Source organism: Neorhizobium sp. LMR1-1-1.1 (assembly GCF_040675795.1).
Classification (GTDB): Bacteria; Pseudomonadota; Alphaproteobacteria; order Rhizobiales; family Rhizobiaceae; genus Neorhizobium; species Neorhizobium cellulosilyticum.
In genome coordinates this window covers 1300848-1354497 of the sequence record NZ_JBEGHE010000001.1, presented here as the reverse complement: position 1 = coordinate 1354497, position 53650 = coordinate 1300848, and the positions used below count along the sequence as shown (strand labels likewise).

Sequence of the window (53650 nt, the reverse complement as noted above, 5' to 3'; positions counted from 1 at the left end):
AAAGCGTAGCGCGTCAATGCGCCGACATCGGCAGCCCCCTTGTCATCGAAGGATTTCACGCTGACCGAATAATAGGTGCCGCCATTGCGGGCGCTAAGGTTCTTCAGCCGGTTGAAATTGCCCCCGAACGAGTAGTCGTTGACGCCTAAACGGCGATCTCCGCCACGCCCATGGATAAAGATCACGGCAAAGCGTTCGCCGGAAGACGGTCCGACCCGCGTCACGTCCACATTGCGGCCGCCAAGTGTCAGCGTCTCGTTTTCCTGTTGGCTGCGAACGGAGAGATCGACATAGGCGCCGCGCACCCGGCGCTCCGGCTCCTGGTCGCGTTCGTTGATGTCGCGAAGCTCGTTATAGTCCATCACCTCGTAAGCGCCGCCATCGTCGCTCTTCAGCACCTTGTGGCTGGAAAACAGGTTATCCTTGAAAGGCGGGATCGGCCCTTCCTGCGCCATAACGACGTCACCGGTCGATGATATCAAGATCGCAAGAAGCGTGGCGAAAATGAAATGAACTGTGGACATGCGGGGTTTCATTGAGGTCCTTCGGTCTTGAAAGCTTGCCATGGCAGGGTCTAGCTAGCATTGCTGGCAGCAAAGGCCGCACGCGCGGCATCGCGAAAAAGCCGGTTTTCTGGCAGAATCGCAAGTGATTCGAAACAATATGAGACGGGTATGGCTTCCTCCTCGGCACCTCGGCAGGCAGCAGTGAAAGACCAGATGGACGACAATAACAACGATCTTTTCGGTGATCCCTCGGCGAATGCCCAGCCGGTGACGACCCAGCCGGCGACCACAAAACCGGTCGCTGCTGCGCCGGCACCCGCCATTGCCGCCGAACCGTCCACGCCCCGCCCAGCCCCACTCAAGAGCGGCGGCGAAGACTACGGCGCCTCGTCGATCCGTGTTCTGGAAGGTCTCGAACCGGTGCGCATGCGTCCCGGCATGTATATCGGCGGCACCGACGAAAAGGCGCTGCACCATCTGTTTGCCGAAGTCATCGACAACTCGATGGACGAAGCGGTCGCCGGTCACGCCAATTTCATCGAAGTCCATCTCGATGCCGAAGGTTTCCTGACCGTTTCCGACAACGGCCGCGGCATTCCGGTAGAGAACCATCCGCAGGTTCCCGGCAAGTCGACGCTCGAAGTCATCATGACCAAGCTGCATGCCGGCGGCAAATTCGACGGCGATGCCTATGAGACCTCCGGCGGCTTGCACGGCGTCGGCGTGTCCGTCGTCAACGCGCTGTCTGATGTGCTCGAAGTAGAGGTCGCCCGCAATCGCAAACTCTATCGCCAGACCTTTTCCCGCGGCGTACCGCAGGGTGGCCTGCAGGAACTCGGCGACGTGCATAACCGCCGCGGCACCCGCGTGCGTTTCCATCCCGACCCACAGATTTTTGGCGAGCGCGCCAAGTTTGAAGCCGGCCGCATTTTCCGTATGGCCCGTTCCAAGGCCTATCTTTTCGGTGGTGTCGAGATCCGCTGGAGCTGCGATCCGGGCGTCGTGCCAGAAGGCGGCGAGATCCCGGACAAGGCCGTCTTCCACTTCCCGGGTGGCCTGAAGGATTATCTGGCCGCAACGCTCGGCAAGGACTTCACCGTTACCCGCGAGATTTTTTCCGGCCGCACGGAAAAGACCGGCGGTCATGGCGCTATGGAATGGGCGATCACCTGGTATGGCGGCGATCCGCAGCTTCATTCCTACTGCAACACCATTCCGACCCAGGAGGGCGGCACGCATGAGGCAGGTCTGCGCATCGCGCTGACCAAGGGCCTGAAGAACTACGCCGAACTGACACAGAACAAGCGCGCCAAGGAAATCACCACCGACGACGTGATGATTTCGGCCGTCGGCATGCTCTCGGTCTTCATCCGCGAGCCTGAATTCGTCGGCCAGACCAAGGACAAGCTCGCCACCGTCGAAGCCCAGCGCCTTGTCGAAAACGTGCTGCGCGACCCGTTCGACCATTATCTCGCCGGCAATCCCAACGAAGCGGCAAAGCTGCTCGACTGGGTGATCGAACGCGCCGAAGAGCGCCTTCGCCGCCGCAAGGAAAAAGAAGTCAACCGCAAGACGGCGGTGCGCAAGTTGCGCCTGCCCGGCAAGCTTGCCGACTGCTCGCAGAATACGGCCGAGGGTGCCGAACTGTTCATTGTCGAGGGCGACTCGGCTGGTGGCTCTGCGAAGCAGGGCCGCAACCGAACCAATCAGGCGATTCTTCCGTTGCGTGGAAAAATCCTCAACGTCGGTTCTGCCAGCCGCGAAAAGCTCTCCGCCAACCAGCAGATTGCCGATCTCATTCAGGCGCTCGGCTGCGGCACGCGGTCGAAATACCGTGAGGAAGATCTTCGCTACGAGCGCGTCATCATCATGACCGATGCCGACGTCGATGGCGCTCACATCGCCTCACTGCTGATCACCTTCTTCTATCAGGAAATGCCCGAGCTGATCCGCGGCAACCATCTCTATCTGGCGGTGCCGCCGCTCTACGTCATCCGCCAGGGCGGCAAGACGGTCTATGCCCGCGACGACGCCCACCGCGCCGAGCTGATGGAGACGGTCTTCAAGGGCAAGAAGGTCGAGATCGGGCGCTTCAAAGGTCTGGGCGAAATGATGGCCGCGCAACTGAAGGAAACCACCATGGATCCGGCCAAGCGCACGCTGCTGCGGGTCGATATCGACGAGGTGGATTTCGAGGGTACCCGCGAGGCGGTCGACAACCTGATGGGCACCAAGGCCGATGCACGCTTCCGCTTCATCCAGGAACGCGCCGCATTTGCCGAAAATCTCGATATCTGACAGCTGGGCAGCAAGATAGGATTGCGTGACGGGGCGCGGCATGCTTCACCGGAAAGATCGTTTTTCGATCACCTGAACAAAGCACCCCGCCATGAAGCAGATCCTCTCCATCCAGTCCCATGTCGCCTATGGTTACGTGGGAAATCGCGCTGCCACGCTTCCCCTGCAGCGCCTCGGCCATGAAGTCACCGTCATCAACACGGTGCAGTTCTCCAACCATACCGGCTACCTGAAATGGACCGGTGAAGTGTTTTCCGCCGACCATATCGAGAGCATTCTCGACGGGCTGGAAAGCCTTGGCGCACTTGAGAAGATGGATGCGCTTCTGACCGGTTATCTCGGTGACCCGGCGATCGGCGAAATCATCCTCTCGGTTCTCGACCGACTGCCTGAAGGAACGCGCTGGCTCTGTGATCCCGTCATGGGCGATGTCGGCCGCGGCTTTTTCGTCCGCCCCGGCATTCCCGACTATTTTCGCCAGAAGGCGCTCGCCCGTGCCTCGATCATCACCCCGAACCAGTTTGAACTGGAATATCTCGCTGGCCGCCAGATCCTGACACTCGAAGATGCGCGCAAGGCCTGCCTGATGATCCACGAGATGGGGCCTGAAACGGTGCTCCTCACCTCGCTCATCCATGACGGCACGCGCGACGACGAAATCCAGATGCTGGCTTCGTCGAAATCGGGCAAACAATTCCTCGTCACCACGCCGCGCCTGCAATTCGACCCGGCACCCAACGGTGCGGGTGACTGCACCTCGGCGCTTTTCCTCGGCCACATCCTGTCCGGCGCACCGCTCGATCAGGCGCTGTCGAAAACAGCCTCCAGCATTTTCGCGCTGTTCGAAAAGACGCTTGCAGCCGGAAGGCGCGAACTCAACATGATTGCCGCACAGGATGATTTCGCCCGTCCTGCGCCTTTGGCGGTGATGACGCTTTAACGCGTCTCGAGCAGCTTGGTGACGGCGGAGATCAAGGCCTCCGCCTCATACGGCTTGCGAACGATCGGCGCGGTCAGGTTGGCCGGAATGATCGAACGATCGCTATATCCGGTGGCGAACACGAAGGGCACCCCTCGCCGCACCAGTTCCTCGGCGATCGGAAGCGATGTGCCCGATCCGAGATTGACGTCGAGGATCGCGACGTCGGGAGTAAAGCCTCTCAACCTGCGCAGCGCTTCCGATACGGACGGCGCCGTCGTCACCTTGTTGATCCCGTGCTCGGCCAGCATGGATTCGACATCAGCCGCAATCAGCATCTGGTCCTCGACCAGCAGGAATTCCTTCTCCGCCAGATGAGGCGTCTCGAGCCTTTCCGTTTCAGCTGCCTCCACATCGCCGATGCGAACGGTCGTTACGTCATCGTCACCATGCAGATGCTTCGACGGCACAACGAAGCGTGCCTCGATGCCGGCCTCGGGATAGTTGACCTCCGCCTCGCCATCGAGTTCGTAAGGGATGCTGCGGCCGATGAGGACGCTGCCGAAGCCGCTTCGGCTTGGTGGCTTTACCGCAGGTCCGCCGCTTTCGATCCAGCTCATCTCACAAGCACCCGTTTCGAGCCTCTTCCACCGAACATCGAGCCTGCCGCCCGGCACCGAAAGCGATCCATATTTGGCGGCATTGGTCGACATTTCATGCAGGACCAGAGCCATGACCGAAAAGGCCCGGCTGTCCAGCCAGACGCGCGGTCCCTCCAGCGCCACGGACCGGGTGCCCTCCATATAGGGGCGCAGTTCCGCCTCCAGGAGATCCAGCAACGAACCGCCGTCGCCGCCGCGCACCACCTGGTCATGCGCGAAAGCCAGCGCCTGGATGCGCCCCTTCAGCGAACCGACATAATCGGTCAAGCTGCGGCCGCTTTCCACCGGATGCCCCACCAGAGCCTTGATGATCGACAGGATGTTCTTGACCCGGTGATTGAGCTCCTCGTTGAGCATCCGCTGGCGCACATCCGCCTTGCCGCGCTCCTCGGCCAGCATTTCGTTGTGATGCAACACGATCTCGACGAGAACCGCGCGAATAGCTTCGCCAATCTCCCGGTCGCTGTCGGTCCAGGGCTGTGCCTGCAGCCTGACGGTTTCCTTCCAGATGGCGAAGCTCTTGCGCGGTGTCAGCCGATCTCCCATCGGGCCGGTCATATAGGACTTGTCAGGATTGCCCGCCCAATCCAGCGTCTGCACCACTTCCTTGCGGAAGAAGAAGAGATAGTCCTTCGGTCGCTGCGAAAGCGGTATGGCGAGCACGCCACAGGCATCGTCCGGTGAAATGCCGGATTGTGGAATGGCTTGCGAAAGCTGAAAGGTCGACCAGACCTTGCCGCCAGTCAGCCCGCCGATCTCGTCCGCCAGTTCTCCGATCATCTCGAGTGGCGGTGTGTTCCCCTGGCTTGACCAGACGCCATCCAGCCACAGGCCGACCCCGTCGCAAGGCAGCATGGTCGAGAAAGCCTCCAGCGACCCTCGCAGCAGCAGGCTGATGTCGCGATGATGCGAAGCTTCCTGCAGGAACCGGTCCAGCGACCGACGTGCAACGCTTGCGGTCTCGTGCAGCTCCTTCTGCTTGAGCGCAGAAAGATGCAGCGAGAAGAACTCGCCGAACGTTTCCGCTGCCACCCGCTGCGGCATCGACAGGATTTTCGGAGAATAGTGATGGCATGCAATCAGCCCCCAGAGTTCGCCATCGACGACGATCGAGATCGACATCGAAGCGCCGACGCCCATGTTGCGCAGATATTCGCAATGAATCGGCGAAACGCTGCGCAAATGCGCGAAGGACAGATCGAGCGGCTGGTTGTCCTCATCCAGCTCAGGCACGATCGGCACACGCTGATAGTTTGCGTCACAGATCACCCTGATCGTGTTCTTGATATAGAGCGCCCGCGCCTGGACCGGGATGTCGCCGGCCGGAAAATACTGGCCGCGAAAACTCTCCAAATCGCGTCTCTTGTATTCGCTGATGACCTTGCCGGAGCCATCCTGCTCGAAACGGTAGACCATGACCCGATCATAACCGAGCATCGCATACATCAGCCTTGTAGCGCTCTGCACCAGCCGGTCGAGGCTGGAGACGTTGCGGATCCGGCTGATCAGCATGCGGGCAACTTCGAGTGGCTGGTCGGTATCGTTGGATGCCGGCTCGAATTCGAGGATCACTTTTTCGCCATTGCGGTGAAGCGCAATATCCATGACAAGACCCGAAGCAAGGCGCAAAGCATGCCGCAGGGCGGGCCGGGCAGGATCGTCGGATGTCGCCAGCGCGTTGCGCAGCGTATGGGCAACATCGCCCCCCAAGACCGTTTCAAGCCTTTCGCCGATCACGGAAGACGTGAGCCCCAACATCTCTGCCAGATTCGCGGAATGCTGCAGGATGACGGAACCAACGCCGTCACAGACCATCAGGCAACCATGCGGCTGAATGGAGCCGGGGATATGAATTGGTTCACGGTCGCAATTGGTGAGGTTGACCGCTTCAGTCTGACGCATCAATTTTCCCTTGAAGCTCCCGTCCTGCCAATGGCACACATGGCTCCTGTTTTCCGGCGCGCCTATCAAAGACCCGCAAGCTGTTTAAAACATACCCGTGTTAAATGGAGCGGTATCGCCAATTGGCAATTTCATATTTCTATCGCATCTAAGCGTTACCGCAAGTAAGGAAGTAGCGTTTTAATGAATCGGTGCGAAGCTTGTTTTCACGACCTTCTCTGGCCATATAGGAGCCAGATTTAGACAGGAATTGATGGTGAACCGCAGCAGCAATCGAAAAGGCAGCGCCGAGCCGCGTTGGCTTGGCCCCGTTAGCCCCAACAGGGTTGCCCTGATCTCACCGATTTCGGCTGCGCGCTGGCTGTTGATCATTGTAGCTGCCGCCGCCATTTATTTCTTTCACGGCTTCATGGTTCCAGTACTTGCTGCCTTGGTGATCGGCTTTGCCAGCTGGCCACTCTACCGGCGCCTGCTGACCCATGTCGGTGGCAACACCACAATCGGCGCAACGCTGGCGATTATCTTCATCGTTCTCTTCATCGTCATCCCGATCAGCATCGGCGCATCCTATGCCGCCGGGGAAATCGCTGATTGGTTCCGCTGGGCCGTCGAGGTCAACCGCAACGGCGCGCCTCCACCAGCCTGGATTATCGGTCTGCCTTTTGCCGGAGAATGGCTCGGCACTCAGTGGACCCGCCATATCGGCGCGCCTGGTGCTGTAGGGGAACTTGCGCAGCTAATCAGCGGCGCCAATATCGGCGCAATCTATCATGGCGTGCTTGTGGCCGGAAACAGTGCCTTCCACATCATGCTGACATTGCTGTTCATGCTGATCGCGCTGTTTTTCGTTTATCGCGACGGCGCTTCGTTCAGTGGCCAGATCGACCTTCTGGGCGAGCGGATTTTTCCGACACGCTGGGAACGGATCTCTCGCGTCGTACCTGCCACGATAAGCTCCACCGTCACCGGCATGACGCTGATCGCCATCGGTGAAGGCATCGTGCTCGGCATCGCCTACTGGATCGCCGGCGTTCCCTCACCCGTCACATTCGGCGTGCTGACCGGCATCATGGCTCTCATTCCGGGTGGCGCGCCGCTCTCCTTCACGCTGGTATCGGCTTATCTCGTCGCCAATGGCTCCTATGTTGCAGGCGCCGGCCTGTTCATATGGGGTAGTGTCGAACTTTTCATCGTCGACAAGACATTGCGCCCCCGCCTTGTCGGAGGCCCGATCAAACTGCCCTTCCTGCCGACATTTTTCGGCCTTGTCGGCGGCGTCAAGACGATGGGTTTTCTCGGCCTGTTCATCGGACCGGTTCTCATGGCCCTCGTCGTATCGATCTGGCGGGAGTGGATTCGCGAGGTCAAGATCGCCGATGTAATAGAGGCGGAACAGCCCTCTGATCCCGAGGTCGTGCTTTCAGAGGAAGACTTGCCGCCGGTACGCAAGGTTTCCGGCCCTTAAGCCAATATCGGACAGCCCAGCCTTCATCGGGCCATGATCTTCATCATAAAGCTCGGTTGAACGTGTTGGAGATATGAATGAACGCTGCCCTTGTTGTCATGACCATTCTCGGCTGTAACGACAGCGGGACAGACTGCAAGTACATAGCGACAGCCCAGGAACGCTGGCCGTCTGTGGCGATGTGCGATTCCGTCTCGGAAGATCACCTTCCGACCTATGCGAACCAGCCCTATCCGGTCCTGATCGCCGTTTGCCAGGACCCGGAAATCGCCGGCATACCAAATGTCGGGCCTATCCCGGTAACGCGCCCTTCTGCCTCACAGGAAACACAACCGGCCGAGACGAACACGTCTGACACGTCGGTGGACACAAATGCGCAGAAGGTCGAAGTCGCCGAAGTAACGCCGGAAGAAGCGGAAACACTGGCCGGACGGGCCATACAGCGTGTGAAGACCGTACTACCGACAACAGAAGGCGTCAAAACGCTGATGACGAAGCCGGTGCGTCTTGTGGAAGGCGGCTATTCCTGGGTCGCACGCAAGTTCGATCACTGACGCCACAATCTGCGACCTTACAGTCGATCACGCGACGAGTGAAACATCTGCAGCGTAAGAGCGTGCGCTGCGACGCAGCTCGCCGCGTTGGAGCAGGTCTACCATATCCAGCAATTGTCCGACCGCACCACCATCTCCACGTAAGCCCTCGAACCGCTCGAGCAGCGCGAGATAACAGGTATCAATACCTCCGCCAGCGGCTGCGCGACGCCACAAGAATACCGCCTCGACAAAGACGGTGACGATATCACGCCCTATCCCAGCCGCTTCGAACAAGGCTCGCACCGCATGAACCCTGCCGGTCGCGAGGATCGCACGGACGCGGCGCTCTTCCAGATGAACGAGCGAGACGATGGCCGATGCAAAGAAATCCACCTTGCCGCTGCAAAGTGCGTGAATGAGAAGTGCCGGGGTGAGCCGCCCGCTCGTCTTCAGATGCTCGACCAGCAACGGGATTTCATCCTGAAAGATCGATCCGGCAATCGCAACGATCGCCTCGTCACCGGCTTCGCGTGTCATGACGTCGATGCGCTTGGCACCGATCGTTCTGGTGACCAGGTCGGAACCTGCAAGCGCGGCCGCCACATGGGCGACCAGCATGTGGCGCACATCGGCAGGAAGGTTGCCGCGCTCGAGCAGCAGATGCCGCACATCGGCCAGATGACCGAAGCGCTGCGCCATGCGGCGCAGGGTAATGCGACTGACAGAGGCGGTATCGTTTTCCAAAAGGAGGACGATCTCGGCGCCGTCACCCACCTCGGCAACCGCGGCAGCAGCACTGCAGCCGAGCCCGGGCCGTGTTGCGACCAGAGACCGCGTGAACGAATCGCCACGTCCGGCCAGTTCGACGAGATCGGCGTCGCTTAGGACGGGAGAGCAGGCAATCACCGTGCAGGCAATCTCCGGCTGGTCTTCGGCAAGCGACATGATGATCGCGCGGGGTGCTGCGTCCGAAGAAGCGAGAGCCTCGGCCAGCGCCAAACGCACTTTCGGCGAAGGATCATCGAGAAGATAGGTCATTGCCATTATCGCGGCGCGATGCTCGTCCGGGCCGAGCGACGACTTGATGAACGCATCGGCAAGCGCGCTTGCAGCCCTTGCCCGATCGCCGGTCCTCGCCGTTTCAGCCCAACGTAGAAATGCCTGTACGATCACAATGCGCCTCGGAAATCTGGCCGCGGCTTCAACGGCCCGACTTGCCGAACGCTAGTTTGAAAAGGTTAATATTGGTTCACCACGTTTATTAACCTCGACATCCAGGCGGGCCTTATCAGGCATTTATCGGGTCGGTCGGGCGATCTGGAACACATCCGTACCGCCATCCGCATAATCCATATATCCCATGCGCGCGATCGGCCGGGCGAGATCCATGGCGATTCGCCCGTCACGAATGATTTCCTCGCTGATATGGATGCCGACGACCTGACCGAAGACCATGAAGGATTGCGAAGTCTCGCCGTTGAGCCCCTTCGGCTGGATGATCTCGGTCAGCCGGCATTCCAGCGCCGTATAGGCCTCGGCTACATAAGGCGCATCGACAACTTGCCCCATCGCCGCAGTAAGCCCCGCCAGCTCGAACTCGTCGACACCGTAATCGACGGGTGCCGAGGATGCGTTGACGTGATCCGCAAGATGCCGGCTCGCCAGGCTCGCGGTAAACACGCCGGTCTCCTCCGCATTCTTGAGGCTGTGCTTGCGCCCCGATGACGAGAACATCACCAGTTTCGGTGTATCGGAGACGATGTTGAAGAAGGAGTAGGGCGAGAGGTTGAACGACCCGTCCCTGCCCTTGGTGCCGATCCAGCCGATCGGTCGCGGCGCCACGATCGCCTTGAAGGGATCGTGCGCCATGCCGTGATCATTCGTGTCCGTACGGTAGAACATGTTGGTCTCGCCTCAGGCGTAGGTGACGACATCTGCAAGCTGCGGCCGCGGACGATCCGGCATCGGGAAATCGCTGGAACCGATATGGATGAAACCGGCAACCTTTTCGTCTTCCTTCACGCCAAGCGCGGTCAGGGCTTTTGCATCATAAGCAACCCATTCGGTGCGCCAGTTGGCGACATAACCGCGTGCCTCGCAGGCCATCAACATGTTGAGGCAGACAGCGCCGGCAGACAGGACCTGCTCCCATTCGGGGATCTTCGCATGCGGCGCCGCCGTGCTGATCACGCCGACGACCAGCGGCGCGCGGGTGAAGCGCACCCGCTCGGCTTCCTTCGCCGCATCGGTCATCTCGCCGTTCTGCGCGCAAGCGATTTCAAGGAAAGTTTCGCCGAGCGAGACGCAGACATCGCCGCGATAGACGACAATCCGCCAAGGGGCGATCTTTCCATGGTCAGGCACGCGCACGGCTGACGTGAGAATCTCATCGAGTTCCGCCGCATCCGGAGCCGGCCCCTTGATCTGCGCAACCGGTGTCGAGTGGCGTTCACGCAGATAGTCGATCAGCTTTACGTCATTGGTCATGTCCGAAACTTCCATTTGGTGGGGTGTGCCAGAGGTGCGGTAGTCCATTTGGTGGGATGTGGTAGAATGAGGCCTTGAATTTGCCTTTCCCATGGTCTTCAAGTGGCCAGTCAGAAAACAAGAGTCAACCGGTCATCGAATGTCAGGCATCTCCATTGTTCGCCATATCTTCCTTGCAGAAGCATTGCTGCTTCTCCTCGTGACAGGCGTTCAAGCGCAGGAAGGTGACGCATTCAAGAGCTTCAAGCAGCTCGACAGCTCAGCCAAGATGCCGAAGCTGAACGCGTTTTCCCCATCATCCATCCTGCCTCAAAGCGCCGTTGCCAAGGATGTGCGCTTCAGCGCCAAACTGACCAGTAACGGCGACGTGATGAAGGATGGTCTCGCCTGGCGGGTGTTCAGCCCGATTGCCGGCGAAGACGGCAAGCTGCCGCTGGTGGCAAGCTCGAATGGCGGCTCCGCCGATTTTCAGCTGGCGCCCGGCGATTATTTCGTCAACTGCGCCTTCGGGCGCGCCGGTATCACCAAAAAGCTGACCGTTCCGGCGGAGGGCAATGTCGCCGAACAAACGCTCGTGCTGGATGCAGGTGGCTTTGTGCTGAATGCCGTTGCAGGAACCGACCAGCGCATCCCCCCAGGCCAGCTCAGCTTTTCCATCTATTCTTCCGAGGTTCGCGAAAACGGTGACCGCGCGCTGGTCATGTCTGATGTCAAACCGAATACCATCGTTCGGTTGAATGCCGGGACCTACCATGTCGTCTCCGAATATGGCGATATCAACGCGGTCGTGCGCGCCGATATCCAGGTCGAGGCAGGCAAGCTCACCCAGGCGGTGCTGCAGCACAAGGCGGCCCAGATAACCCTCAAGCTGGTTTCCCAGCCTGGTGGCGAGGCTATTGCCGATACCGCGTGGTCGGTGCTGACCGCCGCCGGTGACGTCGTCAACGAAAGCGTCAGCGCGTTTTCAACCATGGTCCTGTCGGAAGGCGATTATCTGGCCGTCGCCCGCAACAAGGACAAGACCTACCAGCGTGAGTTCAGCGTCAAGGCCGGCCGCAATACCGATGTCGAGGTCCTGATGCGCAATCCACGCAACAGTGGCGAAACGGCAGCGGTCGAGCCGCAGGACTGATCCATATCCACTGGTCTGGATCACGTGCATTTGCCGCTTTCCCGCGCGCCATTCCTGTGATGAAATTTCCCCGTCGACACAGGGGGAATTCAAGATCGTGATCAGACTGGCAGTCGCAGCAGACGAGAATGATATCAGGACCTGCGCGGAAGGCGCCTATACCCGTTACATCACGGTGATCGGCCGACGACCGGCACCGATGGACGCCGACTTTGCGGCACAGATTGCCGTCGGCCATGTGCATGTCTCGACCGGCCCTGCCGGAGAGCTGCAGGGTTTCATCGTCTTTTTCGTCGAGGCCGAGCACATCATGCTGGAAAATGTCGCCGTCATGCCCGCCGCCGCCGGCAAGGGTATCGGCAAGGCCCTGATCGGCTTTTGCGAAGACGAGGCCCGCCGCCTTGGCTTCTCCGCGGTGCAGCTCTACACCAACGAGAAGATGACCGAGAACCTGTCGATCTATCCGCGCCTCGGTTATGTCGAGATCGACCGCCGTACGGAAAACGGCTTCAACCGGGTCTATTTCGAGAAAAGGCTAAGCCTCGCATAGAGGGCCAAGGGCCAGTTTCATCTCTGGCCGACAGACGGGAGGAGATTGGAATGCGCAGAGACTTCGACCCCGACACCGTTACGCCCGATGGCAGACCACCCGCCAAAGGCATGGTTTTCGATCCGAAGACCGAGGGCGCATGGCGCGGTTCGTTATTTGGCGAGGTGCTCAACGGGCCGGTCACCGTTCTCGCCTATGGCAATGACACGCCCGGACAAGGGCCGAGGCTGCATGTCCATCCCTATGACGAGACTTTCATCATCATCGAGGGACGCGCTCGCTTTTTCGTTGGTGATGCCGTGATCGAGGCCGAAGCCGGAGAAGCCGTGTTGGGACCAGCCGGTGTGCCCCACCGCTTCGAGAATATCGGCACCGGGAGGCTGCAGACGATCGACATCCACCACTCCACCCGTTGGATACAGACGGATCTGGATTAGGGTCAGGCTGCTTCTTTTCGCAACGCCTGCCGCCGCTCCTGAAACTTCGCCAACCGCGAACGCCTGACCGGGCGCATCGAAAATACCGCGTCATGGAGCACCGTCAGCAGGTCCTTGCGTTCCTTGATGTTGGAAAGTTCTTCCCAGGTCATCATCGCCCCGACACGCGCCCGGATCGAGCTGCCGGAAAGCCGCTTGAACTCGCGGATCAGCAATGACAGCCTGAGCGTCAGCGACAGCTTGCTCGCAATGTGGAAGAGCGGGCCGTTCTGGCCTTCGAAATAGATCGGCACGACATTGGCCTTGGCGGTCTGCACCAGCTTTGCCGCAAAAATCTTCCAGGGAAGATCCTGCGCCATGCCGAAACCCTTCTTCGCGGTGGCGACGCCGCCGGCCGGAAAGATGATGATCGTCACGCCTTCTTTCAGAAGCTTCAGCGCTTCGTGGCGCGTCTGCATGTTGATAACCAGCGCTTCCTTCGTTTCCTCGAAGGAGACAGGCAGCGAATAGGGCGCCATTTCCGGCACCTTCAGCAGTTCGTCATTGATCAGGACACGGAACGGTCGGCCAAGCTGTTCGGCCATGGCCAGAACCGCAATTCCGTCGCCGATGCCGAACGGATGGTTGGCGACGATGACGAGCGGACGCCCGTGCTCGACAACAGGCAGCCACTCCCCCTGCACGTCGAGTTCGACATCGATGAGATCGAGCATCTTGCCGAACACGCGATCGGTCTTGCCGACGATGTCCTTGCGCCAGATGTCATAGAGGCGGGCATAACGGTCGCGGCCGGATAGTCCCTCGATGGAGCGGATAAACCAACGCTTGAGGCGCGGATCGCGCTCGTTGGCGTAAGAGAGTTCCTTGAAGCGCATTCTGTCTCCGCGGAAGCTCCGCCCATTCATCACGAGCTTATAATATTTCAGTCCGATGACAATATTCTGACAGCGCCCGTGCATGACGGGCGCTGTCGATGTTTCAAAGATCAGGCAGCCTTGACCTTGGCAGCCTTGCGGCGCTTGACGTCCGGCGGCGTGGCTTCATCGACCAGCGAGGCAAGTGCCTCGTCGAGAGACATGGCCGTCTGCGCCTGCGAGCCGAGGCGACGGATGTTGACCGAACGCTGCTCTGCTTCCTGACGGCCGCAGACGATGATCACCGGAACCTTGGCAACCGAATGCTCGCGGACCTTGTAGTTGATCTTTTCGTTGCGGAAGTCGGTTTCGACCTGCAGGCCTGCCTCGCGCAGCTGCTCGGCAACCTCGCGGCCGTAGTCGTCGGCATCGGACGTGATCGTTGCAACGACGACCTGCGTCGGCGCGAACCACAGCGGCATATGGCCGGCGAAGTTTTCGATCAGGATGCCGAGGAAACGTTCCATCGAGCCGCAGATGGCGCGGTGGATCATCACCGGCTGGGTCTTTTCCGAGTTCTGGTCGATATAGAACGCGCCGAACCGTTCCGGCAGGTTGAAGTCGACCTGCGTCGTGCCGCACTGCCATTCACGGCCGATCGCGTCCTTCAGCGTATATTCGAACTTCGGACCGTAAAACGCGCCCTCGCCCGGCAGGATGCCGGTTTTGATGCGGCCGCCCGACTGTTCCTCGATCGTCTTCAACACATCCGTCATCACGCTTTCGGCGCGATCCCACAGATCGTCGGTGCCGACGCGCTTTTCGGGACGCGTGGACAGTTTTACGACGACTTCCTCGAAGCCGAAATCTTCATAGACCGACAGGATCAGCGCGTTGATTCGCAGGCATTCCGCCGCCAGCTGCTCATCGGTGCAGAAGACGTGCGCATCGTCCTGCGTGAAGCCACGCACGCGCATCAGACCGTGAAGCGCACCGGATGCTTCGTAGCGATGCACGAGACCGAATTCGGCAAGACGGATCGGCAGTTCGCGGTAAGACTTCAGACCATGCTTGAAGATCTGCACATGGCCGGGGCAGTTCATCGGCTTCAGCGCGAAGACGCGGTTATCCGCCTCCTCGTCCTTCGGATGGGTGAAGGCGTAGGCGGATTTAACCGCAAACATGTTTTCCTGGTACCAGCCCCAGTGACCCGACGTTTCCCACAGCGAGGCGTCAAGCACCTGCGGTGCATTGACCTCTTCATAGGTGCCGGCCAGACGGCGGCGCATATAGGCCGTCAGCGTCTGGAACATGCGCCAGCCCTTGCCGTGCCAGAACACCACGCCCGGACCTTCTTCCTGGAAATGGAAGAGATCCATCTCGCGGCCGAGCTTGCGGTGGTCGCGCTTTTCGGCTTCGGCGAGAACGTGGAGATACTGGTCCAGCTCTTCCTGGGTCGCCCAGGCCGTACCGTAGATGCGCGTCAGCATTGGCTTGGTGGAATCGCCGCGCCAGTATGCGCCGGCAACCTTCATCAGCTTGAAGGCAGTGCCGATCTGGCCAGTCGAGGCCATGTGCGGACCACGGCAGAGGTCGAACCAGCCGCCCTGATTGTAGATCTTCAGGTCCTGGCCTTCCGGGATCATGTCGACCAGCTCGACCTTGTAGGCCTCGCCCTTGTCGGCAAACACGTCCTTGGCCTTTTCGCGCGTCCAGATCTCCTTGGTGAAGGCGGCATTCTTCTGAATGATCTCCTTCATCTTCTTTTCGATCTTCGGCAGATCTTCGGGCGTGAAGGGCCAGTCCTCTCTGCTTTCCGGATGGACGCGCTTGAAGTCGTAGTAGAAACCGTTCTCGATAACCGGGCCGATCGTCACCTGGGTGCCAGGCCACAGGTCCTGCACGGCCTCGGCCATGACGTGAGCGGCATCGTGGCGGATGAGTTCCAGCGCGCGCGGATCGGTGCGCGTGACGATCTCGATCTTGCCATCGGTGACGGGATCGGAGAGATCGCGCAACTCGCCATCGAGCGCGATTGCGACGGCCTTCTTGGCCAGCGACTTGGAAATGGATTCGGCAACGGCAAAACCGGTCGTGCCCGCGTCGAACGCGCGAACGGAGCCATCGGGAAATGTAAGGGAAACGGACATCTGAATTCTCCTGTCCAGTCCCGCCAACGAATGCGGGTGGTCAAAAAAGGACCGCGGCGGCTTTGGCCGAAGCGGCATCGAACGCGTGCGTGATAGTCAAAAATCGCGGCGGAGTAAAGATTACGAGGCCTTTCGGCCCCAGCGCCAAAGCCGCCACGGCATCCATTGCCGATAACCGGCTTCAAGCGCTTCCGGCACCGGATCGAGCCCGCTCGTGCCGCCTGGCCAGCAACGCGCGACGCGAAACAGCGTCAACCAGAAACCGGACCAGAAACCATGTCTGGCGAAGGCTTCGTAGCCGTATTCGGAACAGGTCGGGATATGCCGGCAGGAATTGCCGATGAAGCCGGAGAGCGTCAGCTGGTAGAGACGGATGAAACCCATTCCGAACAGCCGCCCGGGCGTCTTGCGGAACGGGCCTTGCCAGTTGCGAGAGAAGCGTGGTGCGGGCTTTTCGTGGTTGCAGTCGGGGGAGTTGCACATCAGGCGTCGTCGCCGGAGGCGTTTGCCTTGCGTCCTTCGTTTGTGCGCGTATGCCCCCCTCTGGCCTGCCGGCCATCTCCCCCACAGGTGGGGAGATCAGCTGGGCGCGTGCGCTCGACCTTCCGCAAACCTTGCTTGACTGCGAGTAGGAGCGCTTTGTTTGGCAAGACGCCTGCAGCGAGTCGATCTCCCCCCTTGTGGGGGAGATGGCCGGCAGGCCAGAGGGGGGCGGCCACGGCAACCAACCTCAAGCCTCCAGCCTGTCCGCCTGCCTCGCCTCGATCTGATCGATTGCATCCACGACAGCATCGAAAGTCAGCATGGTCGAAGCGTGGCGGGCCTTGTAGTCTTTCACCGGCTTCAGATACCGCATATCCTCGAAACGGCCGGAAGGCCCCTCGCCTCCATCCTTCAGCATCGCCAGCATGTCGAGGCGCGCCTGACGCAATTCACCGGCTGTCGCGCCGACAACATGCAGCGCCATGATTGCCGAAGAAGCCTGCCCGAGCGCGCAGGCCCGCACCTCGTGGGAAAAATCCGTCACCACACCGCCATCGAGCTTGAGATGGACCCGCACTTTCGAGCCACAGAGCTTGGAATGCTTCTCGGATGTCGCATCAGCGTCAGCAATCACACCGGCGCGCGTGATATTTCCGGCGAACTCGAGGATCTTCTGATTGTAGATGTCGTCCATGCAATGCGTCCGTTTCGTCGTGATCCGCGCTGGTGATCCGGTGAACGGATCGTCACGTAAAGGCTCTTGGGAATGCGCCTGTATCTGACTATATGTGATGCCTCGAAGCGATGATCAATAAAACAGGATTTTGCCAATTTTGCGCGTCAGCGGAAGAGAATACCTTGTCAAAAGCCCCGCCAGCGATCAGATACGGGCTTTGAGACCGGCTTGAACGGCGCAAACTCGCGCAGGCGAGCCGTCGGAATGCTGATGATGACACACCCGAATGTATGTCGGATGCGGCCTTGAACCGCATCGGGAGACAATAGATGGATGCGATTGTGAAGAATTTTCCGGCCGCCGGCCAGGAACAGGTGAAGGACAAGGCACAGCAGCCGATTCGTCCAACCCAGCAGGAAGCCGAAGAGGCAGTCCGCACGCTGTTGCGCTGGGCAGGTGACGATCCCGCCCGCGAAGGCTTGCTGGACACGCCGACGCGCGTTGCAAAAGCCTATCGCGAACTGTTTGCCGGCTACGAGCAGTCCTACCAGGAAGTGCTCGGCCGCACATTCGAGGAAATGTCGGGCTTCGACGATATCGTTCTGGTGCGCGACATTCCCTTCTTTTCTCATTGCGAACACCACATGCTGCCTATCAAGGGCATGGCGACGGTCGCCTATCTGCCGAACGGCCCGGTTCTCGGCCTGTCTAAGATCGCCCGCGTGATCGAAATTTTCGGCCGTCGCCTTCAAACCCAGGAAAACATGACGGCACAGATCGCCAATGCGATCCAGGACACCCTGAAGCCGCGCGGCGTTGCTGTGCTCATCGAAGCCGAGCACATGTGCATGGAAATGCGCGGTGTGCAGAAGCAGGGCTCACGTACGCTGACCACCACATTCACCGGCGAGTTCAAGACCAATCCGACCGAGCAGGCACGTTTCTTCACGCTTGCCCGCAACCGGTGATCCGCACAGGTATCTGCCATGAACATTTCAGACTTCCCTGCCCCCTCCGCCGACAAGGCCGAGCTTGAGGGGACGGGCCTCTTCACACCGCGTTTCGACGATAACGGCTTGATCACCGCCGTCGTCACCGATGCGCGCGACGGCGAACTTCTGATGGTCGCACACATGAATGCCGAGGCATTGAAGCTGACGGTTGATACCGGCATCGCCCATTATTACAGCCGCTCGCGCAAATCGCTTTGGAAGAAGGGAGAAACCTCCGGAAACCTGCAGACCGTCCACGAGATCCGCACCGATTGTGATCAGGATGCAATCTGGCTGAAAGTCTCCGTTGCAGGCCATGACGCGACCTGCCACACCGGTCGCCGCTCTTGTTTCTATCGGGCGGTAACAAAAGATGACGACCGTACCATCCTTGAAATCAGGGACGATGCGCGTCATTTTGATCCTGAAGCCGTGTATTCCAGCAAGCCGACCGAATAGGTAACCCGTCCCGTTCTGATCCAGCTGCCGCCAGAGTAAACGCTTTCGAAACCATCCGATGCGTTAATTAGCGATTACGCAGTGATCGGCTCAGGAGGGTATGGATCAATGCTGAACTGGACTTGGAACCGTTCGGACCGTCAGGCCGCGTCACAGGACACTGTTACGGCTGGCGTCGAAAACCCTTCGCCACCGGTTGTGATTGCCCCTCCCCGTAAAGCAAAACTTTCGCTTGCGCTTGGCGGCGGTGCAGCCCGCGGCTGGGCGCATATCGGCGTCCTGCGGGCGCTCGACGAAGCAGGCATCGAAGTCGGCATGATCGCCGGCACTTCGATCGGCGCACTGGTCGGCGGCTGTTATCTCTCAGGCAAGCTCGATGAACTGGAAGCATTCGCCCGTTCGCTCACCATGCGCCGCATCGCAGCGCTTCTCGATCTTACCATCGGCGGCGGCGGGTTGTTCGGCGGCATGCGGCTTACTAAGCGAATGCAGGAGCATCTCGAAGGCTTGGCAATTGAGGATCTCGATCGCCCATTTGTGGCGGTTGCGACCGAACTTCTGACCGGACACGAGATCTGGATCTCCAGCGGCTCGCTGATCACCGGCCTGCGCGCATCCTATGCGCTTCCCGGCATCTTCGAACCGGTCAAATGCAACAATCGGACACTGGTCGATGGCGCATTGGTCAATCCGGTGCCGACCTCCGTCTGCCGGGCCTATGAACAGCCGCTCGTCGTCGCCGTGAACCTGAACTACGACGTCTTCGGCCGCTCGGCCGTGGTCAAGCACAACGCGAGCGTCCAGACCTTCGACGAAGTGATCCGCGAACGATCCGACGAGGCCAAGGTCGGCGTCACCGGCACGATGGTACAGGCTTTCAACATAATCCAGGAACGCATTTCGCGCGCCCGCCTCGCAGGAGACCCGCCGGATCTCGCACTTCATCCGCGCCTGAATGATATCGGCCTGTCGGAATTCCACCGCGCGGGTGAAGCGATCGAGCGCGGTTATGAAGAAACCATGGCGCAGATCGGCGCCTTGAAGCGCATGCAGGAGGTCTTCGCCCGCTAGAAACGGGCGAAGCAGTTTTCAATGAACAAAGCCGCGCCTCAGCTGGCGATATAGGCCTTCATCTGCTCGGCCTCGAGCTCGACTTCGCGCATGCGCGCCTTCACCACGTCGCCGATGGAGATAATTCCGGCAAGCTTCCCATCGGTTTCGACCGGTACGTGACGGAAGCGGCCGGCAGTCATCATTTCCATGACCTCTTCCACCGTCTGCTCTTCACGACAGCGCGTCACGCCTGTTGTCATCATTGTCTGAACCGGCTTTTCGAGCGCGGCAACACCGTGGGTCGCAATCGTCCTGACCAGATCACGTTCTGTGAAGATACCGGCGATACGTCCCTCCAGACCGGCCACCACGACGGCACCGATCTTCTTTTCGTTCAGAACCGACGCAACCTCCAGCAGCTTCCGGTCTGGTTCGACCGTCTGAACTGCGCGCCCTTTGGCATCAAGCATCATCTTCACGGTAGTCGACATGCCTTCTCCTTACCAATCCACATGGCCAATCACCGTGCCGAACATCTCCTCCTCCGAGACTTCCGGCACTTTCTCCATACATCTGGAATTGTAGATCGGCCCCGAGGCGAGTTCAAGCCGTGGCAGTTACAGCTCACGGTAGCGAATTGGATCAAAAAGCGAGAACAGCAGAAAGCCGAAAAGAAAACCGCCTATATGGGCGTCCCAGGCGATATCACCCGCATTGCTGCCAATCAGCGGCAGACCGACGGCTACGAGAATATTTCCCAAGAACCACATGGCCGTGAAAATAACCACCGTGCGATTCGAAAACGCACCGAGGATCGATTGGCGAGGATAAAGATGCCCATGGGTGCGATCGTAGCCGCCGCCATCGGGAAAGGCGAAACGGCAGGAGGCCCCCATCAGCGCCGAGACCACACCGGACGCACCGATCAACAGGGTTTCCTCACCCCAGTGAAGGCCGGCATGAAAGAAAGCAGCTGCGGCTGCGGATAAAACCCAGAAGATCACGTAACGAACGGCACCTATGCGCCGAACGACAGGCGTGCCGAACGCCGCGAGCCATAATGCATTGAAGGCAATATGCTCCACACTACCGTGAAGAAGCGAATAGGTGACCGGCGTCCAGAGCCATTCATATCCCTGCTCCGACAACGGAAAGATGTAGCGGATAGGGGTAAACGCCAGCGTGACGATAAACTCGGCCTGCGCGTCTGCGCTCAGCAGATACTCCTGGACGATATAAAGCGTGGCCAGCAGAACCATGCTGGCGAGAAGAATGCCCGGCATATTGAAGACAGGCTGCCTCTCACGCCTACCATTCTGCGCGAATGCATCCTCTTCGGGGGCCATGTCGGGCCTATCGTCCATGGCCAATCCTTCCGTCATCAGCAGTGAATCAGGAATACAGCAGCGTTCGGGGCTTGAAAAGCCGCGCATACGGGCATGCGACACGCCGCATGGGTTCGCCGTTACACCACCCATGCCAACTGGCACGATTTTCGCTGGGTAAAGCCTATCCACACGGTTCCGAGGGGCATTCTGGATCATAATCGAACAGGACTGACGCATGCTACATACGGCAACACAAGAAATCTTTAACTACTGGAACGGCTTAAGAGGCAGCCGGCCGGCCCCCTTGCGTTCCCAGATCGATCCGTCGGCTTTGCGCCGTTTTCTGCCACATCTGTTCATCGTCAATTCGACAGTCTCCGACAGGCCGACTTTCGCGCTTGCCGGGACACGCATCTGCGAACTTTTCGATCGAGAACTGCGTGGCCTCGACTACACGTTCATGTGGCTCGGTGCGCAAGACGATGAGCCGACGACAATCCTCAAACATGTCCTGTTCTACGAACGCCCCGCTTTGCTCGACATCAGATTGTCGCATGACGGGCAAGATTACGCCCATGACCTGCTTCTGATGCCTATCCGTTCACAGGGATATCGAAGCGATCGTGCGCTCGGGGCGCTCGTGCCGCATGAAACCCCGCTCCCTTTCACCGCCCTGCCGGTACGGGGCCTGGCTTTTGAAAGCTGGGGCTTTGTCAAACCGGACGGGACGCGACCAACCATCAGCGCCGACAGCAATGTTTCGACAGCAATGCCGATCACCTTTTTTCGCCGACTGGTCGGGCAGAAAGCCGCCCAACCCGGACGATAAGTCCGGGCGCCGGGACAACCATCTGTTAACTGCCTAATGTTATCTATCTGGTTCAGCATCAGCTCAGAGCCAGACATACTAACATGTATTCCTTCCAGCCGGCACAGACCCAGCAGACGCACGCGATCGCTGCCCAGCGCTCGTTTCAGCGCGTCGCGGTCAACGTCGAAGGACGTCTCATGCTGGCTGATCATGAAGAATACCCCTGCACGGTTATAGACATGTCGCCCGGCGACGTGAACTTTGTCTGCGCCGGACAGCCGCGCCTGAACGAGCGCGTCATAGCCTATCTCGACCATCTTGGACGACTTGAAGGCAATGTGATCAGCCTCACCAACGATGGCTTTGTATTGTCAATCAACGCCACCGAGCGAAAGCGCGAGAAGCTGGCAGCCCAGCTGACCTGGATTGCCAACAAGCACGAGCTTGGCCTGCCGGAAGATCGTCGACACGATCGCCTGATGCCGCGCAACACGCTGACTGAACTGACTCTCGAAGATGGCAGCCGCTATTCCTGCCGCCTAATGGACCTTTCCTTGTCGGGCGCAGCTGTCGATGTTGAGATCAGGCCGGTCATCGGAACCCCGGTGCGACTTGGCAATATGCGCGGCCGCGTCGTCCGCCATTTCATGGAAGGCGTCGCGATCGAATTCGCGTCGGTCCAGTCGCGCGAAGCCCTGACGGAATTCCTCTGACGCGTTTCGCGAGAATCCAGTTTGGCTCGCCCTACCTCAACTCTTCGCTTTAAAGCTTAAAGCACCTCACCACAGCAAGGCTGCGGACCGTCTGCGCGCGACAGCACCCTAATCTCCCGATATCATTTTCAGCCGATCGTTCGTTCGTTTCCACGTCCGAAATCGACACGAAAACGGCGGCTCCCCACGCACTGCCGTCCGAAAATCGGTCAGTATCAAAAAAAATGTATCTTTTCGGGATTTTTTTCCAGGCAATTTTGCAGGCCTAGAAGGGCGTTTTTGCGCGCCGTCAGAGCAATTTGAACTGCATTTTCGAAGCCGGTCGAAGCATACACATCCCAGCCGCCTTACGATTGGCGAGAGCACGAACAGACTGACGTGACGAGATTCCAGAGACTTACGAGAAGGTCGGCCGGATTCGAGTAGAATTTTAGCTAAATTTGCCGCGAATTTTCGTCGTCTTTTATTCAAAAACAACGCGTGTTTTATTCGGTTTTTCGTCAATATCTATTACAATAAGCGATTGATTTTACGTCGCTATTTTGCGTTCACTCAAAGGCTTTCCGGCATTGTCTCACCAACCACGGGGAGACAGAAAAAATGACGCTTCCGAAAAGACTTGCACAGGTATTCCTGACCGCCGCCATCGCACTCGCAGCTGCCGCACCATCGCTTGCAATGCCGGCCGGTGCCATGCGCGTCATCGGCAAAGCGAGCCCGCCGATCGGTCATTACGAATTCTGCAAGACCTATGTCAGCGAATGCAAGCCGCTTAAGGGCGATGCCGGTCCGGTTGCGCTGACGGAAGATAATTGGCGCACGCTGCTTGACGTCAACTACACGGTCAACACCGACATCACCCCGATGACCGACCAGGAACTTTACGGCGTCGAGGAGTTCTGGACCTACCCAACGACGGCAGGCGATTGCGAGGACTTCGTTCTGCTGAAGCGCAAGATGCTGATGCAGAAGGGCTTTGATGCATCGGACCTGCTGATCACCGTCGTGCTGCAGCCGAACGGCGAAGGCCATGCCGTCCTCACCGTCCGCACCGATCGCGGCGACTACATCCTCGACAACATGCGCAACAAGGTCCTGCCCTGGATGGACACGGAATACACCTACCTGAAGCGTCAGGACACAGTTGATCCGTCGCGTTGGGTTAAGCTCCAGGATGGCCGCGCCATCGCCGTCGGCAGCGTCAGCCAGTAAACAGACCTTAACGAATTCACCAAAAATTAACCCTGCCCGCGAGACTATCGCGGGTAGAAGCGTTTGGACCCCGTATCCTGTTCCGGTCCCGCATAACGGCATCTGGACACGGGGCATAACAATGACACGCCGCGCCTCAGCGCAGCAGCAGGAAGACCTGCCACTCATTTCCGATCGATTTCTGCAGCGGCTGACGCTGGCCACGATCCTGCTCGTTGCAATCATCCTTGCGATCAGCGTCGGTGGCCGCTGGCTTGGCCAGCGCATGGCGCTGGGCGGCCACTCGGAAAGTGGCGCCATGCTGGCCGTCACCATCGGCGAAGACACGCTGCAGGTTCCCGAAAACACGATTCGATTCGCTGAACAGCGCCGATCCGGCCCGGCAGAGCGTATCGACCTCTACCTCACCTGGCCGGGAATGATGGGCTACAGCCATGAACGACGCGACAGCTTCGACAATATCGAACGCCCTGACCTGCTGATTTTCCTGCAGATTTCCCAGAGTACCATGTCGAAGGACATGTCGGGCCGACTTGAGCCGATCTACACCCAGCTCTTCGGCGGTCCGCCCGAAGCCTACGGCAATGGACTGACGCTCCATCAGCTGAAGAATACGAGCGGCTACGGCAATGAAGTCCTGCTGACCGCGGAACCTTCCGGCCAGCCGCCTTTCGCCGTGCGCTGCCTTTTGCCATCGCCGGGCGAGCGCGCCACCAGCGGCGATTGCCAGCGGGATATCCATGTCGGACGCGATCTCACCGTGCTTTATCGATTCTCCAGCAATCTTTTGAAGGACTGGAATCATATTGATGCCGCAGTTCGGTCTTTTGTCGGCGCGCGGCTTGATGCCACCGGCAGCAACTCCGCCTCGAAAGGCGACTAAAATGCTTCAAATCGAAGTAAGTGGCCGTTCATCATAAACCTCTTGGTAACGCTGTTCTCCTAGATTGCTTCACTAGCAATCCGGGGTGGGGGCACGTCCGGATCTATTGAAAAATGACAGAATCGATGAGTGCGGCAGTGTTGAAAACCATGTTCCCGGCGTCTCTTCCCAAGAGTGCAGTGAAAACGCAGGCAAAACGCCTCGGATACTTCTTCGCAATTGCGTTGTCGCTATCCGCTGTTGCGCAGCCGGCGCATGCGGATCCTAAATATGCAGGCATCGTTGTCGATGCGAAGTCGGGCAAGGTGCTTTACGGTGAAGATCCGGACGGCCTGCGCTATCCGGCATCGCTCACGAAGATGATGACCCTCTATCTTACATTCGAGGCACTTGAAGCGGGTCGATTCTCGATTGATTCGAAAGTGCCTGTTTCGGCCAATGCCGCCAAAGAACCCCCGTCCAAGCTCGGCGTGCGCGCCGGTGGCTCGATCACCGTAGACCAGGCAATCCGTGCCCTGGTGACTCGCTCCGCCAATGACATGGCGACGGCACTCGGTGAATATGTTGGCGGCTCGGAAGAACGTTTCGCACAGCTGATGACCAACAAAGCCCGTGCGCTCGGCATGACCCGAACGACTTACCGCAACGCAAACGGCCTACCGAACACCGCACAGATGACGACCGCCCGCGATCAGGCCCGCCTCGGAATCGCACTGCGTCAGCATTTCCCGCAGTATTACGGCTATTTCAGCATTCGCTCCTTCCAGTTCGGCAAGCAGACGATCGGCAATCACAATCGCCTCGTCGGTACCGTCAAGGGCGTAGACGGCATCAAGACGGGCTACACCCGGGCTGCAGGCAGCAACCTTGCCACTTCCGCACAGCTCGACGGACGCTCTATCGTTGCCGTCGTTCTCGGTGGCCGCTCGAGCGCCGCCCGCGATGCGACAATGCGCAAGCTGGTTGCAGAATATCTGCCCAAAGCTTCCCGCGGCGGCAGTTCCAACCTGATCGCGCAGACCGCTCCCTCCGTCCCCGCGACGCCGGTTCCGCGCACCCCCGCAGTAATGGCCGAAGTGTCGGAAAGCCGCCAGGTGGCTGCACTCGACCTTCCCAATAGCGGCCCGATGCCCGATGCCCGTTACGAACAGCGCGAGCAGCGTCCGACAGCACCACTTGCCGTGCCGAAAGTTGCAGCAGCTGCCTCGGCCTATGCTGGCGAAAGCGCGCAGAGCAGGTCTGCCACCCAGGCACTTGCCGCAGTCACTCCCCAGGCATCCCTGCCGAAGCGTGAAGCCGCTGCAACCAGGCGTGACCAGCCTTCAGAACCTGTCGATCAGGTCACCACGGCTTCGACCCGCACAAGTGCGTCGGCTTCGGCCATGTCCGGCTGGGTTATTCAGATTGGCGTTTCTCCGAGTGAGAAGATGGCTCTCGATCTCCTGCAGAATGCGCAGGATAAAGGCGGCAAGGTATTGCGTTCCGCCAAACCCTTTACGGTCGCCTTCAGCAACAAGGGCGAACAGATTTACCGCGCCCGCTTTGGTGGCTTCGACGATCAGAAGACCGCGGTGGATGCCTGCAACGTCTTGAAGAAGAAGGGCGTGAGCTGCTGGGCTTCCATGCAGTAATGGTGAGGGCCTATGGCCCTCGCCTCAACACCGGGCCGCAAATGGCTCGGCGAAATCTCGAAATGTAATGTGTAAACGGGGTTTCCGATGGGAATGAATGAAAACAGCGCCAATCTCGGTACGGCTCATTTGTCCAGGGCCAGAGGCGTGGCACTCAATCCGCTTCATGAAGCGGCGATGCGGCTTGCAGGTCTCGGCCTGACCCGCTCGAAGGAAAAGACCCGGGATCTGGTCTCTCTTCTCCTGAGCCATGGCGCACGCGCCTGGCGGCAGTCGCAGCCGGAATCAGGTATCCACCTGCATGTGGCAGCACATTCCGGCCGTGTACCGGTCAGAATGAGGCTTCCGGCTAAAACTGAAGTTTAAAGCAAACCCAGATCCGACAGTTCGCGGCGCAGGTCTTCTGGAAGCGCCGCGACATCGTCGCCCAGCGCACCGAGATCGCGCGGCTTTTCCTCATCCTTCAGATAACGCCAGCCCTGAAACGGTCGCTTCGGCTGCGACGCGGTCTCTATCACTTCCGGGCCTAGAACCAATTCGCATCTCTGAATGCCGTCACCACCGGTAAAGGTGCGCAGGTCGAGCAAATTTTGCCGGGCGGAAACCTGCCCCTTGATGACCCAATAGAGAGAACCGCCGTCGAGCAGTTCTTCCACGCGCTTGGGAACCATGCGGGTCGTATGTATGCTGTGCGGCTCGAGGCCGGCAGCCATCGCGGTCAGGGATCGCTCGGAAACCCAGTCTCTCAGATCCTGGATACTGTCGGCGCCGACGCAGAGCTTGATGAGATGAAGAGCCATAATTGGCTTGAAGACCCGCCAAGGCCGCCAGTCAAGTCAAATCCCGACCGGGTCCACAGCGATAAGCGCGTTCAGCACTCCACCACATTGACGGCAAGGCCGCCGGTAGACGTTTCCTTGTACTTCTCGCTCATGTCGTTGCCGGTCTGGCGCATCGTCTCGATACAGGCATCAAGCGGCACGAAATGCGTGCCGTCGCCCTTGATGGCAAGCGAAGCGGCGGTCACGGCCTTGACCGCACCCAGCGCGTTTCGCTCGATACAGGGAACCTGGACAAGACCGGCGATCGGATCGCATGTCATGCCGAGATGGTGTTCGAGCGCGATCTCGGCGGCGTTCTCGATCTGCTCCGGAGAGCCGCCCATCACGGCGGCCAGCCCCGCTGCGGCCATGGCCGCCGCAGACCCCACCTCGCCCTGACAGCCGACTTCGGCGCCGGAGATCGAGGCATTATGCTTGATGATGCCGCCGATCGCAGCAGCCGTCAGCAGGAATTCGCGGATATCGTCTTTCGTCGCATCCTCGTGGAAATGCAGGAAATATTTGAGCGTTGCGGGAATGACGCCGGCAGCGCCATTGGTCGGCGCCGTCACGACGCGACCGCCGCCGGCATTTTCCTCGTTCACCGCCATGGCGTAAACCGAGAGCCAGTCATTGGCGAGGAGGGGATTAGGCCTGTTGCTGCGCCATTCCTCGTTGAGACGATCATGGATCGCCCTCGCCCGCCGCTTGACCTTGAGTCCGCCCGGCATGATGCCATCGACCTTGAGGCCACGATCGATACAGCCGTTCATCGCCTCCCAGATCGCGTCTATACCCTCGTCCAGCGCCTGCGCGCTCGTGTGGGTCAATTCGTTGGCCCGCTTCATCTGCGCGATCGAAAGACCGGCGCCGTGGGACATCTCGAGCATCTGCCGGGCAGTCGCGAACGGATAGGGCACGCGATCGCCGCCGCCTGCGTCCTTCGTTGCGCGCATTGCCTCAAGCTCGGTATCGGTAACCACGAAACCGCCGCCGATCGAGTAATAGATCCGCTTGAGAAGCAACCGGCCATCCTTGTCGAGGGCCGAAAAGCTCATGCCGTTGGCGTGTCCCGGCAGTGCCTGCTTCTTGTCGAAAATAAGGTCTGTCTTCGGCTGGAAGTAATATGCCGGATGACCGGGTGGCGTCACGCGGCCTGTCCGCTCCACCTCTTCGATGATCGCGTCCATCCGGTCCGGATCGACAGTGTTCGGCGCTTCGCCCATCAGGCCGAGAATGACCGCCCTGCCCGTTCCATGCCCGATGCCGGTGAAGGCGAGCGAGCCATGCAGCGAAGCCTGAAGGGCGGCAACATGCGCACCGGCGGGACGCGGCCAGTCGTCGGACAGGATGAGGTCGAGAAACCGGTTGGCCGCCGACATCGGCCCCATCGTGTGGGAACTCGACGGGCCGATGCCGATCTTGAAAACGTCGAAGACGGAGAGAAACATGGAAGTCTACAATCCAGATACTGGCCAGATACTGGCTGCCCGATCAAACTCGGTCTCAGCCTATGTCATATGAGTGTGCCGTCATGTTGGCGATCCGACACACTATTGGACATCAACGACATGAGGCGCGGATCACATATGCTGTCTTGTCGTAAGATGCGCAAGTCCACATAAACTCTTGGCAGCGATTGATCGCTCCCCTTGCCGCGACGGATGAAACAACGCAAAAGTCGGATGATACGATTTCGGCTTCCGGCAGTTTTCCATGATTCTGGCAGATTACATTGCGCTCGCCCTCTTCGCCTTTCTGTGGGCGGCTTACTCCTGGTTTTCAGCGGGTTCGGGAGGAAAATATCTTCCACGACAGAGCCTCAACCAGGCCATGGTCGAGCGAAGGCATCGCTGGATCTACAATTCCCTGAAGCGTGAATTGCGGATGATCGATACGCAGATCTTCGCCGGATTGCAGAACGGGACTGCATTTTTCGCCACCTCGTCGATCTTCGCGTTGGGCAGCTGTTTCGCCCTTCTCGGCTCGACCGAAAAAGTCAATGCGGTCTTCTCTCACCTGCCCTTTGTCCCTTATGGCGGACAGGCCGTCTTCGAAATGAAGGTTGGTGGACTGGCATTTCTTCTCGGCCACGCCTTCTTCAAGTTCGGCTGGGCCTATCGCCTGTTCAACTATTGCACGATCCTTTTCGGCGGCCTGCCTATGACAAGGGAGGCTGAAGCCGACCCCGAGACGGCGCGCCGGGCCGCCGATCATGTCATCAGAATGAACATGATTGCGGCTAAGCACTTCAATTCCGGTCTCAGGACGCTTTTTCTGTCGATCGGCTATCTCGGTTGGTTCGCCGGACCCTATGTGTTCATGGCAACGACGGTGATCATCATCGTGGCATTGGTCCGCCGCCAGTATTTTTCCGAGGCGCGGCTCGCCATCATGGAAGACGACTGAGGGATTTGAAGAGAGTGACTGCAGCCGACACCCAACCGCAGCCGACAAGCGAGCGAGCGCCTCGTATCCTGCTGATCGATACGCTTCGCGGCATAGCGTTGATCGCAATGGCGACCTATCACTTCACATGGGACATCGAGTTCTTCGGCTATGTCGATCCCGGCACGGCAACCCAGGGGTTCTTCCGGCTCTATGCCCGCGCGATCGCCAGTTCGTTCCTGTTTCTCGCCGGTGTGAGCCTGGTTCTGGCGCATGGTCGCGGCATACGCTGGCCTTCCTTCTGGAAACGCCTCACCATCGTGGCGGGCGCGGCCATCGCGATCAGCATCGCTACGTTTTTCATCTTTCCGCAGGAATGGATCTTTTTCGGCATATTGCACAATATCGCCCTGTCGAGCCTGATCGGCCTGGCCTTCCTGCAATTGCCACTCGCCATCGCTTTCGCGGTACCGGTCATGATCGTCGCCGCCATGATTGTCGATGCCGTTGTCATGCCCGGCATGCTGCAGTCATCGCTGTTTGAAACGCGCTGGCTGGCCTGGATCGGCTTTGCCGATTTCCCGCCGCGCTCGAACGATTACGTGCCGCTATTCCCCTGGCTGGCGGCGCTTCTGATGGGTATAGCAGTTACCCGGCTCGCCATTGCCCGCGGCTGGACGGGACGACTGGCAAAACTGCAGTCCACCCATACGATGCTTGCAAAGGCCGGCCGCCACAGCCTGATCGTCTATCTGGTCCACCAGCCGATCCTGATTGCGCTCGTCTATCTCTTCTCGCTTGTTTCGCCGGCTCCGGCCCCTGATCCGCGGCTCGTCTATATGAACAGCTGCCAGCCCAGCTGCCTGCGAGAGACGGGCGATCCCGCTCTCTGCCAGCGTTTTTGCGGATGCACAGCCGACAAGCTGATCGCGGAACAGTTGATGACGCCGCTGCAGAACGGCACGATCAACGCGCAGGATAACCGGGTTCAGATCATGGCGCAGGAATGCTCGATCGACGCGCAGCAGCCCTGAGGCAGTAAAGCCTCAGGTGCCGACGCCGATTTCGGCCAGACGCGTAAGGCAGGCCTCTTCGACATTGTCGAGTTCGGCCAGCGTTTCGTCGATATCCTTGCGCTTCTGACGCAATTCGTCACGCTTTTCATCGACGCGTTTCATCAACAGCTTGAGCTGGCCCATTTCGCCGGGAGGTTCACGGTAGACCTGGATGATCTCGCGGATTTCGGAGATCGTGAAGCCGATGCGACGTCCACGCAATATCTCCAGAAGCAGGCGACGATCCGCCGCCCGGAACAGACGTGTCCGGCCGCGACGTTCGGGATGAAGCAGGCCTTCGTCCTCGTAGAATCGCAATGTGCGTGTCGATACGCCAAATTCGCGGGTCAGTTCGGTTATGCTGTAATATTTGTCCACGTCACTTCCTTGCTGTGACCCGCGAAAATAATTGACTTTTACGTAACAGTCAAACCGTGCCTATTTCAGCAACCATAGTGTTGCAAGGCCGAGGAAACTCATGAAACCGGTCATATCCGTGATTGCGGTCACGAACACCGCAGACGAAACCGCCGGGTCGGTCCCTGCCTTGTCGAGCAGCAGTGGTATCATCATGCCTGCCATCGCAGCAGCAAACATGTTTATCATCATCGCCGACGCAATCACCATTCCGAGGTGAGGATCGGCGAACCACCAGCCGGCCACAGAACCGACGACGGTGCCGAACAGCATGCCGTTGATCAGACCGACGCCCGCCTCGCGGCGCACGACACGCCAGGCATTATGGATGTCGAGATCGCGGGTGGCGAGCGCCCGAACCGTCACCGTCATTGTCTGAGAGCCGGCGTTGCCGCCCATGCCGGCGACGATCGGCATCAGGATGGCAAGCGCCACGATCTCTTCGATCGTCGCCTCGAACAGCCCGATGACGGATGCCGACAGGAAAGCAGTGACGAGATTGACCATCAGCCACGGCACGCGTGAGCGCGAGGTATCCTTCACCGAGTCGGACAGTTCTTCGTCGCCGACACCGGAAAGGCGGCGAATATCCTCTTCCGCCTCTTCCTGGATCACATCGACCACGTCATCGATGGTCAGCACACCGACGAGGCGGCCATTGTCATCGACAACGGCGGCAGACAGAAGGTCGTACTGCTCGAAGATCTGGGCCGCCTCTTCCTGGTCCATGTCGGCCGGGATCGGGTGGTTGGTTTCCCGCATGATCGTTTCGATCCGGATCTGCCGATTGCAGCGCAGGATACGGTCGAGATCGATGATACCGAGCAGCCGGAACGTCGGATCGATGACGAAGATCTGCGAAAAGCTGTCCGGCAGATTTTCCTCGTCGCGCAGATAGTCGATCGTCTGGCCGACGGTCCAGAACGGCGGCACGGCGACGAATTCGGTCTGCATGCGCCGGCCGGCGGAGCTTTCGGGATAATCCAGCGCACGCCGCAACCGCACCCGCTCGGTAAAAGGCAACTGCGCGAGAATTTCTTCGCGGTCCTGATGGTCGAGGTCTTCGAGAATATAGACGGCATCGTCCGAATCGAGATCGCCGATCGCAGCCGCGATCTGCTCGTTCGGCATCTGGTCGACGATCTCCATACGGATGGCTTCGTCAACTTCGGTAAGAGCCGTAAGGTCGAAATCCTTGCCGAGCAGTTTGACCAGCGCCAGGCGCTGGTCCGGCAGGATCGATTCGAGCAGGTCACCGAGTTCGGATTCATGCAGCTTCGCGACATTCTGGCGAAGGAAAAGCACATCGCGGTCAGCAATAGCTGCGCCGACGCGCGCCAGAAAGTCCGAGCGGATAGAACCGTCTTCGGAATAGATATCATGCTCCTCACTGCCGGCTTTCCGGCTGATGAGCGTGTCGTTCTGGATATCACTCATCAACCGCCCTCGCCGTGCACGATTGCCACTGCCGGTACAGCGACGGAAAACATATAGTCAACAATCAGATAGCATGAAAGACTGAAGCAATTTTATCGACAGCCGCGAAACGGCTTTTTATCCGCATTTCATCATGGAGTGGCAGATCTGCCGCCATGTCACAACAAGAGAAACGACATGACCGTCCGCACCATTCTGAGCTATCCCGATCCGGGCCTTTCCATGATCTGCGAGCCGGTTTCAAGCTTCGACGAGACCCTGTCGAACCTCGCACAGGATTTGCTGGAGACGATGCGCGACGCCCCCGGCGTCGGCATCACGGCCGCGCATATCGGCGTATTCCAGCGCCTTTTCGTGCTGGAACTCTCAGCAAGCCAGGGACCGCTTTATTACGTCAACCCGGAGATCCTGTGGGCGAGCGACGAGACCATCAGGCATATGGAAGGCAGCGTTTCCATGCCGGGAGCGACCGATGAGGTGGAGCGCCCGCGCCAAGTCAGGTTTCGTTACCAGGATCTGTCCGGCAATCCCCATGAAGAAAAGGCGAAGGATTTTCACGCGGTCTGCATCCAGCACGAGATCGATCAGCTTGATGGCATTTTCTGGCTGAAGCGGCTGTCGCGACTGAAGCGCGAGCGGCTGGTGAAAAAGTGGCAGAAGGAAAAATAGAATTTTCCCGCGAACCCGGCGAGGCTTCGCGCGTTACCCGCTCATGGTTGAACGAGGAGAAAGACCATGACGGAAACATCCAAGATCGAAGACAGCAAGATCGGTAGTGATGTTGCGGCACGCATTGCCTCATTGCCGGATATCGACACATCCGCGGTCGAACCTCATGTGAAGGGCACGACCGTGGTGCTGAAAGGCGCTGTCGACACAATCATGACGGCGCGCAAGGTGATTCTCGCGGCCGAAACGGTCGATGGCGTCCACGACGTGGAGAATCATTTGACCCTGACCGGCAACAAGGCAGGTCTACCGAACTAGAAACGAGCTCCGCGGTGCGCCGCAGGAACGAGACAGGGCACGGAGGCACCATGTCACCGAAAAAAGACATAAACGACATTTCCCGCGAAGAGGATTTTCGCGATTTCGACGACCGAAACCTGGATGACGGGTGGCCCTATGCCGACAAGCCCGGCCAGGCTGCCGGTCCGGTCGACAATGCCGCCTATGGCAGCACAAGTCCCGACGTGGAGACAGGCCGCAATCCCGGCTTTCTGATCGACGAGGCAGGCTTCGACGGGCTTGAAGAACCCCAGCGCGACAGCCTGCGGCCCGGCACGACAGGGCTTGAGAACTGGGATGACCTTGAGGAACGTGTCACCGATGCTATCGATGCGCTGGGGATCGTCGACATGGACCTGATCGACATCCATGTGGATCGGAACAACGTTACGATAGAAGGTCAGGTCGATGATGCTGCGACTTCACATGACATCATTGGCGCGACCCGGAATGTCGCTGGTGTAGGCAGGATCATCAACCACCTGCGTCTGGCCGGAGTCGACAGCCGCATTCCGGATGAGGACTGAACCCGTCAGCCGACCGAGAGCGAAATTTCCGGGCGCATCTTCAGCGTATTGCTGACCGTGCATATTTCCTCGGCCATATGAACGATCTGGCGGCGCTCTTCTTGGGTGAAATCGCCATCGATCGTGATCGCAACGATGAAGCGCTCGATCCGATAAGGTTCTTCGGCTGACTTTTCACCCGTTACATCAGCCGAAGCTCCGTCAAATCGGTCGAGAACCGAAAGTTTGCTGGCCGCGATCCGTGCGCTCAGCACTAGGCAGGCGGAAAGCGACGCAAACATCAGATCGAGCGGATTGAACCCCTCTTCGGATGCGCCGGTCACGACACCGATCTCGCCGCCGGTTCGGCTCGTCACCTGCGGGTGACCATTTCGCTGAACCTTGGCCACAGCCCCGATCGGGCGCTTCTTGATTTTCAGATCGACCATTCTGCTTATGCCTTCTCGATGACCGTCGGCCCAAAAATCTCTTCGAAGGCCTCGCGGAGCCGAATATCCACATCCTCCATCAGCACAAGCATGCCGAGATCGACAAGGCTCGTCACGCCGTAGGATGTCACGCCACAGGGCACGATGCCGGAAAAATGCGAAAGATCCGGATCGACATTCAATGAAAGGCCGTGAAAACTCACCCAACGGCGTAGGCGAATGCCGAAAGCTGCGATCTTGTCTTCCGCCATGCTTCCATCCGGCAGGCGAGGCTTTTCAGGCCGCTGAACCCAGACGCCGACTCGGTCTTCGCGTCGTTCCCCGCGAACATTCATCAACTCCAGGGTCTGGATGACCAGCTGCTCAAGTGCAGCGACATAGGCGCGTACATCCTGACGGCGGCGCTTGAGGTCGAGCATCACATAGGCCACCCGCTGGCCGGGACCATGATAGGTATATTCCCCACCGCGACCGGTTTCATGAACAGGGAATCTGTTCGGCTCGATCAGATCGGCGGAGTTGGCGCTGGTGCCTGCCGTATAAAGCGGCGGGTGCTCAAGCAGCCAGACGAGTTCGTCCGCCTTGCCGTCGGCAATTGCGGCGACTTCGCGCTCCATCGTCTCAAGCGCTTCTTCATAGGGCACGGGACAGTCCGAGATGCGCCAGCGCACCGGCGGACAGTGCGCTGCAGGGAACATCTGGTGGTCGAGATCGGTACGTGTCTGCATGACAGGCCTTCTGACAAGAAGATTGTAAATTTGCAATGCGCCTCTGAGGCCCGCAAAACAAGGGGTTCATATCAACCGCGAAAGGCGGCGGCTGTGGACATTGTTTTTTCTTTCAAAAAACTGTCACGGCACACTTGTGCAGCCGGAATCCATTTGCTAGATGCTGCCTCGCCGAAGCAATTCGGCCTACCACGATGCGGTCGTGGCGGAATTGGTAGACGCGCAGCGTTGAGGTCGCTGTGGGGCAACCCGTGGAAGTTCGAGTCTTCTCGACCGCACCAAATCAACCCGGCTTCGGCCGGGTTTTTTGTTTTCTGGCAATGAGTTACTTGATGCGGCGTCCCGCAAGCTGAATCATTGCGGGACGCCCGACCGGCTCGCCTATTTGCGACAGAGACGACGCGAGATCAGGCGTTGCGAGAGCCTTCGACGGCCAGGGACTGGATCACCAGACGGCAGTTCTCATTGCCCTGCGGAAGCAGTGTCATAGGGTCGACAAGGCCGGCGCTGACGCCAATCGCATTGGCCGCAGCCCAGCCCCAGTTTTCCTGCGCATAGCGCAACAGTTCCGGTGCCTCGACGGAAATGCAGGCCTTGCCCGCCTCCACGAGTTCCTGCGACGGCACGCCCTGCAGACGTTGCGACAACTCAGCCTGAAGCGGTGTGACGACAAAGATGGCGAATAGATAGCTGATGAATTCCGACAACGAAGATCTCCTGATTTCGACAGGGAGATAGGTATGGCCGATCATCCGCGCCAGCGGACACGGACGAATCGGAAGCCTGTTGTGCCTAGAACTTCACGCCGATCGCCAGACCGACATGGGTAAGGCCATCGTTCGGCCCGTCGCAAAGGTTTGCGTGAGACGAATGATCCGCCGTCGCCATGAGATTGACGGTGTCGTTCAGGCGCATGCCGAGCGCCACATGCTCGCGAAATAGAAAACGACATCCCAGCAGCGGCCCGTCACCGGTATCAAGATTGCCGTTATGGACAGTCCCGCCAATTCCCGCCTCGGCGAAAAACGTCTCGCCGAGCGGCACATGCCAGTTCAGCCCGGCATAGGCCTGATCCGTCGCGTCCGGCCCACCCGAGACGCCAAGCTGGATTCTCGGCTCGAGAAGCACTGCTGCCGCCCCGGTGCGGGAGGTTTTGAACGGGGCGAGATAAATTTCTGCGGATCCGACCGCGCCCTTGTCCTTCGAGCCGTCGCTCTGGAGCAGGCCGCCAGCTCCGATACGGACTTCATCGACGAGATCGCCGGAAAATACTGGTTGGGCAAACGCAATGCCAAGAACAAGTGCAAGCGGCGATATGAATTTCATCGGCTTCCCTCGAATCAATGCTGAAACTGTCGAGGCAAAACCGCCGGGTGTATAGAGGTGAAAGACAACACTCTGCCTTCTGTACGGTAGCGAAGACCCGCCACCGTAGGATACCGTCTTTCAAATGAAGGCCCCAACTTGAAGGCGGTTGCCGGCTATGGTTCAACAACCGCATCATCAAGAGTGCTGCCATGTCCGATTCTCATCCGCAAAATCCGATCAAGGGCATGGCCATCATGGCGGCCTGCATGGTCGTCCTGCCGATGATGGATGCGATCGCCAAATACATGGCGACTTTCGAGACCATGTCGCCGGGCCAAGTGACCTTCTACCGATTCTTTTTCCAGTTTCTGGCGCTGCTGCCGATCGCGTTTTTCGTGCCCGGCGCGATCCGTGGCGGCAAGCGACCCTGGATGAACCTTCTGCGCGGCGCGCTGCATGCCGCAGCCAGCCTGATGTTCTTCATGGCGGTCAAATACATGCCTCTGGCAGACGTTTTCGCCATCTATTTCGTCGAGCCCTTCATGCTGACGATGATGTCGGCGCTGTTCTTAGGCGAAAAGGTCGGCTGGCGCAGATGGCTCGCGATTGCCATCGGTTTCGGCGGCGCGATGATCGTCATTCAGCCGAGTTACGAGATCTTTGGCTGGACGGCTCTACTGCCCGTCCTCTGCGCCTTTCTCTACACGCTCTACCTTTTTCTCAATCGCGCGATCGGCGATGCCGACTCACCGCTGACCATGCAGTTCGTCGCCGGCGTTGGTGGAACCCTGTTCATGACCGTTGGGCTGCTGGCGGGCCATTTCATCTATCCCGTAGAGTTCGAAGCGTCCCTACCCTCATCCGGTCTCGGCCTGCTTCTGCTGATCATCCTGGGCAGCCTGTCCGGTTACGTTCATCTGCTAGTGGTGCGGGCCTTCCGCATGGCGCCGCTATCGCTTTTGGCGCCGTTCCAGTATTTCGAGATCATCTCGGCAACCGTGCTCGGATATCTTCTGTTTTCCGATTTCCCGACGGCCTCCAAATGGCTTGGGATCGGGATCATCGTCGCCTCCGGCCTGTTCATCATCTGGCGCGAACGTATCAGGGTGAGACAGATTTCGGCCGAACCGCCGCTTGGCTAGTCTTCGTTAACCGCCCTTATTGTCTGGCTCTCAACTTCTCCAAACTAAGAGCAATATCAGTTTCATGATGAAACGGAGAAAGAGATGAGCGGCATACGCTTTTCTTTTCCGGCATGTGTCATCGCCGGAAAGGGCCGCATCGACAGGCATGACCTGTTGATTCTGCGAAAATACGCCTTCACGAACGGAATCCGTGGTTACGACGACGCGCTCCTGCTTCTCGCCTTGAACGACATGTGCCCGGTTCATTGCGAAGAATGGCCGATCTATTTCGTCGAACAACTGGCGGCATTCATCGTCGACACCGCACCACCTCGCGGACGCCTGGACGCCGCGAAAGCCGCATGGCTGATCCGTGCATTGGCGCTTGAGGGCCGGATCGAGCATCAGTTGCAGCTCGAAACGCTTCTCCACGCGATCGAACGTGCAGAAAGCTGTCCGGATCTCCTGTCGGCCTTCGCACTCGACCAGTTGCGCCACAAGCTTCTGGCTCCCCCGGAGTTATCCTACGGCGTGCCTGCACCTCGTCATGCGGGGATCACTGCCGATGACATGGCCTATGTCTGGCGGCTCTTGCGGTGCCGGGTCGATGGCGGTCGCCTCTTCATTTCGGCGCTGGAAGCATCCAGCCTCGCGATGATAGACGACGTCATAAGGCATCGGGACAACCATCCCGGCTGGCAGGAAGTGATGGACTATGTGGCAGGCGAAGAGCGCCATATAGAGAGCCTTCGCTCCCATCCCTGGCTTCTGACCGATGACGACATCGCGACCTGGAACGAACGCGTGGCTTGAAGCTGAATTTTCCTTGGCAACGGTTGACATGCGCCGGGCAAAACAGTCCAAGAGCGCATGCAAACGTCGAACCCCACGCTCCCCTTCGGCTACTCTCCCGTTCCTGCGGGAAAGCTTGCCAACATGGTCACCTGCCTCGAAATGTTCGAGCGCCCGGCCGCCCGGCCTTTGCCGCCGGAAACCGGTCTGCGGGTCGAACGCTGGGCAGAACCTTCGGTCAGTGACTATCGCGACCTGTATCGTCGTGTCGGCGAGGATTGGCTGTGGGTATCGCGTATCGTCATGCCGGATGCGGAACTGCAAGCGATCATCACCGATCCGCTGATCGAGATCTACGTCCTGACCGACGGAAAACGTCGACTGGGACTTCTGGAACTCGATTTCCGTCAAGAGGGCGAATGCGAGATCGCCTTCTTCGGCGTCGTGCCGGAAGCGATCGGCAATGGCGCAGGCCGCATCATGATGAATGCCGCGATCGACAACGCATGGTCGCGGCCAATCAGCCGTTTCTGGGTCCATACCTGCAATTTCGACCATCCGGCGGCGCTGGCCTTCTATCAGCGCTCCGGCTTCACACCTTATGCCTTCATGGTCGAAATCTGCGATGATCCACGGCTCGATGGCCGCATGTCGCGCGATCTTGCCCCTCACGTTCCGATCATCGAACCCCGCTGATCAAAGCGTGATCGGCACCTGTCGTTTTTGCGGCAAGCCACGTCCGGTTCCGGCTTGAGCCGGATCGCTTCAGCGTGCAAAAGTCCGCGCAGATTCTAATTCAGTAACAAGACTTTTAAATTTCAAACCAAGGGAGTGACACGATGGATGTCCGCGCCGCTGTTGCCGTTCAGGCAGGTAAACCGCTGGAAGTGATGACGGTTCAGCTCGACGGCCCGAAGGCCGGCGAAGTGCTGGTCGAGATCAAGGCCACCGGGATCTGCCACACCGACGATTTCACCCTCTCGGGCGCGGACCCGGAAGGCCTGTTTCCGGCCATTCTCGGCCATGAAGGCGCCGGCATCGTCGTCGATGTCGGCCCCGGCGTCACCTCGTTGAAGAAGGGCGATCACGTCATTCCGCTCTACACGCCGGAATGCCGCGAATGCTATTCCTGCACCTCGCGCAAGACCAATCTCTGCACCTCGATCCGCTCGACCCAGGGCCAGGGCGTGATGCCGGACGGCACGAGCCGCTTCTCGATCGGCAAGGACAAGATCCACCACTATATGGGCTGCTCGACCTTCGCCAACTTCACCGTTCTGCCGGAGATCGCGCTTGCCAAGATCAATCCCGACGCCCCCTTCGACAAGGTCTGCTATATCGGCTGCGGCGTGACGACCGGTATCGGCGCCGTCATCAACACGGCCAAGGTCGAGATCGGCTCCACCGCGATCGTCTTCGGCCTCGGCGGCATCGGCCTCAACGTGCTGCAGGGCCTGCGGCTTGCCGGCGCCGACATGATCATCGGCGTCGACATCAACCCGGATCGCAAGGAATGGGGCGAAAAGTTCGGTATGACCCACTTCGTCAATCCGAAGGAAGTCGGCGAGGATATCGTTCCTTATCTGGTCAACATGACCAAGCGTCATGGCGACCTTATCGGCGGTGCCGACTACACGTTCGACTGCACCGGCAACACCAAGGTGATGCGCCAGGCGCTGGAATCGTCGCATCGCGGCTGGGGCAAGTCGGTCATCATCGGCGTTGCCGGCGCAGGTCAGGAGATCTCCACCCGTCCGTTCCAGCTGGTCACCGGCCGCAACTGGATGGGCACGGCCTTCGGCGGCGCACGCGGCCGCACCGACGTGCCGAAGATCGTCGACTGGTACATGGAAGGCAAGATCCAGATCGACCCGATGATCACCCATACCATGCCGCTTGAAGACATCAACAAGGGGTTCGACCTGATGCACAAGGGTGAATCGATCCGTGGCGTGGTCGTCTATTGAGCGCCTTGTCAAAATATACGGTTGATGTGCGGAGGCTCGACGAGTTCTCCGCACTCGATCTCTATGCCATGCTGAAAATGCGCGTCGACGTCTTCGTCGTCGAGCAGATATGCCCCTATCCCGAGCTTGACGGCAACGATCCCGACTGCCTGCACCTGCGGCTTATGAATGGCGAGGACCTGCTCGCCTGCGCCCGTCTCTGGCGCCCGACGCCGGACCACCTGCCCCGTATCGGCCGCGTGGCCGTATCGCCCAACCACCGCGGAAAGCGTCTCGGCGACGCACTGATGCGCGAAGCGATCACCGAATGCGAAAAGGCCTATCCCGGCGAAGCGATCGAGATCTCCGCCCAGGCGCATCTGCAGAAATTCTACGGTTCGCTCGGCTTTGAACGGACATCCGAGGAATATCTGGAAGACGGCATTCCGCATGTGGATATGATACGGCCATTGATGATCTGACCGACTGATTGACAGATGATTTGAATGGCGCTTCGATTGCATCTACATATGGATGTAACAAGCGATGTTCGAGTGGGACGACGACAAGAACGCAAGCGACATCGCCAAGCATGGCCTGAGCTTCGAAAAAGCCGCTCAGATATTCGACGGACCGGTTGTTACATCAATCGACGACCGGATCGATTACGGTGAAGTTCGGCACATAAGCATCGGGTCTATTGGCTCTGTCCTTATCATCGTAATTGCCCATACCGACCGGAATGGAAAATCCGCATCATTTCTGCAAGGCCAGCCATGAAACGCGAGAGAGAACGATATGCCGACGCGTTACGCGGAAGAACTGGATAACAAGACACTGTCCGCCTTGTCGGATTCTGACATCGACACGTCTGAAATCCCTGATCTCGATGACGATTTCTGGGTCAACGGCAAAGTTGTCGATCTTAAAGGCACGATATCGGGAAACTCCGAGCCAACGAGGTCCCCGCTTGCTTTTCCTTTGCCCCGATCTATCATCCTATCCGGGAAGAAGAGAGAGGAAGCAACCATGTACAAATTCGAAGTCTACAAGGATAAGGCAGGCGAGTTTCGTTTCCGTTTCAAGGCCTCCAACGGCCAGAGCATGTTTTCCTCAGAAGGTTATGCAGCCAAGGCCTCTGCCATAGCCGCCATCGAATCCATCAAGAAAAACGCACCGGCCGCAACCGTCGACGACCAGACGACAGCGGTGGCGTGATCTGCTAAGTCGCTTCCTTGTTGAATCTGTCTACGAGGAAGCGAATAGCCTTGATCTATGTCGATGCCGATGCCTGCCCGGTGAAGCCGGAAATTCTGAAGGTCGCAGAGCGCCACGGCCTTGAGGTGACGTTTGTCGCCAATTCCGGCCTGCGCCCGTCCCGTGATCCGATGGTCAAGAACGTCATCGTTTCGGGAGCCTTCGATGCCGCCGATGACTGGATCGCCGAACGTGCCGCGACTGGTGACATCGTGGTGACTGCAGACGTGCCGCTTGCGGGGCGTTGTGTCGCCGCAGGTGCATTGGTGACTGGCCCGACCGGACGCCTGTTCGACAAGACCAATATCGGCATGGCGACCGCGATGCGCGACCTCGGCGCTCATCTGCGCGAGACGGGTGAAAGCAAGGGATACAATGCCGCCTTCTCACCGCGGGATCGCTCGGCATTTCTGGAAACCCTCGACAGGCTCTGCCGCAGGGCAAAATCGGCCGGCTGAACGATACGGGTGAATTGGGCATGGCAAGAAGCGAGGGCGGCAAAGTCAAACGGCATTGGCGCCATCGCCGCCATGGCCCCTTCTTTGCGGCGGCAATTACTGCAATCATCGCCCTGCCCGTCCTGATCTTGCTGCTGCCTGAACTCGCGGCAGCTCTGACCGCGATCGTCTTCTTCGTGGTCTATCTGATCCTGATCGGCTTGCGCATCCGCCATCTCGATGCAGACCGGCTGCAGGCAAGCGGCCAGAATACCGATGAACCCGCGCCAATCATCCTTGCCGTTACCCTGCTCGCAGCCGTCGTGGCACTCGTCACGCTCTTCGAAGCCTTGAACCAGAAACAACCGTTGGGACTGGTGGACGTGGCAGTCGGCTTTGCAGCGGTCATTCTTGGATGGTTCTCCATCCATACGATGTTCTCGCTGCACTACGCTCATCTCTACTGGCGACCGGGTGACAAGCAAGACGGCAAATCGGTCGGCGGACTGGATTTCCCTCAGACGGATCGTCCGGGTGCCTGGGATTTCCTTTATTTCGGTTACGTCATCGGCATGACTGCCCAGACCTCCGATGTGGCGATCACGGCGACCGACATGCGCAAAATCAACCTGCTTCATGCCGTCGTCTCTTTCTTTTTCAACACGATACTGGTAGCCGCTGCGGTCAATGCCGTCGTCTCGCTGGCGACCTGAGGACGCCAACACAGCAAGCTCGAAAGGACCATTTCCATGAAGATCATTTCGCAAAACACCGCCTTTGGCGGCATGCAGGGCGTTTTCAGCCATGAATCGGATGCTTGCAAATGCGAGATGACCTTTGCGGTCTTCGTGCCGCCGCAGGCAACAAAAGAGCCGCGCCCGGTGCTCTGGTATCTTTCGGGCCTGACCTGCACCCATGCCAATGTCATGGAAAAAGGCGAGTATCGCCGTCTTGCAGCGGAACTCGGCCTGATCATCGTATGCCCGGATGTCAGCCCGCGCGGCAATGATGTCCCCGACGAACTGACCAACTGGCAAATGGGCAAGGGCGCGGGCTTCTATCTCGATGCGACCGAAAAGCCTTGGGCTGAAAACTACCAGATGTACACCTACATCACGCAGGAGCTGCCGAAGCTCGTCAGCGAACAGTTCCGCGTCGACATGGACAGGCAGGGCATTTTCGGCCATTCGATGGGCGGCCATGGCGCCATGACCATCGCGCTAAAAAGTCCGGATCGCTTCAAGAGCTGCTCAGCCTTCGCGCCAATCGTCGAGCCGTCGACAGCAGACTGGTCGGCCCCGGCGTATGAAAAATATCTCGGCGCGGACAAGGCTCTATGGCGCCAGTATGATGCCTGCGCGCTGGTCGCCGATGGCGCACGCTTCCCCGAATTCCTGATCGACCAGGGCAAGGCGGACGGCTTTCTGGAAAACGGCCTGCGGCCATGGCTGTTCGAGGAAGCCGTGAAGGGCACCGATATCGCCCTAACGCTCAGGATGCACGAGCGTTACGACCATTCCTACTACTTCATCTCGACCTTTATGGACGATCACCTGCGCTGGCATGCCGAGCGGCTTGGCTGATTTCTCCAAGAATTGCGAAGATGAAGGAAGCCGGCAACTTCGCCGGCTTCAATGTTTTCGGGGTCAGATCTTCTTGCGGTTATCGACCGAAAACGCGCCAGCGCCTGCGAAGAACAGGTAGATGAAGATGAACGAGAACAGGATGGCTGCCTCGCCATTGTTCAGCGCGGGCCAGAAGCCCCTTGATGCATGCGCCATGAAATAGGCGACAGCCATCTGTCCGGAAAGAATGAATGCGACCGGACGGGTGAGGAAGCCGACGGTGATGAGGATGCCGCCGATAAATTCCAGGAGTGCCGCAGTCAGCATTAGCGGCGACAGATGATCACCGCCCTGAGCTACCGGGAAGGAAAAGAGTTTCATGGTCCCGTGCTCAAGGAACAGTAAACCAGTCATGATTCTTAGGGCAGCGAGACCTTGCTCTCTATAGACTGCCAAACGATCGAAAAGCGCCATCGGATATCTCCCCGGATGAATAAAGCGGCACAGCGTTAGTTCACGGCCATTTTTGCCAGAAATCAATTTTCCGACACCATCCTTAGAAGTTGCAAATCCGATTTAAGCAAGCGGTTATGGAGTCCCGCCACTCGCAAGGGATGTAAGCAGTCCGGCACGATGCGGCCGCCCGAGCTGGAATTCCGAGGCGATTCGAGTGGCAATCTTTTCCGCGAGAGGACTGTCGGCAGGCTCCTTGCCGAAGCTCATGACCGATGTCTCGAATTCGCCCTCGGCAACCGGTTCACCCGATCCGACCGAGATGACCTTGACCGTAACTCTTGCGGAATAACGCTGGCCGAAAAGAAAAGGTGATCGGCGCGTATCGGACAACCTCACCGTCAGAATGGTCCGCGGCAGCATCATCGAACGCGATGTGGCGCGGATCGCGGAATCAACCAGAATATCGGTGCCGGTGATCAAATCGCGGGGAACATCCGGCTGGGCCGTCACGAAAGCGCCTCGCACATCATACAGCATGCGCTCCGCCTGCTCTTCTGCCGCCGGCATGCGAAAGCCGGCCAGCATCAGCACGGCAAGCGGAATAGCGATGATACGGAGAGATTTCAGGAACATGCTGGCATCCGGAATGACGAGCCCGCATGTTCCCCGTTTAGGGTTAGTGAAGCCTTAAACCGAAGGCTTCAGAGCCTCAAAAACCGCCACGGCAGCCTGAAATTCCGCGTGGCGCTTTTCGCGACGGTTCTGCGCTTCCGCATCCTCGCCCCAATGCTCGGCCGTCCAGTCCTCTTCGAGATGGGCAAGCTTCCAGATATCCTCAGCCGCAAGGTGCCCCTCGGCAAAGGCAAGCGCCAGAATGGCGGAGCCGGTCAGCGTTGTTACCGTATGGAGAACCGCGAGCTCGATCGGTGCGTCGTATTTTCTCAATACAGCAGAAAACGCCGCAGTTGCATCACGCGGCTGCTCCCTGGGCATCACGCCTTCGATCAGTTCGAAACACGCGCCGTGATGGCTTGCCGCCCAGTCGAGGACCGGATCCCATTGTTCCTGCTGGCGAAGAACGAGGTTCTCCGGGCTTTCAGCGCGGTAGCAGAGCATGTCGCTGGACGAGAAGCGCAGAATATCCTCGAACACGGCCTGAGCCTCGACGGCAACACCGTCGATGGCGGTATTGATCAAGCGCGTCACCGGCATGGTCCGCGGATCGATGACCTCCACCTGGTTCGCCCATTCGTCGCGCAGCAATTCTGCGAGCCGTGCAGTCGGGACTGCAAGTGCGGCCTTCGCCGGTGTCTTCACCGGGCGACCGTCGAGATGCACGACATGCCCGCCCTCGCCTTCCACGATCGAAACCTCGGTATAGAACCGCTTCGGCAGCGGCTTCTGCATCTGAATCTGCGCCCGCCGCGTCGGGTCCGGATGGCTCATCGCTTCTGAAGGATCGGGGAAAAGTTCGCGCATGTCTTGTTCCTCAGCCGATATGGGCCAGTATCTCGCTCGGGTGGCTGACGATCACGTCGGCACCGGCCTCCTTGAGTTCCGTGACGGAAGCGTAACCCCAAGAAACACCGATCGCGGTCGCACCGGCAGCCTTTGCCATCTGCATATCGTAGATGGCATCGCCAATCACAAGCGTGTCGGCCGGCCGCATGCCGGTCTCGTCGCAGCATTCCGTCACCATCGCCGGATGCGGCTTGGACGGGCAATCGTCGGCTGTGCGCGATGCGACGAACTTGAAGCCGTGCGTCTCCCTGACGGAATCCAGACCGCGACGGGACTTGCCGGTGACGGCACCGAGAATGATCTCATCACGGCCCTGAAGCGTGTTCATCAGTTCGAGAATGCCGGGAAACAGCGGTTCGCGGTAATCGAGATCGCTGCGAACGAGGGAAAACAGCGACTTGTAATAGGCCATCATGTCGATGTCCTCCTGGTCCGCATGCTGCTTGCCCTGCATCCGCGCGATCGCAATATCGAGCGTCAGCCCGATGATCGATTTCGTATCCTCGAATGTTGGCTCCGGCTTGCCGAAATGCAGGAACGTGCGACGCATGGTTTCATGGATCAGGCCCGCGCTATCGATCAGCGTACCGTCGCAATCAAACAGAACCAGTTTCATTGTATCTCTTTGCGTTTAAGGTCGATGTATTGGCGCAGAACCTCGGTGTGCTCGCGAACGGCAAGCGTATTTTCCCTTACTGCAGCAGTATTCTCATTCCCTACCCGCTTAATTTCTCCACGACCTCGCAATGCAAAAATCATGAAAAAGACCAGCGGCGAAAATATAACCACGTAAGGCAAGACATCCATTGCCACATCCCCTGTTACTCGTCGTCGTCCCTTGCGCCATTTTCCATGTCGAAGCCGAGCAGGTTCCAGCTCTGGACCATATGTGGCGGCAGCGGCGCGGTAATCTTCAGGCGACCGCCATTCGGATGTGGAATGTCGATATGGCGTGCGTGCAGATGCAGCTTCTTCTGGATGCCACCCGGGAAAGGCCAATTGACATCGTCGTCGTAATATTTCGGATCGCCGATGATCGGATGGCCCATGGAAAGCGCGTGAACGCGCAACTGGTGGGTACGGCCGGTATAGGGCTCCATCTCCAGCCATGCCAGCGACTGCGCCGCGGTTTCAAGCACGCGGTAATAGGAGATGGCGTGATCGGCGCCCTCCTCGCCATGCTTGGCGATCCGCATCTTGTCACCATCCGGTGTCTGGATCTTCACCAGCCAGGACGACAGCTTGTCCTCGCGCTTGCGCGGCACGCCCTTCACCAGCGACCAGTAGGTCTTCTTCGTGTCGCGCTCGCGAAATGCTGCGGTCAGTTTCTGGGCGGCACCGCGGGTACGGGCAATCACCAGGACGCCGGAGGTATCGCGGTCGAGACGATGCACAAGACGTGGCTTCTCACCCTTGGGGCTGATCCAGGATTCGAGCATCTGGTCGATATGGCGCGTCACGCCGGAACCGCCCTGCACGGCAAGGCCGGCCGGCTTGTTGAGCACAATCACCTTGTCGTCTTCATGCAGAACCATACGCTGCAGCAGCTCGTAATCGCCGGCGTGCTTCAGGTCCTTGGAGGCGATAGGGCCCTTCTTGGAATCCGTATCCATGGGCGGCACGCGAACCGTCTGGCCGGGCTCGACGCGCGTGTCGGTCTTGACGCGACCACCATCGACGCGCACCTGACCGGAACGCAGCAATTTCTGCAACGGACCGAATCCAAGACCCGGATAGTGAATCTTGAACCAACGGTCGAGGCGCATGCCTGCCTCGTCCGCCTCGACGCGGATATGCTCGATGCCTGCCATCAACGCTCTTTCTTATATCTTCTTGAGGGCCGCTCTTTAGAGCATTGCCCGCCCGAGCGCCAGCCCGGCAAAGACGGCGGCGAACGAAACCACGAGGCTGCCGATCACGTAAGCGGCGGCGGCAGTGATCGCGCCGCGCTCGAAAAGGACCATCGTATCGAGGGAAAAGGACGACCAGGTGGTGAAGCCGCCGATAATTCCGGTGACGATGAACACGCGCAATTCCATCGAAGCGTCGAAACGGCGCGCGATCATTTCCACCGACAAGCCGATAATGAAGGATCCGATGACGTTTACGGTAAGAGTTCCCCAGGGAAAGGCCGGCCCAAACCAGCGGACAGAAAACACACCCACCAGATAACGAAGAACTGAACCGATTGCCCCGCCCAATGCGGCCAATAGAATATTCGTCATGACTTCAACCCTTGACTGCGTGACTAAAAGCCCACATCGTTAAAAAGCAGTGGTTCGGCTTAAGCATCGAAGAACACCCCTTCTCGTAAGGGTGGAAGATCGAAGGTGAGGCAAATGACCCAGATCGTGACCATTTCTGCAAATACGGCGGCTTTGAATATCGAAGCGCTCCGCACGCCACGCCGCGTTTCCGTGAAGGACCAGGTGGCCGATGTCAAGGCTGACGCTGATCGGAACGCCAAGGCCCTGGAGAATGTCAGCGATCCGGAAGCCATTGATAACATGATCCCCGCGATAAAGGTCGGCATCGACGTCCTGACCACCGGCAAACAGCCGCAGCAGCAATATTCCCTGCAGCAGGTCGAAGCGGCCTATCGCGACCTCGAAGACTGAGTATTTTGAACTGAACGGCTAGTCTGCTGCACGCGCGCTGAACTCCCGCTTCGACATTCCAATGCCTCCTTCAGACAGACAAGATCGCCGAACGGCGAACCCGGTGCGGGTCTCCGCCGGAGCAGGTTGTCATTGAACCAGATCAATCCATACCGATCATGCGACAGAAATCGTGCCGGTTTCGACATGCGGCCCTTGCCAAAAGGTATGCCGCAACGATAATGAGCGCGACCCGTAGGGAGAAGCCGCTTCAATGCGGTGCCGAAGGAGCAACCGCCCCGGAAACTCTCAGGCAAAAGGACCACGGGTAGACTGCAGGAACTCTGGAGAGTAGCAGCCGATTTTCGGAGGCTCGCCGAAGGGATAACAATCTCAGGCGAAAGGGACAGAGGGGGCTCGAAACCGACATGGGCAAACCCGTGTCCTAATCTGAGCCGGCGTGCGACCTGTTTTCAGGCGTGCCCAAACCTGGAGACGTCTTTTGGACGATCAAGCAGCTCTTCGCACTACTCCGCTCCACGCATTGCACATCTCGCTCGGCGCAAAAATGGTGCCGTTCGCCGGTTATGACATGCCGGTGCAATATCCGCTCGGCGTGATGAAGGAACACCTTCATACCCGCGCGGAGGCCGGTCTGTTCGACGTGTCTCATATGGGCCAGGTGATCGTGAAGGCGAAATCCGGCGAATATGCCGACGCGGCGCTGGCGCTCGAAAAGCTCGTCCCGGTCGACATTCTGGGCCTCAAGGAAGGCCGCCAGCGTTACGGCTTCTTCACAGATGCAAATGGTGGCATCCTCGACGACCTGATGATCACCAATCGCGGTGACCATCTTCTTGTTGTCGTCAACGCCGCCTGCAAGGATCAGGACGTCGCCCATATGAAGGCGAACCTCGCCGACTGCGACGTCACACTTCTGGAAGACCGTGCACTGATCGCCCTTCAGGGTCCCCGAGCGCAGGCGGTTCTGGCGGAACTCTGGGCAGGCGTATCGGCCATGAAGTTCATGGACGTGCGCGAAGTGCCGCTTCACGACGTGCCCTGCATTATCTCCCGCTCCGGTTATTCCGGCGAGGATGGCTTTGAGATTTCCGTACCCGAAGCCCATGCCGTCGAAGTCGCCAAGGCTCTGCTCGAACACCCGGACTGCGAAGCCATCGGCCTCGGCGCGCGCGACAGTCTTCGTCTCGAAGCCGGCCTGTGCCTTTATGGAAACGATATCGACACCACCACCTCCCCGATCGAAGCCTCGCTCGAATGGGCGTTGCAAAAGGCCCGCAAGGCCGGCGGCGACCGCGAAGGCGGTTTTCCGGGCGCAGAACGCATCCTCGGCGAACTGGCCAATGGCACGACCCGCCGCCGCGTTGGCCTGAAGCCCGAAGGCAAGGCACCGGTTCGCTCGCATGCAAAACTCTACGCCGATGCGGAAGGCAGGACCGAGCTCGGCGAAGTCACATCCGGCACATTCGGCCCGAGCGTCGAAGGCCCGGTTGCCATGGGTTACCTGCCGATTAGCCACACCGATGCTGGCACACAGGTCTATGCGGAAGTCCGCGGCAAATACTTGCCCATGACCGTCACCGCCCTTCCCTTCATCACCCCCACCTATAAACGCTAAGAAATCCTCCGGAGAGAACTAAAATGTTGAAATTCACCGCTGAACACGAATGGCTGAAGCTTGAGGGCGATGTCGCCACTGTTGGCATCACCCAGCACGCCGCCGACCAGCTTGGCGACCTCGTTTTTGTCGAGCTTCCGGAAGTCGGCGCAGAACTCGTCAAGGACGGCAATGCCGCCACCGTCGAGAGCGTCAAGGCTGCGTCTGACGTCTACTCCCCGCTCGATGGCGAAGTCACCGAAGTCAACCAGGCGATCGTCGACGACCCGTCGCTCGTTAATTCCGATCCGCAGGGCGCCGCCTGGTTCTTCAAGCTGAAGCTGAAGAACGTTTCCGACGTCGATGGCCTGATGGACGAAGCCGCCTACAAGGACCTGATCGGATGACCGAGAATACCGATTTCCACTTCACCGACTATAATCCGTATGACTTCGCCAATCGGCGTCATATCGGCCCCTCGCCGGCTGAAATGACCGAAATGCTGAAGGTCATCGGTTATAAGTCGCTCGACGCGCTGATCGATGCCACCGTGCCCTCCTCGATCCGCCAGCAGGCCCCGCTTACCTGGGGTGCGGCGCTCTCGGAGCGCGAGGCGCTCGACAAGCTGCGCGAGACCGCCAACAAGAACCAGGTCCTGACTTCGCTGATCGGTCAGGGCTATTACGGCACCATCACCCCGCCGGTCATCCAGCGCAACATTCTGGAAAATCCGGCCTGGTACACGGCCTATACGCCTTACCAGCCGGAAATCAGCCAAGGCCGTCTCGAGGCGCTGCTGAACTTCCAGACGATGATCGCCGACCTGACCGGTCTCGACGTCGCCAACGCCTCGCTGCTCGATGAAGCGACCGCTGCTGCCGAAGCCATGGCGCTCTGCCAGCGCCAGGCAAAGACCAAGGCGAGCGCTTTCTTCGTCGATAAGGCCTGCCACCCGCAGACCATCGCGCTGATCGAAACCCGCGCCGCCCCGCTCGGCTGGAGCGTCATCATCGGCGATCCGATGACCGATCTCGACCCGGTCGACGTTTTTGGTGCGATCTTCCAGTATCCGGGCACCAATGGCGAAGTTCGTGACTTCACCGGCCTGATCTCCCGCCTGCACCAGACCGGTGCGCTTGCTGCAGTCGCCGCCGACCTTCTGGCCCTGACGCTTTTGAAGTCTCCCGGTGAGATGGGCGCCGATATCGCCATCGGTTCCTCGCAACGCTTCGGCGTTCCGGTCGGCTACGGCGGTCCGCACGCAGCCTACATGGCCGTCAAGGATGCCCACAAGCGCGCCATGCCCGGCCGTCTTGTCGGCGTTTCGGTCGATGCCCGCGGCAACCGCGCCTATCGCCTGTCGCTGCAGACCCGCGAACAGCATATCCGCCGCGAAAAGGCGACCTCGAACATCTGCACCGCGCAGGTTCTGCTCGCCGTCATGGCCTCGATGTACGGCGTCTTCCACGGCCCGCAGGGCCTGAAGGCAATTGCCCAGCAGGTTCACAAGAAGGCCGTGCTGATGGCAAAGGGCCTGGAAAAGCTCGGCTACAAAATCGAGCCGGAAACCTTCTTCGACACGATCACGGTCGAGGTCGGCCACATGCAGGGCCTGATCCTGCGGGCAGCCGTTGCCGAAGGCGTCAACCTGCGCAAGGTCGGCGAGACCAAGATCGGCATGTCGCTCGATGAGCGTACCCGTCCGGTCACGCTCGAAGCCGTCTGGCGTGCATTCGGCGGCAATTTCAAGGTCTCCGACTTCGAGGTCGAATACCGCCTGCCGACCGCGCTGCTCAGAAAATCGGATTACATGACCCATCCGATCTTCCACATGAACCGCGCCGAAAGCGAGATGACCCGCTACATCCGCCGACTGTCGGACCGCGACCTCGCGCTCGACCGTGCGATGATCCCGCTCGGCTCCTGCACGATGAAACTCAATGCGACAGCGGAAATGCTGCCGATCACCTGGCCGGAATTTTCGGATATCCATCCGTTCGTTCCTGTCGACCAGGCGCTCGGCTACAAGGAAATGATCGACGACCTGTCGGAAAAGCTTTGCCAGGTTACCGGTTACGACGCCTTCTCCATGCAGCCGAATTCGGGCGCGCAGGGCGAATATGCGGGCCTGCTCACCATCCGCAATTACCACATTGCCAATGGCGACACGCATCGCAACGTCTGCCTGATCCCGACATCCGCGCACGGCACTAACCCCGCCTCGGCACAGATGGTCGGCATGAAGGTCGTAGTCGTCAAGGTTCGTGACAATGGCGATATCGATCTCGACGATTTCCGCGCCAAGGCCGAAGAACATGCCGCAAATCTTTCGGCTTGCATGATCACATACCCGTCCACGCATGGCGTGTTCGAGGAAACGGTCAAGGAAATCTGCGACATCACCCACAAGCACGGCGGCCAGGTCTATCTCGACGGCGCCAACATGAACGCCATGGTCGGCCTTGCCCGCCCCGGCGACATCGGCTCCGACGTGTCGCACTTGAACCTGCACAAGACCTTCTGCATCCCGCATGGCGGCGGTGGTCCCGGCATGGGGCCGATCGGCGTCAAGGCGCATCTGGCAGCTTATCTGCCCGGTCACCCGCAATCGGATGGTCGTGAAGGTGCGGTTTCGGCTGCTCCGTTCGGCTCGCCGTCGATCCTGCCTATCTCCTGGTCCTACTGCCTGATGATGGGCGGCGAAGGCCTGATGCAGGCAACCAAGGTTGCGATCCTCAACGCCAACTATATCGCAGCCCGCCTCAAGGGTGCCTATGACGTGCTCTACAAGTCGGAAACCGGCCGCGTGGCGCATGAATGCATCATCGACACCCGCCCGCTCAACGCCTCTGCCGGCGTGACGGTGGACGACGTGGCCAAGCGCCTGATCGACTGCGGTTTCCACGCACCGACCATGAGCTGGCCGGTTGCCGGCACACTGATGATCGAGCCGACAGAGTCGGAAACCAAGGCCGAACTCGACCGCTTCTGCGAAGCGATGCTGGCGATCCGCGAGGAAGCCCGCGACATAGAGGAAGGCCGTTCAGACAAGCTCAACAACCCGCTGAAGAACGCTCCGCATACGGTGGAAGACCTCGTCGGCGAGTGGGATCGTCCCTATTCCCGCGAACAGGCCTGCTTCCCGCCCGGCTCGTTCCGAGTCGACAAATACTGGTCCTCGGTCAACCGTATCGACAACGTCTATGGTGACCGCAACCTCGTATGCTCCTGCCCTCCGCTGGAGGATTATGCAGAAGCTGCCGAGTAATCGACCCGGTACAAAACGATTGGAAAAGGCGGCCTCTGGCCGCCTTTTCTGTATCAAAATGAACCATTTGCGCCGTCGTGCATTATAGGCCTAAGGCCGGATGCATTGAGGATGATCAGATGTATCCGATGGGTGCCATGTCCTAAAGGCACTCTCCTGCTTCCGAACCAGCAGCAAAACATGCTCTTTCGGAAACTCCAGCATGGTTGTGAGGACAGAAATGTTTAGGGATAAGGTTTCGTCTAGCATCGTACTCGGATCGGATGATCTCGAGCTGCTCCATCGGTTTCTGGAAGCCTGGTGCGAGGAGAACGATGTATCACCTGAAAGCGAGCAGGCCCAGGCTATCGCATCGGGGCTGATGAACTGGTATCAGTTCGAACTCGGCGACCGCAATAACCTGAAATCCGATCTTTCGACGCCGCTTCCCGAGTCAGAGGAACTGGAAACCCTTCTGCGGAAATTGAAGGCCGCCTGAAGCAATAGTGGTCAGGCCTGCCTCACGCGCGGCGTTCTCCACCCCACCAGCATGTTCACCAGTGACGTGATCCGGGCCTGCATCCATTTGACGACGGCTGCCAGCGTGCCGCCCCGGCGCACTTCCCGATCGAACATGTAGCTGAGCAGCGTGATCGCGATGCTGATCAGAACCGCCTGGAGAACGGCAGACTGAAGAGTATTCGGCTCACCAGGCCAGCCGTAGAGGATCATGTTGCCGAAAGCGAAGGTGAAGAGACTGGTGCGCCCGAAAAACACCGGCTTTTCCAGCCGCTGCTTGACCTCCGGCGAGAGGCGCTGGGTGAGAAGCACCGC

63 protein-coding genes, 1 tRNA gene and 1 riboswitch (2 of these 65 only partly in view) are annotated in these 53650 nt (G+C 59.2%); of the genes, 37 read left to right on the top strand and 27 right to left on the bottom strand.

Annotated elements, in window-relative coordinates:
* On the bottom strand, positions 1-524 hold the 5' portion of the coding sequence (locus MRBLMR1_RS06595) for an alpha/beta hydrolase (RefSeq protein WP_183686058.1). It extends 364 nt beyond the left edge of the window; only the first 524 of its 888 coding nucleotides appear in the window; it begins with the start codon at positions 522-524; the stop codon falls past the left edge of the window.
* 195 nt (positions 525-719) lie between these two features.
* Here MRBLMR1_RS06595 and parE point away from each other — a divergent pair, with 195 nt between their 5' ends.
* Together parE and pdxY are read left to right on the top strand one after the other, a co-directional pair.
* The gene (parE, locus tag MRBLMR1_RS06590; RefSeq protein WP_148144893.1) at positions 720-2804 is read left to right on the top strand and encodes a DNA topoisomerase IV subunit B; all 2085 of its coding nucleotides are present in this window, start codon (positions 720-722) and stop codon (positions 2802-2804) included.
* Between the two features lie 91 nt (positions 2805-2895).
* Positions 2896-3744, top strand: coding sequence for a pyridoxal kinase PdxY (gene pdxY / locus MRBLMR1_RS06585; RefSeq protein ID WP_148144805.1), 849 nt, complete (start codon positions 2896-2898; stop codon positions 3742-3744).
* Here the strand turns inward: pdxY and MRBLMR1_RS06580 are convergent.
* Positions 3741-6287: an HWE histidine kinase domain-containing protein gene (locus MRBLMR1_RS06580; protein WP_148144806.1), complete on the bottom strand. Its 2547-nt coding sequence runs from the start codon at positions 6285-6287 to the stop codon at positions 3741-3743. The genes pdxY and MRBLMR1_RS06580 overlap by 4 nt on opposite strands.
* Before the next feature lie 253 nt (positions 6288-6540).
* Between MRBLMR1_RS06580 and MRBLMR1_RS06575 the strand changes: the two genes are divergently transcribed.
* The gene (locus MRBLMR1_RS06575) at positions 6541-7752 is read left to right on the top strand and encodes an AI-2E family transporter (protein WP_210297922.1); all 1212 of its coding nucleotides are present in this window, start codon (positions 6541-6543) and stop codon (positions 7750-7752) included.
* Between the two features lie 77 nt (positions 7753-7829).
* Positions 7830-8306 (top strand): hypothetical protein, encoded by a 477-nt coding sequence (locus MRBLMR1_RS06570; RefSeq protein ID WP_148144808.1) that lies wholly within the window; start codon positions 7830-7832, stop codon positions 8304-8306.
* Positions 8307-8333: 27 nt separating this feature from the next.
* Here MRBLMR1_RS06570 and MRBLMR1_RS06565 read toward each other — a convergent pair whose 3' ends face one another.
* The 3 genes from MRBLMR1_RS06565 to MRBLMR1_RS06555 all read right to left on the bottom strand — a co-directional run bounded on the left by MRBLMR1_RS06565 (position 8334) and on the right by MRBLMR1_RS06555 (position 10775).
* Positions 8334-9461: a DUF2336 domain-containing protein gene (locus MRBLMR1_RS06565; protein ID WP_148144809.1), complete on the bottom strand. Its 1128-nt coding sequence runs from the start codon at positions 9459-9461 to the stop codon at positions 8334-8336.
* Positions 9462-9584: 123 nt separating this feature from the next.
* The gene (locus MRBLMR1_RS06560; RefSeq protein ID WP_148144810.1) at positions 9585-10190 is read right to left on the bottom strand and encodes a flavin reductase family protein; all 606 of its coding nucleotides are present in this window, start codon (positions 10188-10190) and stop codon (positions 9585-9587) included.
* A 12-nt stretch (positions 10191-10202) separates the two neighbouring features.
* Positions 10203-10775 carry a nitroreductase family protein gene (locus MRBLMR1_RS06555; RefSeq protein WP_148144811.1) on the bottom strand — a complete coding sequence of 191 codons (573 nt, stop codon included), beginning with the start codon at positions 10773-10775 and terminating at the stop codon, positions 10203-10205.
* Between the two features lie 139 nt (positions 10776-10914).
* Here MRBLMR1_RS06555 and MRBLMR1_RS06550 point away from each other — a divergent pair, with 139 nt between their 5' ends.
* The 3 genes from MRBLMR1_RS06550 (at position 10915) to MRBLMR1_RS06540 (ending at position 12894) form a co-directional block, all read left to right on the top strand.
* Positions 10915-11907, top strand: a complete 993-nt coding sequence (locus MRBLMR1_RS06550; RefSeq protein ID WP_148144812.1) for an RgsD C-terminal domain-containing protein — start codon at positions 10915-10917, stop codon at positions 11905-11907.
* A gap of 97 nt (positions 11908-12004) precedes the next feature.
* Entirely contained in the window at positions 12005-12457 is a 453-nt protein-coding gene (locus tag MRBLMR1_RS06545; RefSeq protein WP_148144813.1) for a GNAT family N-acetyltransferase, read from the top strand.
* Between the two features lie 50 nt (positions 12458-12507).
* The gene (locus MRBLMR1_RS06540) at positions 12508-12894 is read left to right on the top strand and encodes a cupin domain-containing protein (protein ID WP_148144814.1); all 387 of its coding nucleotides are present in this window, start codon (positions 12508-12510) and stop codon (positions 12892-12894) included.
* Between the two features lie 2 nt (positions 12895-12896).
* Here the strand turns inward: MRBLMR1_RS06540 and MRBLMR1_RS06535 are convergent, their stop codons facing one another.
* From MRBLMR1_RS06535 to MRBLMR1_RS06520, 4 genes are all read right to left on the bottom strand, one after another.
* Positions 12897-13769 (bottom strand): 1-acyl-sn-glycerol-3-phosphate acyltransferase, encoded by an 873-nt coding sequence (locus MRBLMR1_RS06535; protein WP_148144815.1) that lies wholly within the window; start codon positions 13767-13769, stop codon positions 12897-12899.
* A gap of 110 nt (positions 13770-13879) precedes the next feature.
* Complete coding sequence (gene thrS, locus MRBLMR1_RS06530) at positions 13880-15898, bottom strand: threonine--tRNA ligase (protein WP_210297921.1); 2019 nt, start codon at positions 15896-15898, stop codon at positions 13880-13882.
* Positions 15899-16018: 120 nt separating this feature from the next.
* Positions 16019-16381 (bottom strand): membrane protein insertion efficiency factor YidD, encoded by a 363-nt coding sequence (gene yidD, locus MRBLMR1_RS06525; RefSeq protein ID WP_148144816.1) that lies wholly within the window; start codon positions 16379-16381, stop codon positions 16019-16021.
* Between the two features lie 247 nt (positions 16382-16628).
* On the bottom strand, positions 16629-17075 hold the full coding sequence (locus MRBLMR1_RS06520) for an iron-sulfur cluster assembly scaffold protein (protein ID WP_148144817.1): 447 nt from the start codon (positions 17073-17075) through the stop codon (positions 16629-16631).
* Positions 17076-17386: 311 nt separating this feature from the next.
* Between MRBLMR1_RS06520 and folE the strand changes: the two genes are divergently transcribed.
* The 3 genes from folE to MRBLMR1_RS06505 all read left to right on the top strand — a co-directional run bounded on the left by folE (position 17387) and on the right by MRBLMR1_RS06505 (position 19579).
* Positions 17387-18025 carry a GTP cyclohydrolase I FolE gene (folE, locus tag MRBLMR1_RS06515; protein ID WP_148144818.1) on the top strand — a complete coding sequence of 213 codons (639 nt, stop codon included), beginning with the start codon at positions 17387-17389 and terminating at the stop codon, positions 18023-18025.
* Positions 18026-18043: 18 nt separating this feature from the next.
* On the top strand, positions 18044-18508 hold the full coding sequence (gene hisI, locus MRBLMR1_RS06510; RefSeq protein WP_148144819.1) for a phosphoribosyl-AMP cyclohydrolase: 465 nt from the start codon (positions 18044-18046) through the stop codon (positions 18506-18508).
* 108 nt (positions 18509-18616) lie between these two features.
* Positions 18617-19579 carry a patatin-like phospholipase family protein gene (locus MRBLMR1_RS06505; protein ID WP_148144820.1) on the top strand — a complete coding sequence of 321 codons (963 nt, stop codon included), beginning with the start codon at positions 18617-18619 and terminating at the stop codon, positions 19577-19579.
* A gap of 38 nt (positions 19580-19617) precedes the next feature.
* On the opposite strand, the gene MRBLMR1_RS06500 is transcribed toward MRBLMR1_RS06505, so the two are convergent.
* Positions 19618-20052: a CBS domain-containing protein gene (locus MRBLMR1_RS06500; protein WP_148144821.1), complete on the bottom strand. Its 435-nt coding sequence runs from the start codon at positions 20050-20052 to the stop codon at positions 19618-19620.
* A 126-nt stretch (positions 20053-20178) separates the two neighbouring features.
* Positions 20179-20907: a rhomboid family intramembrane serine protease gene (locus MRBLMR1_RS06495; RefSeq protein WP_246435837.1), complete on the bottom strand. Its 729-nt coding sequence runs from the start codon at positions 20905-20907 to the stop codon at positions 20179-20181.
* Between the two features lie 217 nt (positions 20908-21124).
* Between MRBLMR1_RS06495 and MRBLMR1_RS06490 the strand changes: the two genes are divergently transcribed.
* The 6 genes from MRBLMR1_RS06490 (at position 21125) to MRBLMR1_RS06465 (ending at position 26505) form a co-directional block, all read left to right on the top strand.
* Positions 21125-21718: a PAS domain-containing protein gene (locus tag MRBLMR1_RS06490; RefSeq protein WP_148144822.1), complete on the top strand. Its 594-nt coding sequence runs from the start codon at positions 21125-21127 to the stop codon at positions 21716-21718.
* An 83-nt stretch (positions 21719-21801) separates the two neighbouring features.
* Positions 21802-22413 carry a PilZ domain-containing protein gene (locus MRBLMR1_RS06485; RefSeq protein ID WP_148144823.1) on the top strand — a complete coding sequence of 204 codons (612 nt, stop codon included), beginning with the start codon at positions 21802-21804 and terminating at the stop codon, positions 22411-22413.
* A 600-nt stretch (positions 22414-23013) separates the two neighbouring features.
* Positions 23014-23625: a transglutaminase-like cysteine peptidase gene (locus MRBLMR1_RS06480; protein WP_148144824.1), complete on the top strand. Its 612-nt coding sequence runs from the start codon at positions 23014-23016 to the stop codon at positions 23623-23625.
* Between the two features lie 121 nt (positions 23626-23746).
* Positions 23747-24508: a hypothetical protein gene (locus MRBLMR1_RS06475; RefSeq protein WP_148144825.1), complete on the top strand. Its 762-nt coding sequence runs from the start codon at positions 23747-23749 to the stop codon at positions 24506-24508.
* Between the two features lie 113 nt (positions 24509-24621).
* Positions 24622-26139 carry an SPOR domain-containing protein gene (locus MRBLMR1_RS06470; protein ID WP_313200457.1) on the top strand — a complete coding sequence of 506 codons (1518 nt, stop codon included), beginning with the start codon at positions 24622-24624 and terminating at the stop codon, positions 26137-26139.
* Positions 26140-26226: 87 nt separating this feature from the next.
* A complete protein-coding gene (locus MRBLMR1_RS06465) occupies positions 26227-26505 on the top strand; it encodes a hypothetical protein (protein ID WP_148144826.1) in 279 nt (92 codons plus the stop codon).
* Here MRBLMR1_RS06465 and MRBLMR1_RS06460 read toward each other — a convergent pair.
* The gene (locus MRBLMR1_RS06460) at positions 26502-26939 is read right to left on the bottom strand and encodes a DUF1489 family protein (RefSeq protein WP_148144827.1); all 438 of its coding nucleotides are present in this window, start codon (positions 26937-26939) and stop codon (positions 26502-26504) included. The genes MRBLMR1_RS06465 and MRBLMR1_RS06460 overlap by 4 nt on opposite strands.
* Positions 26940-27010: 71 nt before the next feature.
* Positions 27011-28411, bottom strand: coding sequence for an L-serine ammonia-lyase (locus MRBLMR1_RS06455; protein ID WP_148144828.1), 1401 nt, complete (start codon positions 28409-28411; stop codon positions 27011-27013).
* Positions 28412-28676: 265 nt separating this feature from the next.
* Between MRBLMR1_RS06455 and MRBLMR1_RS06450 the strand changes: the two genes are divergently transcribed.
* Entirely contained in the window at positions 28677-29369 is a 693-nt protein-coding gene (locus MRBLMR1_RS06450; RefSeq protein WP_148144829.1) for a DUF599 domain-containing protein, read from the top strand.
* A gap of 14 nt (positions 29370-29383) precedes the next feature.
* Positions 29384-30382 carry an acetyltransferase domain-containing protein gene (locus MRBLMR1_RS06445; RefSeq protein WP_148144830.1) on the top strand — a complete coding sequence of 333 codons (999 nt, stop codon included), beginning with the start codon at positions 29384-29386 and terminating at the stop codon, positions 30380-30382.
* A gap of 12 nt (positions 30383-30394) precedes the next feature.
* Here MRBLMR1_RS06445 and MRBLMR1_RS06440 read toward each other — a convergent pair whose 3' ends face one another.
* Together MRBLMR1_RS06440 and mgtE are read right to left on the bottom strand one after the other, a co-directional pair.
* Entirely contained in the window at positions 30395-30781 is a 387-nt protein-coding gene (locus MRBLMR1_RS06440; RefSeq protein WP_148144831.1) for a MerR family transcriptional regulator, read from the bottom strand.
* Between the two features lie 60 nt (positions 30782-30841).
* Entirely contained in the window at positions 30842-32257 is a 1416-nt protein-coding gene (gene mgtE / locus MRBLMR1_RS06435) for a magnesium transporter (protein WP_148144832.1), read from the bottom strand.
* Positions 32258-32434: 177 nt separating this feature from the next.
* Here mgtE and MRBLMR1_RS06430 point away from each other — a divergent pair, with 177 nt between their 5' ends.
* The 3 genes from MRBLMR1_RS06430 to MRBLMR1_RS06420 all read left to right on the top strand — a co-directional run bounded on the left by MRBLMR1_RS06430 (position 32435) and on the right by MRBLMR1_RS06420 (position 33792).
* Positions 32435-32926 (top strand): peptide deformylase, encoded by a 492-nt coding sequence (locus MRBLMR1_RS06430; RefSeq protein ID WP_183686054.1) that lies wholly within the window; start codon positions 32435-32437, stop codon positions 32924-32926.
* Between the two features lie 66 nt (positions 32927-32992).
* Complete coding sequence (locus MRBLMR1_RS06425) at positions 32993-33244, top strand: BON domain-containing protein (protein WP_148144834.1); 252 nt, start codon at positions 32993-32995, stop codon at positions 33242-33244.
* Positions 33245-33294: 50 nt separating this feature from the next.
* Positions 33295-33792 carry a BON domain-containing protein gene (locus MRBLMR1_RS06420; protein WP_148144835.1) on the top strand — a complete coding sequence of 166 codons (498 nt, stop codon included), beginning with the start codon at positions 33295-33297 and terminating at the stop codon, positions 33790-33792.
* A gap of 5 nt (positions 33793-33797) precedes the next feature.
* Here the strand turns inward: MRBLMR1_RS06420 and MRBLMR1_RS06415 are convergent, their stop codons facing one another.
* Together MRBLMR1_RS06415 and lipB are read right to left on the bottom strand one after the other, a co-directional pair.
* A complete protein-coding gene (locus MRBLMR1_RS06415; protein WP_148144836.1) occupies positions 33798-34220 on the bottom strand; it encodes an OsmC family protein in 423 nt (140 codons plus the stop codon).
* Positions 34221-34225: 5 nt separating this feature from the next.
* Positions 34226-34948: a lipoyl(octanoyl) transferase LipB gene (gene lipB, locus MRBLMR1_RS06410; RefSeq protein WP_148144837.1), complete on the bottom strand. Its 723-nt coding sequence runs from the start codon at positions 34946-34948 to the stop codon at positions 34226-34228.
* A gap of 196 nt (positions 34949-35144) precedes the next feature.
* Between lipB and MRBLMR1_RS06405 the strand changes: the two genes are divergently transcribed.
* Positions 35145-35229: transfer RNA gene (locus MRBLMR1_RS06405), tRNA-Leu, on the top strand.
* Positions 35230-35355: 126 nt separating this feature from the next.
* On the opposite strand, the gene MRBLMR1_RS06400 is transcribed toward MRBLMR1_RS06405, so the two are convergent.
* Together MRBLMR1_RS06400 and MRBLMR1_RS06395 are read right to left on the bottom strand one after the other, a co-directional pair.
* Positions 35356-35655: a hypothetical protein gene (locus tag MRBLMR1_RS06400; RefSeq protein ID WP_148144838.1), complete on the bottom strand. Its 300-nt coding sequence runs from the start codon at positions 35653-35655 to the stop codon at positions 35356-35358.
* Positions 35656-35740: 85 nt separating this feature from the next.
* Complete coding sequence (locus MRBLMR1_RS06395) at positions 35741-36274, bottom strand: acyloxyacyl hydrolase (RefSeq protein ID WP_148144839.1); 534 nt, start codon at positions 36272-36274, stop codon at positions 35741-35743.
* Between the two features lie 191 nt (positions 36275-36465).
* Here MRBLMR1_RS06395 and MRBLMR1_RS06390 point away from each other — a divergent pair, with 191 nt between their 5' ends.
* From MRBLMR1_RS06390 to fghA, 10 genes are all read left to right on the top strand, one after another.
* Positions 36466-37398, top strand: coding sequence for a DMT family transporter (locus MRBLMR1_RS06390; RefSeq protein WP_148144840.1), 933 nt, complete (start codon positions 36466-36468; stop codon positions 37396-37398).
* An 84-nt stretch (positions 37399-37482) separates the two neighbouring features.
* Complete coding sequence (locus MRBLMR1_RS06385; RefSeq protein WP_148144841.1) at positions 37483-38193, top strand: hypothetical protein; 711 nt, start codon at positions 37483-37485, stop codon at positions 38191-38193.
* 57 nt (positions 38194-38250) lie between these two features.
* The gene (locus MRBLMR1_RS06380) at positions 38251-38868 is read left to right on the top strand and encodes a GNAT family N-acetyltransferase (protein WP_148144842.1); all 618 of its coding nucleotides are present in this window, start codon (positions 38251-38253) and stop codon (positions 38866-38868) included.
* Positions 38869-39011: 143 nt separating this feature from the next.
* Positions 39012-40139 carry an S-(hydroxymethyl)glutathione dehydrogenase/class III alcohol dehydrogenase gene (locus tag MRBLMR1_RS06375; protein ID WP_148144843.1) on the top strand — a complete coding sequence of 376 codons (1128 nt, stop codon included), beginning with the start codon at positions 39012-39014 and terminating at the stop codon, positions 40137-40139.
* Positions 40136-40600 carry a GNAT family N-acetyltransferase gene (locus MRBLMR1_RS06370; protein ID WP_148144844.1) on the top strand — a complete coding sequence of 155 codons (465 nt, stop codon included), beginning with the start codon at positions 40136-40138 and terminating at the stop codon, positions 40598-40600. The genes MRBLMR1_RS06375 and MRBLMR1_RS06370 overlap by 4 nt, the downstream gene beginning before the upstream one ends.
* Positions 40601-40664: 64 nt before the next feature.
* Complete coding sequence (locus MRBLMR1_RS06365) at positions 40665-40898, top strand: BrnT family toxin (protein WP_500064005.1); 234 nt, start codon at positions 40665-40667, stop codon at positions 40896-40898.
* A gap of 249 nt (positions 40899-41147) precedes the next feature.
* Entirely contained in the window at positions 41148-41336 is a 189-nt protein-coding gene (locus MRBLMR1_RS06360) for a DUF1508 domain-containing protein (RefSeq protein WP_148144845.1), read from the top strand.
* Positions 41337-41386: 50 nt separating this feature from the next.
* On the top strand, positions 41387-41833 hold the full coding sequence (locus MRBLMR1_RS06355) for a YaiI/YqxD family protein (RefSeq protein ID WP_148144846.1): 447 nt from the start codon (positions 41387-41389) through the stop codon (positions 41831-41833).
* Between the two features lie 20 nt (positions 41834-41853).
* Positions 41854-42525, top strand: coding sequence for a DUF1345 domain-containing protein (locus MRBLMR1_RS06350; protein WP_148144847.1), 672 nt, complete (start codon positions 41854-41856; stop codon positions 42523-42525).
* A 36-nt stretch (positions 42526-42561) separates the two neighbouring features.
* Positions 42562-43395, top strand: coding sequence for an S-formylglutathione hydrolase (gene fghA / locus MRBLMR1_RS06345; RefSeq protein WP_148144848.1), 834 nt, complete (start codon positions 42562-42564; stop codon positions 43393-43395).
* A 63-nt stretch (positions 43396-43458) separates the two neighbouring features.
* On the opposite strand, the gene MRBLMR1_RS06340 is transcribed toward fghA, so the two are convergent.
* The 7 genes from MRBLMR1_RS06340 to crcB form a co-directional block, all read right to left on the bottom strand.
* Positions 43459-43851: a DoxX family protein gene (locus MRBLMR1_RS06340; RefSeq protein ID WP_148144849.1), complete on the bottom strand. Its 393-nt coding sequence runs from the start codon at positions 43849-43851 to the stop codon at positions 43459-43461.
* 114 nt (positions 43852-43965) lie between these two features.
* Entirely contained in the window at positions 43966-44466 is a 501-nt protein-coding gene (locus MRBLMR1_RS06335; RefSeq protein ID WP_148144850.1) for a hypothetical protein, read from the bottom strand.
* 54 nt (positions 44467-44520) lie between these two features.
* Positions 44521-45312: an ATP12 family chaperone protein gene (locus MRBLMR1_RS06330; RefSeq protein ID WP_148144851.1), complete on the bottom strand. Its 792-nt coding sequence runs from the start codon at positions 45310-45312 to the stop codon at positions 44521-44523.
* Between the two features lie 10 nt (positions 45313-45322).
* Entirely contained in the window at positions 45323-45970 is a 648-nt protein-coding gene (locus MRBLMR1_RS06325) for an HAD-IA family hydrolase (RefSeq protein WP_148144852.1), read from the bottom strand.
* Positions 45967-46161, bottom strand: coding sequence for a hypothetical protein (locus tag MRBLMR1_RS06320; protein WP_148144853.1), 195 nt, complete (start codon positions 46159-46161; stop codon positions 45967-45969). The genes MRBLMR1_RS06325 and MRBLMR1_RS06320 overlap by 4 nt, the downstream gene beginning before the upstream one ends.
* A gap of 14 nt (positions 46162-46175) precedes the next feature.
* On the bottom strand, positions 46176-47165 hold the full coding sequence (locus MRBLMR1_RS06315; RefSeq protein WP_148144854.1) for an RluA family pseudouridine synthase: 990 nt from the start codon (positions 47163-47165) through the stop codon (positions 46176-46178).
* A gap of 36 nt (positions 47166-47201) precedes the next feature.
* Positions 47202-47579: a fluoride efflux transporter CrcB gene (crcB, locus tag MRBLMR1_RS06310; protein WP_148144855.1), complete on the bottom strand. Its 378-nt coding sequence runs from the start codon at positions 47577-47579 to the stop codon at positions 47202-47204.
* Positions 47580-47693: 114 nt separating this feature from the next.
* Between crcB and MRBLMR1_RS06305 the strand changes: the two genes are divergently transcribed.
* The 5 genes from MRBLMR1_RS06305 (at position 47694) to MRBLMR1_RS06285 (ending at position 53315) form a co-directional block, all read left to right on the top strand.
* Positions 47694-47972 (top strand): hypothetical protein, encoded by a 279-nt coding sequence (locus tag MRBLMR1_RS06305; RefSeq protein WP_148144856.1) that lies wholly within the window; start codon positions 47694-47696, stop codon positions 47970-47972.
* Between the two features lie 225 nt (positions 47973-48197).
* A riboswitch (glycine riboswitch) is annotated at positions 48198-48286 on the top strand.
* Positions 48287-48453: 167 nt separating this feature from the next.
* Complete coding sequence (gene gcvT, locus MRBLMR1_RS06300; RefSeq protein WP_148144857.1) at positions 48454-49590, top strand: glycine cleavage system aminomethyltransferase GcvT; 1137 nt, start codon at positions 48454-48456, stop codon at positions 49588-49590.
* Between the two features lie 23 nt (positions 49591-49613).
* Positions 49614-49976, top strand: coding sequence for a glycine cleavage system protein GcvH (gene gcvH, locus MRBLMR1_RS06295; RefSeq protein WP_148144858.1), 363 nt, complete (start codon positions 49614-49616; stop codon positions 49974-49976).
* Positions 49973-52837, top strand: a complete 2865-nt coding sequence (gcvP, locus tag MRBLMR1_RS06290) for an aminomethyl-transferring glycine dehydrogenase (protein ID WP_148144859.1) — start codon at positions 49973-49975, stop codon at positions 52835-52837. Before gcvH ends, gcvP begins: the two co-directional genes overlap by 4 nt.
* Positions 52838-53057: 220 nt before the next feature.
* Positions 53058-53315: a hypothetical protein gene (locus MRBLMR1_RS06285; protein ID WP_500064004.1), complete on the top strand. Its 258-nt coding sequence runs from the start codon at positions 53058-53060 to the stop codon at positions 53313-53315.
* A gap of 11 nt (positions 53316-53326) precedes the next feature.
* Here the strand turns inward: MRBLMR1_RS06285 and MRBLMR1_RS06280 are convergent, their stop codons facing one another.
* On the bottom strand, positions 53327-53650 hold the 3' portion of the coding sequence (locus MRBLMR1_RS06280) for an acyltransferase family protein (protein ID WP_148144861.1). Its footprint extends 885 nt past the window's final position; 324 of the gene's 1209 nt are visible here — the last part of the coding sequence; its start codon lies beyond the right edge, outside the window — the gene reads right to left on this strand; its stop codon occupies positions 53327-53329.

Bases quoted from the DNA above. Each gene is read 5' to 3' on its own strand.
- MRBLMR1_RS06455 (WP_148144828.1), bottom strand. From the start codon at position 28,411: ATGTTTCTCTCCGTCTTCGACGTTTTCAAGATCGGCATCGGCCCGTCG.
- MRBLMR1_RS06285 (WP_500064004.1), top strand. From the start codon at position 53,058: ATGTTTAGGGATAAGGTTTCGTCTAGCATCGTACTCGGATCGGATGAT.
- thrS (WP_210297921.1), bottom strand. From the start codon at position 15,898: ATGTCCGTTTCCCTTACATTTCCCGATGGCTCCGTTCGCGCGTTCGAC.
- MRBLMR1_RS06505 (WP_148144820.1), top strand. From the start codon at position 18,617: ATGCTGAACTGGACTTGGAACCGTTCGGACCGTCAGGCCGCGTCACAG.
- MRBLMR1_RS06460 (WP_148144827.1), bottom strand. From the start codon at position 26,939: ATGGCTCTTCATCTCATCAAGCTCTGCGTCGGCGCCGACAGTATCCAG.
- MRBLMR1_RS06325 (WP_148144852.1), bottom strand. From the start codon at position 45,970: ATGAAACTGGTTCTGTTTGATTGCGACGGTACGCTGATCGATAGCGCG.
- MRBLMR1_RS06350 (WP_148144847.1), top strand. From the start codon at position 41,854: ATGGCAAGAAGCGAGGGCGGCAAAGTCAAACGGCATTGGCGCCATCGC.
- MRBLMR1_RS06490 (WP_148144822.1), top strand. From the start codon at position 21,125: ATGCTACATACGGCAACACAAGAAATCTTTAACTACTGGAACGGCTTA.
- MRBLMR1_RS06520 (WP_148144817.1), bottom strand. From the start codon at position 17,075: ATGGACGACATCTACAATCAGAAGATCCTCGAGTTCGCCGGAAATATC.
- MRBLMR1_RS06570 (WP_148144808.1), top strand. From the start codon at position 7,830: ATGAACGCTGCCCTTGTTGTCATGACCATTCTCGGCTGTAACGACAGC.
- MRBLMR1_RS06305 (WP_148144856.1), top strand. From the start codon at position 47,694: ATGACCCAGATCGTGACCATTTCTGCAAATACGGCGGCTTTGAATATC.
- yidD (WP_148144816.1), bottom strand. From the start codon at position 16,381: ATGTGCAACTCCCCCGACTGCAACCACGAAAAGCCCGCACCACGCTTC.
- MRBLMR1_RS06320 (WP_148144853.1), bottom strand. From the start codon at position 46,161: ATGGATGTCTTGCCTTACGTGGTTATATTTTCGCCGCTGGTCTTTTTC.
- crcB (WP_148144855.1), bottom strand. From the start codon at position 47,579: ATGACGAATATTCTATTGGCCGCATTGGGCGGGGCAATCGGTTCAGTT.
- gcvH (WP_148144858.1), top strand. From the start codon at position 49,614: ATGTTGAAATTCACCGCTGAACACGAATGGCTGAAGCTTGAGGGCGAT.
- folE (WP_148144818.1), top strand. From the start codon at position 17,387: ATGGATGCGATTGTGAAGAATTTTCCGGCCGCCGGCCAGGAACAGGTG.
- gcvP (WP_148144859.1), top strand. From the start codon at position 49,973: ATGACCGAGAATACCGATTTCCACTTCACCGACTATAATCCGTATGAC.
- MRBLMR1_RS06495 (WP_246435837.1), bottom strand. From the start codon at position 20,907: ATGGCCCCCGAAGAGGATGCATTCGCGCAGAATGGTAGGCGTGAGAGG.
- MRBLMR1_RS06540 (WP_148144814.1), top strand. From the start codon at position 12,508: ATGCGCAGAGACTTCGACCCCGACACCGTTACGCCCGATGGCAGACCA.
- MRBLMR1_RS06335 (WP_148144850.1), bottom strand. From the start codon at position 44,466: ATGTTCCTGAAATCTCTCCGTATCATCGCTATTCCGCTTGCCGTGCTG.
- hisI (WP_148144819.1), top strand. From the start codon at position 18,044: ATGAACATTTCAGACTTCCCTGCCCCCTCCGCCGACAAGGCCGAGCTT.
- lipB (WP_148144837.1), bottom strand. From the start codon at position 34,948: ATGCAGACACGTACCGATCTCGACCACCAGATGTTCCCTGCAGCGCAC.
- MRBLMR1_RS06480 (WP_148144824.1), top strand. From the start codon at position 23,014: ATGACGCTTCCGAAAAGACTTGCACAGGTATTCCTGACCGCCGCCATC.
- MRBLMR1_RS06315 (WP_148144854.1), bottom strand. From the start codon at position 47,165: ATGGCAGGCATCGAGCATATCCGCGTCGAGGCGGACGAGGCAGGCATG.
- MRBLMR1_RS06550 (WP_148144812.1), top strand. From the start codon at position 10,915: ATGTCAGGCATCTCCATTGTTCGCCATATCTTCCTTGCAGAAGCATTG.
- MRBLMR1_RS06380 (WP_148144842.1), top strand. From the start codon at position 38,251: ATGCAAACGTCGAACCCCACGCTCCCCTTCGGCTACTCTCCCGTTCCT.
- MRBLMR1_RS06580 (WP_148144806.1), bottom strand. From the start codon at position 6,287: ATGCGTCAGACTGAAGCGGTCAACCTCACCAATTGCGACCGTGAACCA.
- MRBLMR1_RS06500 (WP_148144821.1), bottom strand. From the start codon at position 20,052: ATGTCGACTACCGTGAAGATGATGCTTGATGCCAAAGGGCGCGCAGTT.
- mgtE (WP_148144832.1), bottom strand. From the start codon at position 32,257: ATGAGTGATATCCAGAACGACACGCTCATCAGCCGGAAAGCCGGCAGT.
- MRBLMR1_RS06560 (WP_148144810.1), bottom strand. From the start codon at position 10,190: ATGTTCTACCGTACGGACACGAATGATCACGGCATGGCGCACGATCCC.
- MRBLMR1_RS06360 (WP_148144845.1), top strand. From the start codon at position 41,148: ATGTACAAATTCGAAGTCTACAAGGATAAGGCAGGCGAGTTTCGTTTC.
- MRBLMR1_RS06385 (WP_148144841.1), top strand. From the start codon at position 37,483: ATGAGCGGCATACGCTTTTCTTTTCCGGCATGTGTCATCGCCGGAAAG.
- MRBLMR1_RS06420 (WP_148144835.1), top strand. From the start codon at position 33,295: ATGTCACCGAAAAAAGACATAAACGACATTTCCCGCGAAGAGGATTTT.
- MRBLMR1_RS06470 (WP_313200457.1), top strand. From the start codon at position 24,622: ATGACAGAATCGATGAGTGCGGCAGTGTTGAAAACCATGTTCCCGGCG.
- MRBLMR1_RS06475 (WP_148144825.1), top strand. From the start codon at position 23,747: ATGACACGCCGCGCCTCAGCGCAGCAGCAGGAAGACCTGCCACTCATT.
- MRBLMR1_RS06465 (WP_148144826.1), top strand. From the start codon at position 26,227: ATGGGAATGAATGAAAACAGCGCCAATCTCGGTACGGCTCATTTGTCC.
- parE (WP_148144893.1), top strand. From the start codon at position 720: ATGGACGACAATAACAACGATCTTTTCGGTGATCCCTCGGCGAATGCC.
- MRBLMR1_RS06575 (WP_210297922.1), top strand. From the start codon at position 6,541: ATGGTGAACCGCAGCAGCAATCGAAAAGGCAGCGCCGAGCCGCGTTGG.
- MRBLMR1_RS06430 (WP_183686054.1), top strand. From the start codon at position 32,435: ATGACCGTCCGCACCATTCTGAGCTATCCCGATCCGGGCCTTTCCATG.
- MRBLMR1_RS06340 (WP_148144849.1), bottom strand. From the start codon at position 43,851: ATGGCGCTTTTCGATCGTTTGGCAGTCTATAGAGAGCAAGGTCTCGCT.
- MRBLMR1_RS06485 (WP_148144823.1), top strand. From the start codon at position 21,802: ATGTATTCCTTCCAGCCGGCACAGACCCAGCAGACGCACGCGATCGCT.
- MRBLMR1_RS06365 (WP_500064005.1), top strand. From the start codon at position 40,665: ATGTTCGAGTGGGACGACGACAAGAACGCAAGCGACATCGCCAAGCAT.
- MRBLMR1_RS06415 (WP_148144836.1), bottom strand. From the start codon at position 34,220: ATGGTCGATCTGAAAATCAAGAAGCGCCCGATCGGGGCTGTGGCCAAG.
- MRBLMR1_RS06450 (WP_148144829.1), top strand. From the start codon at position 28,677: ATGATTCTGGCAGATTACATTGCGCTCGCCCTCTTCGCCTTTCTGTGG.
- fghA (WP_148144848.1), top strand. From the start codon at position 42,562: ATGAAGATCATTTCGCAAAACACCGCCTTTGGCGGCATGCAGGGCGTT.
- MRBLMR1_RS06330 (WP_148144851.1), bottom strand. From the start codon at position 45,312: ATGCGCGAACTTTTCCCCGATCCTTCAGAAGCGATGAGCCATCCGGAC.
- MRBLMR1_RS06535 (WP_148144815.1), bottom strand. From the start codon at position 13,769: ATGCGCTTCAAGGAACTCTCTTACGCCAACGAGCGCGATCCGCGCCTC.
- MRBLMR1_RS06395 (WP_148144839.1), bottom strand. From the start codon at position 36,274: ATGAAATTCATATCGCCGCTTGCACTTGTTCTTGGCATTGCGTTTGCC.
- MRBLMR1_RS06390 (WP_148144840.1), top strand. From the start codon at position 36,466: ATGTCCGATTCTCATCCGCAAAATCCGATCAAGGGCATGGCCATCATG.
- pdxY (WP_148144805.1), top strand. From the start codon at position 2,896: ATGAAGCAGATCCTCTCCATCCAGTCCCATGTCGCCTATGGTTACGTG.
- MRBLMR1_RS06375 (WP_148144843.1), top strand. From the start codon at position 39,012: ATGGATGTCCGCGCCGCTGTTGCCGTTCAGGCAGGTAAACCGCTGGAA.
- MRBLMR1_RS06425 (WP_148144834.1), top strand. From the start codon at position 32,993: ATGACGGAAACATCCAAGATCGAAGACAGCAAGATCGGTAGTGATGTT.
- MRBLMR1_RS06555 (WP_148144811.1), bottom strand. From the start codon at position 10,775: ATGACCAATGACGTAAAGCTGATCGACTATCTGCGTGAACGCCACTCG.